The sequence below is a fragment of the Arthrobacter rhombi genome (genome assembly GCF_900163545.1).
Classification (GTDB): Bacteria; Actinomycetota; Actinomycetes; order Actinomycetales; family Micrococcaceae; genus Arthrobacter_H; species Arthrobacter_H rhombi_A.
The window spans coordinates 115,344-157,690 of sequence record NZ_FUHW01000052.1 but is presented as its reverse complement, the minus strand read 5'-3'; the positions used below and the strand labels follow the sequence as shown (position 1 = coordinate 157,690).

Genomic DNA, 42,347 nt, shown 5'->3' with positions numbered 1-42,347 from the left:
GCTCCGAGCGCCCGGCCTTGGACCTCCACCATCCGGAGCTCTCGGCGAGGGTGACTCCTGCGGGTGCGGCCTCCGCCGTATTCGGTCCGGCCGATCAGAAGGACGTGTAACCATGAAAGTTGAAACTGGACTCTTTCTCGTCCTCTTCCTCTTCTTCGTCCCGGTGATGGTCTTCTACGGCATCATGACCGATTGGACGGAATGGGTCGGGATTCTGGCCCTGGGCCTCTGTGCGGGACTCGGCCTGATGGTCGGCTTCTACCTCTACTCGACCGCCAAGCGTGTCGGCGATCGTCCGGAAGACCGTGTCGATGGCGAGATCCACGAGAACGCCGGCGTCATCGGCAAATTCGCTCCTTGGAGTTGGTGGCCGCTGGTTCTGGGCACCGCTGCCGCGATAGGATTCCTCGGCATTGCCGTGGGTTTCTGGGTCACCTACATCGGTGCTGGCCTGTGTGTCATCGCCCTGGTCGGTTGGGTGTATGAATACAGCCGCGGAGACCACGCGCACTAAGCACGAGTCTCCGACGTAAGAGGGGCGGTTCTTTCCTTCGGGAAGGAACCGCCCCTCTCTGTGTATCGGGTAGCCGAAGATGCCCGGGCACCGACGGTAAGATGGCCCCACGAGCGCGTTGATGGATGGTGAGTACGTTATGTCCCATAGGCCCCCGGTTCCCGTTACCGGAACCCTGGATGCTTCGTCGTCGCTGAAGAAGCATGAACAGGTCAAACAGATCCTGCGCCACCATGCCACCACCGTCTGCGATCCGGGCCGGGCCATTCCCTCCGAACGTGAACTGACCGAACAGTTCGGGGTTGCCCGCATGACGGTCAGGAACGCCATTGACGCACTGGTCGACGACGGGGTGCTGGAGCGCATCGTCGGTGTCGGTACGTTCGCTGCCTTCCCCAAGGTCGACCTCCAGGTCAAGCTGACCTCATACAGCGAGGAAATGGTGCGTCGTGGGATGGTCCCCACCGGTCGTGTTCTACGTTTCGATGAGGTACCTGCCACGGGTCAACTCGCCCGTGAGATGGAATTGGACGACGGCACTCCTGTCGTCAGGCTTCGTCGTCTCCTCTTGGCCGACGGACTTCCGATGAACCTGGATGAGAACTACCTTCCCTTACACCGGGTCCCGGGTTTTCTTGATGACCCGGCACCTCGCCAGCTCTATGCCTCGCTGAATGAACGTTACGGGCTGGTCATGCAATGGGGTGAAGACCAGGTCGAGGCGACGGCAGCAACCCATCACGACGCCAAGCATCTGGGAGTCGACGCTGGAACGCCGCTGTTGAAGATCCAGCGCCATGCCTACGTTAAACGCGAGCTCGTTGACTATTCCGTCTCCCTCTACCGCGCCGATCGCTATAAGCTCTTCGTGCCTCTCCAGCGGCCCGGCACACGCCAACCCCGGTCCTTATGACCCGGTGGCCTCCTCCGACCCTAGAGTGGCTCCTTGAAGGTCTGATGAACACTATAGGATCGCTTCGGATGGATAGCCGATTTCGCAGCGCGCTATCCAGACTGCCCGCTGTTATGGTCCTCCGCCCGCAGAGCGGAGGGGTGTCCGCGTCCAGGGGGGGCGCAGGTGGTTGCGGGTTACGGTCCCGGCAGCTGCTTCACGAGGCCGCGACTGCCGAGGCAAAGTTTGCGACATGGTGTCCGCGCCGCTCGGTGAACACAGTCTAGGAAACCCTCGAAGGGGTGAGAGCTCAGGTTGCGCTCCGGGTGTGCTGACCCGCCGCGTGGCTACCGTCGTCGATTTCTGTGGCCCACAGAGGGACGTAAGTTCTCAGGGGTGGCGAAGGAACCTCGGACGCCCGCCTCCAGGCCCATTGCCCTTCCAACCTGGCGTCTCCCGCTCTGCCTCGATGCGCCGCCGGGCACGCGAAAAAGGGACCCCGACCGTGTGGTCGGGGTCCCTTTTTCGTCGAAGCCGCTACCGGCTACCGATCGATCGAGGCCTCTTCCGTAGATCCCTCGACGGCCGGCGCGTGGTGGCCGTGTGCGGCCTCCAGCTCGGCCGGGGTGACCGGTGCGACGCGATCTTCAAAGAAGAACTTAGAAACCGCACCACGGGCCTTTTCGCCGCGGGTGACATGTCCGACGCTGTCGGCTTCAGCCGGCATGACCTCATGGGACTCGAAGGCGACCAGCTTATAGCGCTTATACACATCCAATTCGACGTGCTGCTCCGAGAAGCCGCCCTCGGGAGACATTTGGATGATGCCTGCTTCACGTCCGTGGAGGACGATCTCGCGGTCCTTACGCTGCAGTGCCAGAGCGATACGGCGGGCGACAATGAACCCGAGGATCGGTCCCATGAAGAACAGCACCCGCAGCCAGTACGTGACGTCGTTCAGTGACACGTGGAAGTGTGTGGCAATGAGGTCCGAGGACGCGGCACACCACATGACGCAGTACCAAATGACGCCGGCGACGCCGACACCGGTGCGGAACGGGGCGTTGCGCGGACGGTCCAGCAGGTGGTGTTCACGGTCGTCCTTGGTGACCCAACGTTCGATCCATGGCCACGCGAACATGGCACCGATAAGGATCGCCGCGGGAATCATCGGGATCAGTACGTTCAGGATGAGGTTGTTGCCGCCCCAAGGGAACGGGATGATCCACTCCAGGCTGAAGTTGCCCAAGTACCCAGGCATCAGGCGCAAGGCGCCATCAACCCAACCGATGTACCAGTCGGGCTGCGTGCCAGCCGAAACGGGGGAGGGGTCATACGGCCCGTAGTTCCAAATCGGGTTGATCTGGAAGAAGCCCGAGATCAGGGCAACGATGCCGAACACGATGAAGAAGAACCCACCGGCCTTGGCTGCGTAGACCGGACCAACCGGGAAGCCGACGACGTTGTCGTTGGTCCGGCCGGGGCCGCGGTACTGCGTGTGCTTGTGGACGACCACCATGAACAGGTGAATACCGATCATCAACAAGATCAACGCGGGCACCAACATGATGTGCATCATGTACAGACGCCCGATAATCGCAGTTCCGGGGAACTCGCCACCGAACAGGAAGGCCGAGATGAAGGTACCAACAACCGGCAGTGCCTTGATGACGCCGTCGATGATGCGCAGGCCGTTACCCGAGAGCAGGTCGTCGGGGAGCGAGTAGCCGGTGAAGCCGGCAGCCATCGCCAGGATCAGCAGGGTGCCGCCAACGATCCAGTTCAGTTCACGCGGCTTGCGGAAAGCCCCGGTGAAGAACACGCGCAGCATGTGCACCGATACGGCTGCCACGAAGAGCAGTGCCGACCAGTGGTGGACTTGGCGCATGAACAAGCCGCCGCGGACATCGAAGGAGATGTCCATGGTCGAGGCCATGGCCACCGACATGTGGACGCCCTTGAGCGGGTTGTAGCTTCCTTCGTAGACGGTGTGTGCCATGGAAGGATCGAAGAAGAACGTCAGGAATGTTCCCGAGATCAGCAGGATGACGAAGGTGTACAACGCCACCTCGCCGAACATGAACGACCAGTGGTCGGGGAAGATCTTGCGACCGAATTCCTTGACCATGGCCGAACCGCCGACACGGGTGTCAACGAAGTTCGCAATCCTGCCGGTTGAAGTCTTGGGACGGTACTCGGTAGTTGAGGACATGATTAGCCACGCTCCCAGTAGCTCGGACCGACGGGCTCATGGAAGTCGCTCTGGGCGATCAGGTAGCCCTCCGAATCGACGGTAATCGGAAGTTGCGGAAGTGCGTGACCGGCCGGACCGAAGATGACCTTGCATTCCTGCGTGAGGTCAAAGGTGGACTGGTGGCACGGGCACAGCAGGTGGTGCGTCTGCTGCTCATAGAGGGCCACGGGGCAACCCACATGGGTGCAGATCTTGGAATAGGCCACGATTCCGTCGTGGTGCCAGGTCTCGCGTTCCGGGGAGATGTGCATCTCCTTGGGATCCAGACGCATGAGCAGGACAACTGCCTTGGCCTTCTCGTTCAGCGGGTCCTCGGCGTCGTCGAGGCCTTCCGGGATCACGTGGAATGCCGAACCGATCTGCACATCCGATGCCTTGATCGGTGTTCCCGAGGGGTCGCGGACCAGCTTGGTGTCCTTATCCCACATCGTGTACCGCAACCGGTCGACGATCTCACTGGCGGTGGCACCGGTGCGATCCAGGTCGCGGAACATGAAGATCGCCGGGATCGGAGCCAATGCCACGGCGGCAATCAGCGAGTTGCGGATCAGCGGACGGCGCTTGATTCCCGTTTCCTCGAGGATATCGCCAATCATGGCTTCGGCTTCCTGGCGGTCAGCCTCGGGCCGGATCTCATGACGCATTTCGGTGATCTCGTGATCAGGCATCAGGGTCTTCGCCCAGTGCACAATACCGACACCGATGCCTAGCATCGCGAAGGCGGTGCCTAGACCCAGCAAGGTGTTCTGCAGCCGGATGCCGCTGATTGAATCCGTACGTCCCACGACGAAGTAAGCGACGAAAAACAGTGCTGTGCCCAGAATGGACACCACGAACAGCAGGGATACCTGGCGTTCGGCCCGTTTAGCGGCGCGCGGGTCAACGTCGGCGAGACGCGGCCGGTGCGGGGGCAGGCCCGGGTCCTGGAAACTTTCCACGGAGCCCTGACCGGCCTTAGCAACGGTGCCCGGATCGTTCGGACTGCCGTGACTATGGTCGCCCATGTTCTCTCTCATCCTTTTCTCAAAATTCTTTGGTACGAAGTGTGGTGTGCGGGACGGAGCCCGCAGCGCCGGATCAGGACGGCCGTGAGGTCAACCAGATCGTGAAGGCGATGACGATGGCCAGGCCACCGGTCCAGATGAGGAGGCCTTCAGAGACCGGGCCAAGGGAGCCGAGGCTGGCACCGCCGGGGGAGCCCTGCGCATCGATTTCCTGGAGGAACGTGATGACATCGCGCTTCTCATCGGGGGTGATGTTCGAGTCATTGAAGACGGGCATGTTCTGTGGGCCGGTCGCCATGGCCTCGTAGATATGCTTGCCGCTGACATCGGAGAGTCCCGGAGCGAATTTGCCACGCGTCAGAGCACCACCGGCAGCACCGGCGTTGTGGCACATGGCGCAGTTGACGCGGAAGACCTCGCCACCGGCTGCCGAGTTGCCCTGTGACGTGTCAACTGCCTCGTCGTCCGGCACTGCGGGGCCGGCGCCGAGGGATGCGACGTACGCTGCGAGCTTCTGTGTTTCCTCGTCGCTGAACTGCTTCGGCTTGGCCTGGGCCTGTGGACCCTGCATCTGCATCGGCATGCGTCCGGTGCCAACCTGGAAGTCGACGGCTGCAGCGCCGACACCGACAAGCGAGGGGCCATCTGCTGAGCCTTCGGCGTTCATGCCGTGGCAGGTGGCGCAGTTGGCGACGAAGAGCTTGTTGCCTTCATTGACATCACTGGCGCTATAAGTCGTCGCGGCCTTGGCCTCGTTGACGCTGCCCGCCGCGGCGTACAGGCCGCCGGTGATGAGCAGGCCCATCAAAAGCAGCGCTACGGCGGCGAGCGGATGGCGGCGCCTTTGCGAAAGAGCCTTCACTTGCTGGTTCCTCACTTGATTTGGTTGGTGATGCTTGGGGTGCCTAAGGCGGGTGCTACTTCAGGAAGTAGATAATCGCGAACAGTGCGATCCACACGACGTCGACGAAGTGCCAGTAGTAGGACACGACAATGGCTGAAGTCGCCTCGAAGTGGCCGAACTTCTTTGCCACGTACGCCCGACCGATGATCAGGATGAACGCGATGAGCCCGCCGGCAACGTGCAGGCCGTGGAAGCCTGTCGTGATGTAGAAGGCGGAACCGTAGGCATTGGAGCTCAGTGACACGCCGTGGTGGACCAATTCGGTGTATTCGAACGCCTGCACGGCGACGAAGATCGCACCGAGGATGAACGTCACGATGAACCACTCGGTCATTCCCCACTTGCGGACGTTCAGCAGACCACCGAGGCGGCGCGGCTGGAGATCCTCAGCACGGAAGACACCGAGCTGGCAAGAGAAGGAACTGGAAACCAGGATGAGCGTGTTGATAAGTGCGAACGGGACGTTCAACTTGGAGGTCTCGTTCGCCCACAACTCCGGCGAGGCAGCACGGAGTGTGAAGTACATGGCGAAAAGCGCGGCGAAGAACATCAGCTCGCTGGAAAGCCAGACGACGGTTCCGACCGACACCATGTTGGGACGGTTAGGCGCAGGGTGCGCCTGGGCATTGAGGTTATGAGTCGCAGTTGTCACAGAGCCATTATGGCTACAAAAGTGCTCCTGACACCAATGCATTCGAGGCCGAGTCGCCTCTTTTTGACCCGGTCAGGCCTAAGTTCCGCGGAATATCAGGGGAGAAACAATTCCGCACTTTCTACAAAACGTAGATAACCTAGGTGCGTGTCAACGATTTCTACGCCATCAGAGTTCCCAAATTGGCCAACCATGCTCACCTCGCTCATCCGTGGTGACGATCTTTCGACCGCGGATGCGACGTGGGCGATGAGCGAAATCATGGGCGGAAATGCTTCAGACATCCACATCGCCGGTTTCCTGGTTGCCCTTCGAGCGAAGGGCGAATCAGTGGATGAGTTGGCGGGACTCGTCGAGGGGATGATCTCCAACGCCCGGCCGCTGGATATTCCGGGCGAGAAACTCGACATCGTCGGCACGGGTGGTGATCGTCACAACACCGTGAACATCTCCACGATGTCAGCATTGGTCTGCGCTGGTGCCGGGGCCCGACTGGTCAAGCACGGAAACCGCGCCGCGTCGTCGTCCTCCGGTTCCGCCGACGTCTTGGAAGCTCTTGGGGTCCGACTCAACGCCCCCGCCGAGCGACTTGGCGCCATCCTGAGTGAAGCGGGGATCACGTTCTGTTTCGCCCAGATGTTCCACCCGTCGATGCGTTTCGCCGCGGCGGCCCGTTCGGGTCTGGGGGTCGCGACGGCTTTCAACTTCATGGGCCCGCTCACGAACCCTTCACGACCCACGGCATCGGCCATCGGCTGCGCCGATGAACGCATGGCTCCGCTCATGGCCGGTGTCTTGGCGGCCCGAGGGTCACGGGCGTTGGTCTTCAGGGGCGATGACGGCCTCGACGAGATGACAACGACCACGGCAAACCATGTCTGGGAGGTCCGCGACGGTGCCGTCAGCGCCTCGATCCTCGACGCGAAGGACCTGGGGTTGGCTCGGGCCACTCTGGACGATTTACGTGGGGGAGATGCGCAATATAACGCCGCCGTCGTCCACGAGATTCTCAACGGGGCACGGGGGCCGGTGCGTGACGCCGTGGTGCTCAATGCTGCGGCAGGGCTGGTGGCCTTCGCCCCTTCCGCTGACAGTAGCCTCACGGGGCGCCTGGAGGCTGCTGCAAGGCGTGCGGAGGAGGCCATTGACTCCGGCGCCGCACATGATGTTCTCAGCCGCTGGATCGCCGCTACTGCCGTCGGGCAGTAAAACCAAAGGAGCCCGGTGCGCCGCGGGCAGCACCGGGCTCCCGGAAGTGGAACCGTCCCAGGGTTTATTCGAGGCCGAGGGAGAAGGCGGCGTCAAGGTCATGCTGGGAATATGACCTGAAGGCGATATGGGTGGTGGTCTCGACGACACCGTCCACCTTCGAGAGTTTATTGGCGATGGCCTCGGCCAGATCCTCGTGATTGCGGACTCGGGCAATGGCAATGAGATCCCAGTCGCCAGCCACGGAATAGACTTCGCTGATCCCTTCCAGCTCGGAGATCTTCTGCGCGCATTCTGGAATACTGTCCGCTACGGTCTGGATCATGACAAATGCGGTGATCATCTCGTGTCCTTCCACCTTCCGGCACCGGGGGCACCCGGCACCTATTACCTGCCTTGAGCCTAGTTCACGGCACCAGCGGAGCGCACTTTACGACGGGCCAAAAGCCCTGATATAAGCCGACGCCCCAGGAGGAAGATCCCTAGAACCAGGGTCGCCACGATAATGAATGGTCCCGCAGCCGTTGCTCCGAAAAGCACGCGAAGAATGAGCCCGAGGGCGACGGTGCCAATCCACGTGGTCACGCCGTTCGGCCAGATGCGGTTGGGGTGGCGCCACATCAGGCCGATACCGGAGAAGACCAGGAGTGCGATCAAAAATGGACCCGCGGTACTCAAGGTGCCTGCGATGTCTAGACCTTCGGCATGTGAGCGGCGACCCAACATGGCGAAGATGATGACCAGGAGCAGATCGATGACGAGTAGTGGAAGCCATTTTCGTGGGTTGCGCATAGGTGCCAGCCTATCGGTGCCTCCACCGAAAAGAAGTCAGCAACAAAGCCTGACCCTTGTTTCTGTATAAACAAAGTTTTAGTATTGTTCCTATGATCGTCCTAACCATCGACCAACGGGATTCACGGCATAATCCTGACCGTGTCGAAGAACTAGTCACCGCCTTGAACGCGGAGTACCCCGTGGTCCGCGCCTTCGAACGGACCGCGGGGGATGAACTGCAAGGCGTTATGGATGACGGTGCCGCGGCCGTACGCCTGTTGCTTGAGGTGGCCCGGGAGGGGCATTGGAGCATCGGGCTTGGTGTGGGCAGCGTAAAAAACCCGCTGCCGGAACAAACGCGGGCCGGCGCTGGAGAGGCCTTCGAAGCAGCACGAGATGCTGTTGAACGTGCCAAGCACGCTCCGGCATCCGTGGCTGTAGCTGGTGCCGGGGGAGAGGCGCAACGCCTCGAAGCCGAACTTCAGCTCGTCGCCGAGGTCAACGCCCGGCGGACCGAAGCTTCACGGGCCGCTGGGCTCCTCGTCGACTCGGGCTTTTCCCAACGCGAAGCGGCAACCCGTTTGGGGATCACCCAACAAGCCGTGTCCAGTCGGCTGGCGTCCGGCTTGTGGTTCCCCTGCCGACAACTGGCCGATCAGGCTGGTCTAGCCTTGGCCCGATACACCGCCCAATTCGACGGAGACGATTAATCGATGCCCGTTCTGATCCTGTTGCTCCTGGCTGGCCTCTTCGGACTACCCCAGTATTTCCGCCGATTCCGAGGCATCACAAACCGTTGGCTCTACATCACCGCTGCAGCCCAACTACTCCTCTTGGCCGCTGCCGCCCTCGTCGCCGCCACTGGTGGCTGGACAAGTATCGCGTGGGGCGCTGCGGCGTCCTTCTCCGTTATCGCGGCCTCCATCGGTGGAGGACCAGTAACCATGAGTATCTTGCGCCTCTCGGAACGCAGTGTGGAGGCGGACCTCCGTGCGGCGGGCAACCCGCAGGCAGAAGCCCGGCACTTCACGCTTCCGCCCAACGAAGAAACGACGGGGACACGTCGTACCAATTCTTCAGGACAAGTCGTCCTGCAGGGTGGTGCCTGGATCGGGCTGCTGGAACGAACCGCCATAGCCTCGACCCTCTGGTCGGGGTGGCCGGAGGGTCTAGCCATCGTGTTGGCGGTGAAGGGGCTGGGCCGCTACGCAGAACTTGGCAAAGATGGAGCCGCGGAACGATTCATCCTCGGGACGTTCGCCAGCGTGCTCTGGGCCTGCGCCTGCACTGGAATTGCAGTGCTCGCCACTAGATAGAGCTGTTCACGGCATTCGCCGCTCGAACACCGAGTGCCGTGCCAACCAGGACGAAAATGAGCATCCCCGCATACGCGGCCAGGACCGTCCATTCCGGTAGCGCCGCCCCCATCAACAAGATGAACACGCCTGCGAAAAAGGGGATTAGGCCGGAAAGAATCAGCCACGGTCCAGCGGCCACATGTGTTTCTTCCCACGCCTCGTCGGATACCCTTGTGGCCGGCAAACGGATCCCGATCATCGCGTTGGCCGGGAGACGGCGCGCAAAGCCCAGCCACCCGAACACGGCCATGACCAGGCCGACGACAGACATGATCAAGCCCGTCATGATGGCATCTTCCATTGGTTTCCCCCCTGAAGTACGTCCTCAGCCCGGTCGATTGGCCGGGCGCCATGAGAGCCTACACCTGGAACCCGACGGGCCCATCGCGGGGGAGCGTGGTGCCGTTAACTGTCGACAGCGACTGAAATTCGGTGGAGGATCGGGGCATAGTTTCCCGAGGAGATTCTCATGCGTTCGATCAAGATCACCCCCAATGTGCACGTGAAGGACATCGACACTGCCAAGTCCTTTTATACCGGGTTTCTAGGTCTATCCAACGAGGAATTCAATCTGGGATGGGTGGCTCGATTCACTTCACCCCAGAGCCAGGCAAACCTTCAGCTGGTCACACAGGATGAGACCTCGCCCGTGGACTCCAAGTTCTCGGTCCATGCCGACGACGTCGATGCCGCCTACGCCGAGGCACTCGAACGTGGTTATGAGATCGTCCATCCGCTGAACACGGAAACCTGGGGCGTCCGGAGGTTTCTGGTGCGTGCGCCCGACGGCACCGTGGTCAATATCGTGCAACACCGGCCCTGACTTTCCCGGGCCACGCCTGGGAAAGCTCCGGCTCTTCAAGCAGAATTTGCGAGACTCCTCTTAGCTAACGGGCGCGTTGTTCACGAGTTCTCGGCGCAGAGCGCTCGGACCCAGACTGATTGCTGGCGCATAACCTATTCAGTGGCAGCGTGCCAGTAGCGTCCGCGCCCTTGACGGAACATAGATCCCCAGTGTTCGCGCCCCGAGGCGTGAGCCGTTGCCAGCAGCTCATACCTTGCCTCGGCGCGCTCGAACATCGCTGCGGGAGCCCCTCGCGCAGCTCCGCATCGGCCCGGTACCCATCGGCGAAAGCTGCCGGTCGCCGAGCAGCTGGATTCGCGGGGACGCTGTCATCCGGCAAGGTGAAACTCTGGGCCGCGTCGGCGAGTTCCCACAGTCGGCTACTGGGCCCGGACCCGTCCCAATCTATGAACACCCAGCGGTCCCCGATCACAAGTTTCCATGGAGCTAGGTCGATGTGCAGATGAGTTCTTCGGTAGTCGCAGGCAACAGCACGTCGTCGATGAATGCTGGCACCGGGGCGAACTGGCTCGAAGCATCATGGATCGAACGGACGAGGGCACCAACACGATCAAGCTCAGCCACGGTCAGAAGTCGCGCATCAAGCGCGATTCGTGACGGAATATATTCAATGGCTTACCGCCCGTACTCGTCGCATTTGCGCCGTCAAGCGGCGTCTCAACTGGTTGCCTCGTTCGAAGGTAACCCCCCATGTCCGTACGTTCTATCGCTTCAGTCCTCTTCATCGCAGGCAAGGAAGACCGCGGGCGGCGATCAACCTGAGGGCCCCTCAGGCCCCGTCGAGTTGCAACAGCCACGCCGCTTCGAGGGCGTCTTCGACCGCTCCGACGTCTGCTTCCGGCAAGTCGACAACGACCATCATGTGGTTCTTAAATCGCTGCGGGACTCTGAAAGTAGCCGGAGATTGACGCAGGAGCAGATCCCGGTACTCGAAGTCGGCGCGGATCACGATGCTCGTGTCATCGAGTTGCCTCGCAATCAACCGACCGTGGAACTGCCAGCGATCCAGCCCACTACTCGTTGAGTGCCGGACTCCCTGGAGTCTCGTGGCCAGATCAACAACGTCAGTCATCTTCATGATCACAACACTCGTCCCTCCAGCTGAGGACCATCTCTCCAACTCTCAGGCCCGATACTGCTCTTCTTCGGTTTGACGGAAAAGTCCTTCAAAACTGGCCAGCTGGCATTCTCGTCCCATCCTCATGAGTCCTATCGGTATTCCTCTGCCTGTTGTGCTGCTTGGCCTTCGACCACATCTCGCTTGACGTACCCCCAACAGTCCGGCCGCGAGCCATCAGTGTCGGTCACCTCGTAGGCATCGGCCAGCTGACGAGACGTCACGATCTGCCCGGACCAACGCCCGGCGTCGCCAGAGCCCGATAAGGCTGCAACTCCGCGGGCAACATAGGTGGGGGACTCGGAGATCGCGAAACCCGGTTCCTCGATCACCGCATCGCGCCAATTGCTTTCCTGTACGCCGAAACCCTCAAGCATCTTTTCGGATCGGAGCCAACCGGGGGTGACACCGACAGCAGTAACGGGGTGCTCGGCAAGTTCGAAGGTCAAACCCTTAACGATTCGTTCGACATTGGCTTTGACGAGGTCGTAGTAGAAGCCCACCCCTTCACGGAAATTAAAGTTGTAGTCTGCCGTGCCATCGGTCATCTCCACCACCAAGCCCACCGTCCCGTACTGGTGGGCGGTACGCAGCATCAGGGGCAAGGCGTGATGGCTGGTGATGATGTGTGTGTCCACTCCCATCCTCAGCATCCGTAGCCCACCGGCGAGATCGTGCTCCCACAGCGGCTTGTCCCACTGTGCATAACGGTCGCCGCCGAAGATGTCGTTGACCAGGACGTCGAGCCGACCACGCTCACGTCTTATCCGCTCCATTTAGGCCGCAACAGCTTCGGGCTTTTCGTGGTCGACCACGCATGCGGAACCAGTGCCGTAGGCACTTGCCATTTCCTCTCCGGTTCCTTCGATCGTCTCCGGGCGGTCGATCTCGGAGCGTCCCGACAAACGGCTGCTCCGTCCCGTTGCATAAACGTACGCGCCGGCCAGGGCCAACTCCACGGCGATCGCCCTACCGGCCCCGCGAGTTGCACCAGCTACCAGTGCGACCCGTCCATCTAGTGGTTTCGCCGCATTCATGGCGTCTCCTGTGAGGGTCTCAGTTTTCGAGCACCAGTGACGTTCAGCGAACAGCTCAGAGCCTTTCGCAGGACGGCGCTCTCTCAACCACAATAAATGTCTGCCGACGAACGGGCGGTCCTGCAGGGCCAATACTTTCGCGATGCTCGAGAAAGCGGGCTCACTCGTTCAGGCCCGCCCGCCCCTGAGGGCCATGGCGGACTGAGAAGACAATGGACCGCCAAGGACTAGGCCTTCACGATTCATTGTTGCGAGGATTGGGCTGGAGGTATGTCTCGCGGGATCGGGAACGGATGATGGGGACTGCTGCTGTCCCTCCGAGCAGGGCGGCAACCGGCATGGCACCTAGGATGATGGTGCGTTGAGCCGAACCCAGCGTTCCCAACTCTTCGGCAGGAACACTGCAGGGGAGCGCTTCTGCGCCGGCACCCGCGGCAATGGACACGAGGAAACACCAAGCGATCGACCGAGCAGCCAACCACGCGAGATCGAGTCCGAGGAGTTGTTGGCATGCGATGGCCATACCCACCGCCAGGACCGAGAGCAGCGCTGATGCAGCCGTTCCGCTATTCCGGCAAGTTCGGCCCCAGACCTCAGGCACCCTGGGACACATTTTCGGGCGAAGAATTACTCGACCAGCTACCCAAGGTGGCCCGAGCCGGAGACGATGTCGAGAACCACCTCAAAAACTGGGTTGGGGCCGCTCGTCCATGAGACCTCAGTTGGGCCAGCATTGGCGAAGCTATAGGCATGTCTCGCCAATCTGCGTGGGACCGCTTTGGCCAGACTCTCTCATCCCCACAGGCCTAGAGATCCACCCCTGGTGACCCCGCGGCTGCCCCTGCCGTGTCGCGTGCCTTGGCCGCCAGCCGCACTCGCCTGTGGGGACAGAACGTGTGACGGGCCGGGCTGATATGCCCTCCCGTGAAACCCAGCCGCCATGTCGGGTCATGGTTTGGAAGGCCCTACGGGCGCCCCGTTCGCATCAATTGCGTAAGCGGCACGGCCGGATTAGCGAGGTCTACTGGATCCACCCAGATCTGGGAACGGATCAACTCCTGCACCGGCTCGATGCCCTCATCCCACGCGTTGACATGCAGACCGGCAACAACCACGTTGTCAACAATCCAGAAAGCGTGAAACCGATCCGCAGCGAGATCGCCACGGATAATTGGCTCGTCCGCAGTTCTGGCATCCACTCGTCCTGCGTATTCCACAGCAAGGTCGTATTGATCGGTAAAGAAGAAGGGTGCTGGATCGAAGTTCGAGGACTGTCCGAGCATTGAATGCGCCGCAATTTTCCCCTCCATCAGCGCATTATTCCAATGCTCAACCCGCATCTGCTGGCCATAGAGCGGATTGGCTACGCTGGCGATATCGCCGGCTGCGAAGACATCTGGAGCCTGCGTCCGCATCTGCGGGTCGACACGGATGCCTCCGTCTTCGGCCAGCATTCCCTTTTCGACGAACCCGGACTCAGGTTCAGCCCCCACTCCGACGATCACCACGTCGGCGAGGAATTTGCTGCCGTCGTCGACGATGACAGATTCAACCTTTCCTTCGCCTTCGATACCAACCACACGACACCCCAGTTGGAACTCGACGCCGTGCCGACGATGAACAGCGGCGAAATACCCACCCAGACGCGCTCCCATGGATGCTTCGAGCGGCGCTTGGCCTGGACCAATCACGATAACCCGGCATCCCTTCTGGCGGGCGGCATCGGCAGTTTCTAAGCCGATCCAACTCGCGCCGACGATGACGACGTTCGTCGCGTCGTCCAAAGCCGCAGCCAATGCTTCAGAGTCTTCGAGGGTTCGAAGGTAGTGCACACCGGTCAGTTCGGCGCCGGGAGCTTTCAAACGGCGGGCTTTGGACCCGGTGCTGATCAGGATCTTGTCGTAGTCCAGCGTCGTCCCATCGTCGAGAATCACCTGGTGGTCGCTGCTGCGCAACGTAACAGCTCTGGCCTCGAGACGGACCTCCACATCTTGCTCGTCGTACCACTGCTGGCCGAGCAACGACTTATGGGAGAGCCATCCTTCACCTTTTAGATAGGACTTCGACAAGGGTGGGCGCTCGTACGGAAGGTGAGGTTCCGCTCCGACGAGAACGATCCGTCCGTCAAATCCTTCTGAACGCAATTTCTGAATGGCGGTACCGCCTGCTTGCCCGGCGCCGACGACAACGAACGTTTGGCCAGTAGACATGTCGTGCTCCTTCGAGGAGCGCTTGGGGACACCACCTGTAGGAGTTGACCGAAGAAACGCCCGTCATAGTAGGCGAATCTGGAGGCTACCATGCCCTCCCGAATCCGTAGCCGCCCAGATCAGGTCACGAACTCGGGTGGCCTCTGCAGGAATACTCCACCACACGCGGCCGCCACGATAGTCGGGGGAAGATCCAGCCCGATGTCGACAGCGTTTGCTGCATGATCAATGACAGCAAACAGTGTTGACCCGTGACTAGTAAGCGCAGCGGTCAGGAGTTTGAGGGTCTTCGAGTAGCTAAATCGACGAGCGCGGAGAACCAGCCCATGATCAGTAGCACTACTCATCTCATCTTCCATATATCCACTTGACCGCACATCCACGCGTCGCAGGAGTGCGGGGGAGTGCGCACGCATCGCGAGGAGATAACTTCCGCTCCGACGATGCCCACAGAGTAGTAACAGTCCACCGCCCCCAGGCCTTGGTCCAACTAGCAAAACAACTGTTCTTTTCGTTTCGGAATACCCCGCATTCCCGATATGCCTTTTCGGAGTCACCGGCACGGTCGAGAGGCACCAGGTAGACATCAAAAACTCGCGACAAAGACCGGGGGAGTACGCCGACACTCCGCTAGACCCAGTCAGCTACTGCATCCATTGGCGCGGTGGCCACGAGGGCCGCGTATCGCGTTCGATCCGGCAGCCACCAAGATTGAACGTCGATCAATCTGACATCAGTTACCCGTGGCAACAGTCCACTGTTGTTTACTTGCGTCAGCAGGAACGGACCAGACATAGCGCTGAACCCACCTGACACGACAAGGCTCTAGCCACCCTGCAGAACTAAGCGAGGAAAAGATCAATTCCTCTTTGACGAGCCGCGCCATGACGCCTTTTGGAATGTGGACTTCACAAAGACTCTGTGCTGACGGTCCAACCATCATCGTCCTAACCGCAAGAAGTGTCGTTCCCGAGAGAGACGTCGAATCTCAGCAAAGCATTACTTTACATAATGTAGATTATCGGCGCTCTATTAAGGCCTGAGAGAAGGCGGTCCGATCCACAGTCTTCAGCCGACTCTGGCTCCACCTGCCGGCATAGCCGTTGCTGGACGATGCCTTTCGGTACCCACGTCCCAGTCGTCTGGCAATGCGCTGAGCGATACTGGCTTACTCATGTCCATTCAACGCTCAAATCACTCACTGCGCGCATGCGACCCAATCACTCAGGGCGACTCGTCCTCGGCATCTGATTCGCGCTCACCTGCCTGGACTCTAACTCCGCCAGACGCCCCGACGTCGCAACGAATCTACGCGGTCACTGCTGTCGACACGCGCCCACCGTCCGCGAGACGGCCCGTGCGGGTGCGGCCACAGAAGAGAGCCTATAACCCCTTCTAAAAAAACATGAGCGAGGCCAGCACCACGCTTCCTCATGACCACGTGTGGAGCCTCTCCCCCTGAATATTTTTAGTGATTGGGAAATCCAATTTGTCGTTCGGCCCGAAAGAGCATTCCACGATCTCCCGCAAAGGTCGTCGTGTGGAAGCGTGCCCCCTCGGCGACAGGGGCAAACCCCCAGCGTCGGTGCAGCTCGATCGATGCCGTGTTTTTGGCGTTCACCACGTACCAGGCCTCCTGGCTTCGAGCCCAGATCCAGTCCAGCCGTTTTTGGGTCAGGCGAGCCGCGATCCCTTGACGCCTCCACGCTGGGTCGACGGTGACCCCACCTAGATATTGTCCGGCCTGCGCCGGACCGTCGGCATGATCCCAGACATGGGTTTTCGCCCAGCCCACCAGCTGTCCATCAGCCTCAGAGACCAGCACGAGGCGGTTCGGGTCCTTTATGGCGCACATATAGGCGGCGACACCGGTATCGCTCTCGCCCGCACGTTGGCCTATGCCTGCCATCATCGCTGCGTCTTCCACGCGAGCAGTCCTGACGAGCAATTTTTTTGACATCTATATACCCTCTTTCAACAGGATCAGATAAGAGCGTATACTCGATTATATGGATGCTTCTCTCCTAAACTCCCTGATTCTGGGGATTCTCGGGCTCGTGGTGATTTTCTATCTCCTCCACACCACCGTCCGTTCAGCCGTCAGACTGGGCATTCGCGATGCCCAGCGGGACAAGGACAGCACGGCCCGTCAGGCCCCTGAAGGAGTCTCAGTCGACGCGGGACACGACGTGTGACCCAGCGGTGCAGCAACCTTTGTAGAATGCACCCATGAAGACTTCCCCAGCACGGGAGTCGGCCCGATGAGGCCCTCTCCCCTGTCGTTCGGCCCGCGTAATTCTGCGCGGAGGATCATTGCCCGGGTTCAGGCTGCCGTTGCCGCAGCAGGTCTCGAACTCGATTCCGAGCAACAGGTGTTGGTCACTCACCTCGCCACGGCGGCCTCACGGGCGCTTTCACGCCGCCCCAAAGCGGCTTCGGTGGATAGTTTCTATATCTACGGACCTCCCGGCCGCGGCAAATCATGGCTCATGGGTCTGGTCCATGACGCACTGCTGAGCGAGGCCACGCGCCGGCTGCATTTCCACGATTTCTTCCGCGACCTCCACGCCTCGGCGCATAGTGCAGAACTCGCTGAAACAGCGGGTGACACCGCCGTCGAGGTGGCTCTGGATGAATTGCTGGGGGACGTGCGTGTGCTGTGCTTCGACGAACTCCACGTCCACGACCCCGGCGATGCGATGTTCTTCGCCCGCACGCTCCAGGCTGTTTTTGCCCGGGGAATCCTGCTCATCGCGACCTCGAACTATGCCCCGGACGATCTACTGCCCAATGATTATTTCCACCATCTCTTTGAGCCCACCATCGAACTGATCACGTCACGAATGAAGGTGGTGATGCTCGACGGCGGAATTGACTACCGGACTCAGGTGACCGAGGCCGATCGTGTCGCCGGTTATGCTGCAGGGCACATCATCGTCCCCGGAACGGCCCAACAACTGGCCCAGGCAGGGCTCGCGGTCCCCCACCACAACGAAATCACCGACATTGAACCGACGACCCACAGCTTCACGGCCCAACGTGCCGCCCACGGACAGGCCTGGTTCGATTTCCGCGACTTATGCGATCGCCCGTCGGCAGCCTCCGATTACCTGCATCTGGCCCGCCATTTTGACCATGTCGTTATTGATGGAATCCCCGCACCGGATCGGGCCACGACCAGCGCCTGGAAGCGTCTGGCCAACCTCATTGACGTTCTGTATGACCGCGATGTGCGGACCGACCTGATTTGCGTGGATCCCCCGGACCCCGATGCCGTCGAGGGCCACCCCGTGGATGCCGCACGCCTGGGTAGCCGGCTCCTGGCGCTACGCCAGCTGATTCCGGGAGCAGCCGATGAAGATTCCCTCGACGGCCCCGCCCCCTCCGAGCAGGAAAGCTGGATCCGATGACCCAGGACCGACCCTTGGCTACCGACTACTCCCCCGACCGGCTGGCGGAGCTGGTGGGAACCATGATCGAACAAGCCACCCGGGGAAACCACGGCACCCTGCTCCCCGAAACACTGCCCACCATCGTCCAGCTCGGGCATCCCGTGCTGCGCATGGAAGCCCAGGAATATACGGGTCAGCTGGAACCGGAAGCACTGGACTCGCTGCTCGATATCATGAGATCCACCATGCATGCGGCCCCAGGAGTCGGCTTGGCTGCCCCACAAATCGGGCTTCCCCTCAGCTTGGCCGTTCTAGAGGACTCCTTCGCCACCGATGCCGAGATCACCGTGGTGCGCGAACGTGAACCACTGGAGTACTTCGCGGTGGTCAACCCCAGCTATCGGGCCCTCGGGACACGGACGGCTTCCTTCTACGAAGGGTGCCTCTCCTTCAGCGGTTTCCAAGCGGTCGTCGAGCGTCCGGCCGACGTGATCGCCACGTATACGACACCGGCCGGGAAAGCCATGGAGCGGGAATTCCACGGATGGCAGGCCCGGATCGTCGCCCATGAAACAGACCATCTGGGCGGCACCGTCTATATCGACCGGGCGATAACGCGCAGCCTGGTGGGCGCCGAGGAGTATGCCAACCGCTGGGCGGGCGCCGATATTGCTGCCGCCCGGACAGGGCTGGGCTTCTAGCTCCCCAGGCCCTGCGCCGATCAGCCGTGAGCCGGGTTCACCGGAAGGTACCTGTCCCACCAATCAAGGATCGCCTCAAAGCGTTGGCGACGGTGCCACGGCGTGCCGGCGCGGGACAGCTCGTGGTTCTCACCCGGGAAGAGCAGGAATTCGGTCTCGACCCCCTGGCGCAGCAACTCCACATAATAGCGCTGTGCCTGTTCCAAGGGGCACCGGTAATCCTCTTCCGAATGCATCACCAGGGTGGGGGTCCGCACCTGGCCCACCTTCGCCATCGGACTTTGCTCCAGCGTCGCGGCCATATCCCTGCCGGTGTATTCGGCACCGAAGAACCAGCCGATGTCGCTGGAACCGACGAAGGAGATCGGATCCAGGAATCCACGCTCCACGATCGCCCCGGCGAAGCGGTGATCATGGGCAATGGTCCAGGCGGTGAGGTATCCCCCATAGGACCCGCCCAGCACCCCGGTCCTGTTCCCATCCAGTGACGGCTCGGCGGCCACCGCACCATCAAGGAACGCCAAAACGTCTTGCAGGTCGACGGTGCCCATCGCCTCCTTGATGGCCAGGCCATGGGCTCGTCCGTAGCTGGCGCTGCCCCGCGGGTTGCACTGTAGTACCGCGTATCCGGCCCGCGCGTAGACCTGGGCCTCGTCGAAATAGCCCCACCCATATTGGGCGTAGGGGCCACCATGGATGTTTAGCAGCACCGGGTGGGGGCCATCGCCTTCGGGTAGGTAGAGCCACCCGTGGACCGGGTAGCCGTCGGCTGAGGACACCGTCATTTCTCGTGGCTCGGCGATCCTCGTTTTCTCGCGCAACGGCGCGGCGAAGTCGGTCAGACGGGCCACTCCGCCGTCATGCACCACGGCGATCTCCCCGGGCGTGCTGGGATCGGTATAGGACACGACGATGACGTCCGCCGCCTCCGAAACCCCGGTCACCTCCAGCGGACCGGAAACTTCGATCCGGGTCGATCCGGTGGCATCGATGACATGGAGTTCACTGCTGCCCCGCACCCGGGCCAGTGCGGCGACCTCAGCGGTTCCAACCGGGAAGAGTCCCCCGCTTTCGCTGTAGTCAGTCGTTTCAGGATCGGTCAGAAGGCTGGGGTCCGCCACCCCGAAGCTCTCCGTAGGCAGGACATAGACGGCGGCGCTGCGGGCGACGAAATCCACACCTGACTCCCCCACTTCGCTACCCAGGATGAACAGGTTTTTCCCGTCGCGACTAAAGGTTGCCCCGTCGTAACCGGTGTCCCCGGACTCCGAACCGACCACCAATTCGACGTCGATTTCTCCCGCTGACGAGGTGTCCAGTCCGCCCACAGCTACCCGGTGGATCATCGAGCGTAGATCCGCATCGGCACCCTCATGCAATGCTGCGGTGAAATACAGGTACGTGCCATCGGGGTCGAACTCCGGGCTGTTGCAGTCGGCATCTGCGGGGGTCAGCAGGCGCGTCACCGGGAAACCCTCGGCAGGCCTCTGGCAGGTATCGTTGTCCCCCTCAGCGGTTTCCCGGGCCGCGGCGGCCTTCTGGTCGGCCTTCGCTGCACGTCCCACTGGCTTGATAAACGGCTCGGCGTCGGGGGCAGGGACCTCGACGAGATGGATCCCGTTCCGGCAGTCATTGCCGAATCCGAGCCCGTTGAAACGGTACTTATATCCGGTGATCCGGCGTGGGGCCTCGGCGCCGGCGCCCACCCCGTCCACGGTGCCGTAGCGCCCCTCCTCGGGGGTCCGGCTGCAGAAGGCCAGCCGTTGGCCATCGGATGAGAAGACGAAATCAGAGACGCCCAGATGGCGGTTGGTGATCAACAGTGGTTCACCGCCGCGGGCGTCGACGATGGCCAACTGCGGTACGCCGTCGTCATTGGGGCGTAAGAAGGCGATGAGTTGCCCGTCGGGTGAGAACCGGGGATGGGCATCCGAGATCCCCCGAGTGATCCGCCGCGGAGGGCCTGCGGCGCCGCCGCCCTCAGTGAGTTCTATCAGCCACAACTGTCCCACCCCGGAATCGGCATCGAAGCTAGGCCTGTTGGCGGCAAAGATCACCCGGCGGCCGGCCGGGTCCACGGCGGGGGCGGATACAGTGGTCAGGAGCTCGAGCTGTTCTGGTTTCACTCCGTGAGCGTATATGAAAGACATATTGAAGGAAATAGGTATGAGCGTCGATCTGATCCCGTTGAGTTGCCCGCTCTGCGCCGGGGCCCTGGCAACGGACGGGGCCGAGGGGCGCACGCTCAGTTGTCCCGCCGGCCACCGGTACGACGCCGCCAAGCAGGGATACTTCAACCTGCTCACCGGCCGTGGAACCTCCTTTCGGGAGGACTCGGCCGCCATGGTCCAGGCCCGCGCCTCGTTCTTGGCCTCAGGGCACTATGCACCGCTGGCCGAGGCCCTAGCCCAGGAAGCCGCGACAGCGGCGTCAGCCAGGTTGCCGCAGCTCCTGGACGCGGGCGCTGGAACCGGGTACTACCTCGACGCCGTGGCGTCGGCGCTGAAGCAGTCCCTGGGCACCCGGCCCCCGGCCCTGGCCTTGGACATCTCCCGTTATGCGATGCGACGTGCCGCCAAACTTCCGAAGACCCAGGCCCTGGTCTGGGACCTCTGGCGACCACTACCGGTAGCCGACGCCGGCGTCGACATTCTGCTCAACGTCTTCGCCCCGCGCCATGGCAGTGAATTTGCCCGCGTCCTGGCCCCTGGAGGTCTGGCCCTGGTCGTCACTCCCCTGCCCGAACATCTGGCCGAAGCCATGGAACCTCTGGGGTTACTCGGCATTGCCGCTGGCAAGGATGAGTCCGTCGCCACGGCACTAGGTGCCGAATTCGAGGCAGTTCACACCCGCACGATCCGCACGTCCCTGCACCTGTCCCGGGACGACGCCGTCCGGCTGGCGACGATGGGTCCGGCAGGCCACCACCACGATGACGCGTCTACTCGGGCCCGGCTGGAGACCCACCCGATGCCCTCCGCCGTCACCGCTGCCTTCCGTCTGCAGGTCTTTCGCCGCCGATAGCCGCTCCCACAAGCGTGGATCCTCGAACATACCTCCCAAGGGTGATGATCCGACCGATGCTTATCGTGCAAGATGGTAGGACCGAGGGTGGCAAGCGCCCTCCCAACGCATGCGGGTGACGAAATGTTCGAATGGGTCCTCGAGAACAGCTGGGTCTTCTGGCTCGCCTTGTTCCTGATCCTGGCGATCATCGAAATGATGTCGCTGGACCTGTACTTCATCATGCTCAGTGCCGGGGCACTCGGAGGCGTCGTGGTGGCCCTTGCTGGAGGCGATTTCTGGCTCCAAGCACTGGCCTTCTGCCTCGTCGCTCTGGCGATGATCTTCTTCATCAGACCGATCGCCCTGCGGCAATTGCATAAAGGACCCGCCGACCGGCTGACCAACGTCGACCGCCTCGTCGGCCAGGACGCCCTGGTCTTGGAACCCACCACGAAGTTAGGTGGCCGCGCCAAGATCGGTGGGGAGACCTGGAGCGTACGAAGCCAGGATGAAACCGCTTTGGCCCCGGGGATGTACGGAACCGTCGTGAGTATTGACGGAGCCACCGCCTTCATCACCATGCGGGCCCAAGAGCCACACGAAAGCTAGCATTTCGACTCGGCCGGGGAACGAAAACCTCGCCAACCGGCCAGTCCATTGCCCGATAACGGGCCATACGGAAAAGGGGAATCATCAATGACAGGCCTAGGCATAGTCCTGGCAGTACTCGCGGTCTTCGTGATCATCGTGCTCCTGCGATCGGTACGCATCGTCCCGCAGGCGCGGGCAGGCATCGTCGAGCGGCTGGGTAAATACCAGCGCACGCTCGGACCGGGCCTGACCCTGCTGATCCCGTTTGTGGACCGGCTCCTGCCACTGCTGGATCTGCGTGAAAACGTGGTCAGCTTCCCGCCGCAGCCAGTGATCACCGAAGACAACCTTGTCGTTTCCATCGACACGGTCGTGTACTTCCAGATCACCGAACCGCGCGCTGCCACCTACGAGATCGCCAACTACATCCAGGCAGTCGAACAGCTGACCACCACCACGCTACGTAACGTCGTCGGTGGCCTGAACCTCGAAGAGGCCTTGACCAGCCGTGACCAGATCAACGGCCAACTGCGTGGCGTCTTGGACGAAGCCACCGGAAAATGGGGCATCCGTGTTTCCCGTGTGGAGCTCAAGGCGATTGACCCGCCGCTGTCCATCCAGGACTCCATGGAGAAGCAGATGCGTGCCGAGCGTGACCGCCGTGCAGCCATTCTGACTGCCGAAGGCACCAAGCAGTCCCAGATCCTCACCGCCGAGGGCCAGCGTCAGGCAGCGATCCTCGCCGCCGAAGGTGACGCCAAGGCTGCGATCCTGCGTGCCGATGGTGAAGCACAGGCCATCGAGAAGGTCTTCGATGCCATTCACGCCGGTAATCCGGACCAGAAGCTGTTGGCCTACCAGTACCTGCAGACCCTTCCGAAGCTGGCTGAGGGCTCCTCGAATAAACTGTGGATCATTCCCAGTGAGGTCGGCGAAGCCCTGAAGGGCATCGGCGGGGCCTTGGGCAATTTCACGGACAATGACGATTCGTCCGGCTCGGCCACCCCGTCGAGCACCCCGAAGCAGCCGTAATCCACGGTCGCTATCAACACTCGATCGCCGGGCACGGAGGGAACACCCTTCGTGCCCGGCTTCGTTGAACGACAAGCTCGTCGGACAGCGCGTATACTGGTGTCTTTGTGGCTTCCGCCAAAGGCCCGGGGGAATGATTTCTCCGCCTGAGGCGTTGTGGACAGTGGATGATGCCGAACAGCAGCAGAACGTAGTAGGGAGAAAACATGAGCGATCGCAGTCTGCGTGGAATGCGTTTGGGCGCACAGAGCATGGAGACCGAAGCCGGTGTGGAGCCGGCGCCGCGTCAGCGCGTGGAGTACCGTTGCGCCGATGGGGAGCAGGTCTTTGTGATGTTCTCCACCGAAGCCGAAATTCCTCCCGTGTGGGTCTCCAAGACCGGCAAGGAAGCGCTCCTGGTCGACGGAGAGCTGCCGGACACGTCCAAGGACAAGCCGGTGCGTACCCACTGGGACATGCTGCTCGAGCGCCGCTCCATCGAGGAGCTCGAACAGACCCTCAAGGATCGCTTGAACAAGCTCCGCGCTGCCCGTGGTGAAAAGATTCAGGCCTAACCAGAACTTTCAGCACCCGAGGCAGAACGCCAAAAGATAGGGGCCGGTTCCCGCACCAACAGGTGCGGGAACCGGCCCCTTCTCCGTCCACTGTAAGAGCGGACGTTAGAGTTTGCCGGTCAGCTTCAGAGTTTGCCGGTCAGCTTCTTCCAGCGCGCCGTCAGGCCCCACCGGGTGACATTGAGCATGGCTTCAACCACGATGTTTCCGCTCATCTTGGAAACCCCGAGTTCGCGTTCCACGAAGGTGATCGGGACTTCGACGATCTTCTTGCCCATCAGCGCAACGCGGAAGGTCATATCCACCTGGAAGCCATAGCCGACGGATTCGACTTCATTGAAGTCCAGGGCTTCGAGGGTCTCACGGCGGAAAGCCCTGAATCCAGCAGTGATATCGCGAATGCCCAGTCCCAACATCAGCCGGGAGTAGGTGCTGCCGGCCACGGAAATCAGTTTGCGGTACGGTGGCCAGTTCACCACGCTTCCCCCGCGGACCCAACGGGATCCGATCACCAGGTCAGCGCCCTGGGTGTCCAGTGCCTCCAGCAACCGAGGAAGCTGTTCGGGCTGATGGGAACCGTCGGCATCGAGTTCGACCAGCACGTCATAGCCCTGCTCGAGTCCCCACGTAAATCCTGCGAGGTAGGCGGCTCCCAGCCCTGCCTTGCCTTCGCGATGCAGGACATGGATCTGGGGGTCGGTCGTTCCCAGGTTCCTGGCAAACTCGCCGGTGCCGTCGGGACTGTTGTCGTCGACCACCAAGACATCCGACTCCGGGACGGATTCCCGCAGACGCTTGATCGTAATGGGGAGCGATTCGATCTCGTTATAAGTCGGAATGATGGTGATTACCCGCACGCGGTTATACCCTTCTGAACTGTCTCGGAGGCCCTCAGGGCCTCGACGCGGCCCCTACGGAACCTTCGGTCACGGCTGCGAACCAGCGGTCCGCTCCCCCGGCTGAGTACCGGGCGAGGAAAGCCAAGGACCAAGTATACCGGTCAGCCACCTGAGGGCACGGAAAGACCCCGGGAACTTCGGACCAAAAAGAGTGCACTCAAGCACACGCAATTTGTTTTCTACTGCTCCCGGGGTCTGACCTTTGTTTATTTGCCGTGATGCCGACTCGACGTTGTAGGACTCCCTACCATCGCCGTTGAGAATCAACCCTATCCGCTCACACCGGCCTGTCAACTGAGTCCTGACTAGAGTTTTAAGGCTTACTACCTAGTCAGGCTCGGCGCGTCGTCGTGCCTTTTGGCGCGGAAAATTACTCCTGGGTAGCCATCAGGGCCGACGGAAAATGGTGCGTCCGCGACGGACCGTGCCCAGACAGGTCGGTAGCGAGTCCTCCAACACCGGAAGCATCGGCGTTCCGGCCCGGGCGTCCGTGCTCCAGGACGAGACCCGGGCATCGGGGGTCTGGACGGCCAGTTCGGAGGCCGCCCAGATGGCGAAGGTCGCCTCCGAGCCCGGAACCAATTGACCGGCCAAGGGGTCAGGGTCCCCGAACGCTCGGTAACCTGCCCTGGTGTGCGCCACGAAGGCGGCCCGCGCAGATACCCGTGAAGATTCGGTGTGGTGCTCGAGGCAGGCTTTCACGGTGGCCCACGGATTCATTTCGGTGACCGGGCTATCGGAGCCGAGACAGACGGGAACACCCGAGGTGAGCAGCCGCCCGATTTCATTCATGGCCGCGGAACGCTGAACCCCCAGGCGTTGTTCGTACTGGCCGTGAGGGCCACCCCACAGGGCATCGAAGAGCGGTTGCATGGAGACGGTAACCCCCAGCTCGAGCCAGGTGGCGACGGCCGAATCGTCGAGCATTTCGGCATGTTCGATGCGGTGGCGACCGCGCTGGATAGCAGAGACTCCCAGACGGTCGGCTGCCAACCTGAACCCTGCCACTGCTTCATCCATGCCGGCATCGCCAATGACATGGAATGCGGCCTGGACGCCGGCTTCGGTGCAGGCCTGGACATGGGTGGCGATGGTCTCGGCGTCAAGGTACAGGCAGCCTTGGGTCGAGGGCACGTCCGTATAGGGTTCACGCAGATAGGCCGTTCGAGAACCCAGCGAACCATCGATGTTCAGGTCCCCGCCCAGCCCGGCAATCCGTGGGCTGTCGAATTCCTCCATGACGGTGCGGGCTTCCTCGGCAGTGCCGACGGTTTCTGCCCAGTAGATCCGCACCGCTGGCAGATCCTCCCCTTCGGTGTCGAGGAGCCCGTTCAGCGCAGAGACATCCTCACGGGTGCCAATATGTGGGGCAGCCATTTCGGCAACGGCAGCGTAGCCGTGCGAGGCCATATGTTGCAGGGCTCGACGCTGGTAGTCGGCTCGTGAGCCGGCATCGAAGGACAAGATGTGATCCCTGACCCGGGTATGTGCTTCCCGGACCGCGACGGGGCCACCCTCCCAACCATCGAGCCCATCGAGGCCTGCAGCCACGGCCAGCGAGCGGCTCACCAGACCTGAATGGACGTCAACACGGGTCAAGTACACTTCGCGGTCCGGAGCTGCCGACTCCAGTTCTTCCACCGTGGGAACGCGGGCCTCGGGCCAGGTGCTCTCATCCCATCCGGCACCAATGACCGGTCCGGCTACCGTGTTCGCCCGGTCGGCAACCGCGGCCAGGAAGCAGTCCAACGACGTACAGCCCGCCAGGTCCAACGACGCCAGCGCCACGCCCGTCTCGGTCAGATGGGCGTGGGAGTCCACGAAAGCAGGAGCCACCAGCGCCCCTTCCAGGTCAACGACCTCCATCCTGGCGTCGAGCAGTGCCTCGGCGGCAGCTTCCTGGCCGACCCAGGCCACGGAACCACCGTCGATCAGCATTGCCGTGGCAAACGGGTCCGCTGCACTGTAGATGGCTCCGTTGCGGTACATGACCAGCTCGGGCATGTGTACTTCCTTCCCTGCAGGAGGGCGGCCCGGCGGGACACCCACACGTGGTTCTTGGTGGCAGAAGGTTTTCTACCGGATGGTTCCGTGCCTAGTCGGCAACACTGGAGTAGGCGACCACGCCGCGGCGCACGGCGTCCACCGCTGCCCGGCACCGCCCGGCCAACACCGGCGACAAGTCAGGAACCTTGGCCAGTTGGTCCAAGGTGTCAATGACCTGTTTGGCCCAGCGCACGAAGTCTCCGGCCGCCAGGTCTGTTCCCCGCAGGCAGTCCTTCAAATCCTTCCCACGGGCCCAGAGGTACATGGGCCAGACGAGGCCGGAATCCGGTTCCCCGGTCTCCGGCAACCGGTTGGCTTCCTCCAGGTCGGTCAGTTCGGACCAGTTGCGGACCGCCACCGTCCACGCCTGCTCAATCTGCCGGCTGGGCATCTTGGGGTGCCCGGCAGTGGATTCGCGTTTGGCCTGGTAGACCAGCGTGGTGACGAACCCGGCTAATTCGGCGGCCTCCAGTTGATCCATGCAACCCGATTCGAGCACCAACGAGGTCAACAGGTCACGTTCACCGTAGATACGCCGTAACCGGTTCCCCGAACTGGTCGTCACCAGCGCGCCGTCCGGGGAACCGTCCTGGGGTAGGGCCAGGTATCCGTAGTGTTCCAGAATGCTGCACACCCGGTCGAAGGTTTTGGCAATGGTGTTGGTCCGCCCGGAGATTTGCCCCGACAGCCTGTCGGTTTCGGCCTTGAGCTTCCACCAGCGTTCAGCCCAGCGGGCATGGTCCTCGCGTTCGGAGCAGCCGTGGCAGGGGTGCCGGCGCAACTGCCGGCGCAAATCGGTGATACGGGCTTCTTGTCGGTCGGTGCCGGGGAAATCGAAGCCGCTGGCACCCCGCCGGGGTGGACGTTGTTCCTGCAGCGCATTGCGGAGAGAAGCTGCCAGATCCTTGCGTTCCTTGGGGGTACGGCCGGTGAAGGACTTGGGGATCCGTATCCGTGAAATGACCTCAACCGGGCCCTCCAGATCGTGGACTCCGATGCGGCGTACTTGCCGGTCCTCGGTCAATACTGTCGGACGCGGGTCGCGCAGCGAATCGGAGAGAGCAATGATGACGCACCGTCCCAGCCGGCGCGGACCCGACACGTCGATCACGTCGCCGGGGACCACCTGCTCCAAGGATTCTTCGGCCGCCGACCGGCGCATCCGGTGGGCCGTCCGTGAGGCGTCCTTTTCGGCTTGCCCCAGTTCCTGACGGATCCGAGCATATTCCTGGAAGTCCCCCAGATGGCAGGCCATCGATTCTTCGTAACCGGCCATCGATTCCTGGCGGCTGCGGACCTGCCGGGCCAACCCGACCACCGAACGGTCGGCTTGGAACTGGGCGAAGGAAGATTCCAGGATGGTGCGCGCCCGGCCCATCCCGAACTGTGCCGAGAGGTTCAGCGACATGTTGTAGGTGGGGCGGAAGCTCGAGTTCAGCGGGTATGTCCGTTTCGAGGCGAGACCGGCTACCGCTGCCGGGTCGGTGCCCGGCTGCCAGAGCACGACGGCATGGCCCTCGACGTCGATGCCGCGCCGACCGGCCCGACCCGTGAGCTGGGTGTATTCACCCGCGGTGATGGAGACGTGGGATTCCCCGTTGAACTTTTCGAGTTTTTCCAGCACGACCGAGCGGGCGGGCATATTCACTCCCAGGGCCAGCGTCTCGGTGGCGAAGACCGCCTTGACCACCCCGCGGGCGAAAAGCTTCTCGACAACTTCCTTGAAGATCGGCAGCAGCCCGGCATGGTGGGCCGCGAATCCTCGCAGGAGGCCTTCACGCCACGACCAGAAGCCGATCACTTCCAGATCACCCGCCGGAATCTCCCGGGCGACGGCGTCAATCTCTTCTTCGATGATCCGCGATTCGGCCTCGGTGGTGAGGAAGAATCCCGTGCGGACGCATTGCGCGACGGCGGCATCGCAGCCCTTACGGGAAAAGATGAAGAAGATGGCCGGCAGCAAACCCGACTGGTCCAGGGAGAGCACCATTTCGGGACGGGATACCCGATGCTTCTGGGGAGGTCCCGAGGTGTTGCGTGGCCCGGCGTGCCCTCGTCCCCGTCGTTGGGCACGACCGGCACCACCACGGAATTGATGTCGTTCCTCGCGTTGGGCCAGGCGGGTCAGCTCGGGGTTCACGGCAAGGCTGCGTTCACCGTCCTGATCCTCCAAGGCTGCTGCCTGATCGAAGGCGAGATTCCCGGCGAAGAGGTCCAGGAGTCGCCCCCCGACCATGACATGCTGCCAGAGGGGGACTGGACGGTGTTCGGTGACAACGATCGCCGTGTCCCCGCGGACCGTATCGAGCCAGCCGCCGAATTCCTCGGCGTTGGATACCGTGGCGCTGAGCGAAATGACCTGCACGCTTTGCGGCAGGTGGATGATGACTTCTTCCCAGACGGCGCCGCGGAACTTATCCGCCAGGTAGTGGACCTCGTCCATCACCACGTAGGCCAGACCGGTCAACGTATCGGAGTCGGCGTAGAGCATGTTGCGCAGGACCTCGGTGGTCATCACGACGACGTCGGCTTCACTGTTGATGGAGGTGTCCCCGGTGAGCAGACCCACCCGGTCGTGGCCATACGTGGCGGCAAGTTCGTTATATTTCTGGTTGCTCAACGCCTTGATCGGCGTGGTGTAGAAGGCCTTCATGCCCCGTTGCAGCGCACAGTGGATGGCAAATTCGCCCACCACGGTCTTGCCGGCCCCGGTCGGTGCAGCGACCAAGACTCCGCGGCCTTCTTCCACGGCCCTGCAGGACTGGATTTGGAAGTCGTCGAGCTCGAATTCCAGGCTCCGGCGGAACGCGCCAAAGTGGGTTTTTTCCTCGGCCGCGCGCTCACGCCACGCGGCGTACTGCTCTGCTGGAGAGCCCATGCCTGACCACCCCTTCATTGGTTTGTCGTCTCAGGGGACGGACCCAGCCTACCCGGGCGTAACCGGCGCCTAGTCGACGGATTCGCCGTTGGCGATCAACCTCTCGTTTTCGGCTTCCTGTTCGACCCTGCGCTTGGCCCGGCGCTTGTCGTTGATCAGGCAGAACACGGTGGCGGCGGCGAAAAGCACCAGCAGCGGCCCGGCCAGCACGAACATCGTCAGGGCGTCACCTCCGGGGGCTGCCATGGCCGCCACCAGACAGATCAGGAAAACGGTGATCCGCCAGTTTTTCACGATCAGTTTCCCGGGCAGGATGCCGACCATGTTCAACCCCACCAACAGCACGGGGATGATCATCGAGATCCCGAAGGCGATCAGTAGGCGCAGCACGAAGCTGAGATAATCCTGCACGGTAATGAGGTTGACCGCGATATCGGGGGTCAGCCCGAGGAAGAACAGCAGGGCATGCGGCAGCACCCAGTAACCCAGATAGATGCCCAGCAGGAACAGCGGGACCGCGACACCGATGAAGGACAGTGCTGTCCGCTTTTCCTTCTTCTTCAACCCCGGGACGATGAACGCCCACAGTTGGTAGAGCCATACCGGGGAGGCCATGATCAGGGCCAGGAACAACGACACCTTGATCATGATGTCGAACGGAGAGACCGCTGTGTTGAAGTTCGCGGTGCCTCCGGCGTCCTTGAGCGGCTGGAAGAGCAGGCCGAGCACCGGCTGGTAGAGGAAAAAACCTCCGACGGCAGCAACGAAAAGTGCACCGAGGGAAATGAAGAGCCGGTTACGCAGCTCGATCAGGTGTGCCTTGAGCGCCATCCTCCCCTCGGGGTTGGATTTGCGCCCTGTCTTTTCCGTCACCGAAAACTAGCGCTTGGGGCCGCGGTGTTCCGGGTCCACGACTTTGCCCTCATAGGGCTCTTCGGTGGCCGTCGGGTCCTGAGGTTCCTGCGGATCCTTCGGGTCGTCGTCCTTCATCTGGCGGACTTCGGATTTGAAGATACGCATCGACTGCCCGAGAGAGCGTGCCAGCCCGGGAAGCTTGGGGGCACCGAAGAGAACCAGTGCCAGCACAACGATGATGACAATGTGCCATCCCTGTAGACCACCCATGGGGGAACTTCCTTTCGTCTGGCTCTCAGTCTACGTCACGCCGGTACAGGTCGCCTACGCGCTGAGCCTGTCCGCGGGCACGTTTTCCGGCGATTCTGCGCTCACGGCGGGCGCTACGGCGGGCCTGTTTGCCGTCGTCATATTCTTGCCTGGCTTCCTCACGGGAACGGAAGAGGGCGTCGGCCCCCGAAGCTGGTCGGTCCCGGCCCCCGAGGTCCTCTTCCAATGCTTCCCCCGGCGGCAAGGCCAGAGCGTCGCCCGCCGCGCTCACGTCATCGAACATGACCATGAACTTGCGATAGAGGTGCAGGGCGCACAGCGCCAGGAACACCAGGGCAGCCAGGGCCAGAACGGTCCAGAGCAGGGTCCAGAACCACCAGGGCATCATGCGTTCTCCTTGGTCAGGGGGTGGGGTTGGCGCGTTTCGTGGGCGGTCAGGGCGGCCTGCAACCAGGCGCGGGTGGTGTCAGCGGCAGCGTCCGGTGCGATCACACGCATCCCACCACCGTGTCGGGCCACCAAACCGGGTAGGAGTTCCGGGGACGGGACGCCGACCTCGGCCACCAGGGTTCCGTCCTTGGCTTTGGCGCTTTGGTAGGGCGCGAATTCTTCGACGAGCCGGTGCAGCCGCGGGGCGAAACCCAGTTCGACGGCGACGTCCTCGGGTGCCGGGGTGTAGAGGCTACCCTCCCCCACGGCATGTTTTCCAGCCTCCCGGGTGAACGTCTCACCGGTGGCCTCGGCGGACAGGATTCGATCCAGCCGGAAGTTCCGTGACCCCTGGGAGCTCCGGCACCAGGCCTGGACGTAGGTGCGCCCACCATCTTCGAGGAGGCGGATTGGTTCGATGTTTCGTTCGCTGATCTCGTCGCGGCTGGGCTGATGATACCGCAGCCGCAGGATCCGGTCGGCGGTCACGGCAGCGGTCACCGTGTCGCGGACGAGCGAGGACTCGGTGGCCGCCAGCCGCGCCGAGGCGATCTGGTCGATATCACCGAATTCGCCGGCCGCCTCACGCAGCTTCCGGAGCGCCCCGCTGGCGGCACTGCGGTCCGTATCGCCGGGCAGGTCAAGGATCGTTTGCAGTCCGACCAACAACGAGAAGGCCTCCAGGAGGTTCATCCGGATCGGTGCCGCGAGGCCCTCGGCGTTGACGATGGAGACCCGGTCCCCTTCCAGATCGACGTCGATCAGTTCATCGGGGAGGCCGTTGGGAACCCCGCAGAGCTGGATCATGGTCAGATCCTCGATGAGACGGCGACGGCTCAACCCGAAATGGGCTGCCGTGTCATCGAGCAGTGGGGCCCCCTCACGGACGACGTAGGCGATGATGTCCAGCGCCCGGGCCACGACGTCGGAGGAGGAAGGACGACCACCTGGGCGGGCCTGCCCGAAGGTGTAGGCGGGCACCGGGGCGTTCTGCGCTTCCCAGGCTCCCTTCAGGCGACGCGCGACGGCGGCGCGCAGGCCTTCGGGCAACAGCACGGCAACGGCAGGACCGAGTTCGGCGAGTTCTGCGCTGAGCGCTTCGTCGTCCTGGTAGTCGAAGCTGACGGTATCGGCACTCTCCTCCGATGCCTCCATTGGCCCCAGGTCCTCCGGGTTCTCTTCCACGGTGGGCTCAATCGCCCGGCTGCGCAGGGCCAGTCCCCGGCCCGGGGCCAGCTTCACGGTGGCCCGTTGGCGGGCCGTTTCGGGGTCCAAACCATCCAAGACATCGGCAACCCGAAAACCATCGGGGCGTTGTACCGTGCCCGGCCAGCGGGCAATTTCCGAGCAGATCCTGGAGAGCCTGAAGATGCGTTGGCTCTCACGGTCACGGTCCCAGCCCACGAGGTACCAGTGACCGAAGCGGCTTCCGATGCCCCACGGTTCGAGGGTGCGCACGGCGGTCTCTCCCGAAGGTGAGCGGTAGCTGAAACGAATGGGGGAACGATCCCAGACGGCACTGAGCACATCACGGAAGGCGGCATCGGCTGCATGCAGCCGCGGTTCGAAGGTTTCGAAGGAGGCTCCGGCGGCGTCGGGGCTTCCGACGGCGGCTGGAGAGAGCCGGTTGAAGGCCCGGTCAGCGGCGGAGGCTATCGTCGGGTCCTTCCAGACCCGGGCCGCCAGGCCGAGCGCCATGGCTTCCTCCGGGGCGAAGGAGACCGGGGGCAGTCGGTATTCCTCGGGCCGGACACGGTAGTGCGTCTCTTGACGGTCGTTGCCGTAGTAGCTGTCCCCGGTCAGGGATTCCAGCGGGACGCCCAGGACCCGCAGATCGCTCTTATCGCGCTCGAATTTTCGTTCAAAGGCCTCATCGGACAGATCCTGGTAATCATCCACGATCCCCCGCAGCTCCGCCCGTGTATAGCCCCGGCGACGGGACATCAGGGCATAGGTGAGGCTGACGAGTTTTTCCGTACGCGATGGCGCACCCGGGTTACGTTTGGCAGACACCCCGCCTACGTTACTAGAAAGCACGACGGCGCCGCCCCCGGTGAGGGGGCGACGCCGTCGTGGTGGTGGGAAGGCTAGCGCACGTCCACCAGATCGACCACGAAGATCAACGATTCGCCGCCGGCGATGGCGGCTCCTGCGCCCCGGTCGCCGTAGGCCAGATGCGGCGGGATCTCCAGGCGCCGGCGTCCGCCGACCTTCATGCCCAGGATGCCTTCGTCCCAGCCCTGGATGACCTGGCCGGTTCCGGCCCGGAACTGCAGCGGTTCGCCGCGGTTCCAGGAGGCATCGAATTCTTCACCCGTGGACCAGGCGACTCCGACGTAGTGCGCCGAAACCGTCGCGCCGGGGCTCGCCTCGGTGCCGTCACCGACGATGAGGTCCTCCGAGCGCAGTTCGGTGGGGGCGCCTTCGGTGGGGAAGTCGACTTCCGGTTTGGTGCGGTCGTATTCACGTTTTCCAAAAGACATATTCGTCCTTCTCCTGTCGCTGTTGAGGGGTTCTACTTCGCTGCCTTGTCGATCGACTTCACGTCAACGACGAAGACGAGGGTACCTTGTGGCATGCCGTCTTGGCCGTCGTAGGCGAGCTTGCTCGGGATCGTCAGCAGAACGGTGGAACCTTCCTTGACCCCTTCGAGGCCCTCGGTCCAGCCTTTGATGACCTGGTCCAGGCCGAAGGTCGCCGGGGTTCCCTTCTCGTAGCTGGAATCGAACTGCTCGCCGTCTTCCCACTGGGCTCCGGCATAGTCGACCGTGATCGTGTCGGTCTTCTTGATCTTCTTCCCGTCGCCTTCCTTCAAGGTGGTGACCTTCAGGTCGGCCGGCGGCTTATTGCCTGCGGGGATCTTCACGGTGCCGCTGCCGTCGTCAGCGATTTTTGCGGTGGCCTCGGCGTCCTTCTTCGCGTCGCCCTTTTCCTTCTGGAAGTCGACCTTGATCTTGTCCTTGGCTCCGACAACCTTCAGGATCAGCAGCTGATCGATCTGCGAGGGATCCGCAGGATCTGCCGAAGAACCGTCTTCCGGCGGGGCTGCGTTCTGGGGATGAACATAGGCGACCCAGGAACCGATCTTGGTCCCGACGAGGATGTCGTGGATTTCGGGATCCTGTTCCTTCAGCTCGTCATTGACGCTCAGGGTCATGGCGGCATCCTTGAACGTGTTGCCGACCTCGCTGCCGTCCTTCAAGTTGTATCCAGCCAACTTATAGGAGACGTCCTGGCCTTCCTTCACCTCGTCCCCGTCGCCTTTTTCGAGGACCTTGGCACCCGGATCGGTCACCTCCAGCGGGGTATCGAACTCGACCTTGGGGGCCGAGTTCTCGTCCTCCCCGGGCGTCAGTTTGATGGAGGAGAGCGGCTCGGCCGCCCCTACGGTCGTCGGGGTTCCGGATCCACAGGCGGTCAGCGCGAGCAGCGCAACCCCGAGAACCAGTGCCAGCAGCTTGCGCACAAAATCCACTTTCGTCGTCGTACATCGATGGTCCACAATCGGCCCCGAACAAAATCACACACATCCGGGCCCCGTCCAGCTTAAGGTCGTCGCCTGTGAATGTGCTGAGGCCGCGCCGGATACCTACTCTTGTGGCCGGATCAGGGCCATGAGTTCCTCCACCCGGGGGTCGACCTGGGCGAAGGGGTCCTTGCACAGAACCGTCTGACCCGCATGGTCGTTGAGTTTCAGATGAACCCAGTCGACGGTGAAGTCACGTCCGGCTTCCTGCGCGGCACGGACGAAGTCCCCCCGCAATTTGGCCCGGGTGGTCTGTGGTGGGGTCTTCGTCGCGGCGGTGATCTCCTCCTCGGAGACGACCGTTTGCGCGCGTCCACCCCGACGCAGCACCGAAAAGAGGCCGCGGCGCGGGTCGATGTCATGATAGGTCAGATCCAGTTGGGCGATCCGCGGGGAGGACAGTTCAAGGGAGTGTTTCTCCTGGTACTCACGAATCAGCCGATGCTTGATGGCCCAATCAATTTCGGTATCGATTCCCGAAGCGTCACCGCCGGCGACGGCGTCCAGGGCGCGACGCCACAGGTCCATCACCTGGGGCACATGCTCGTTATGGGCTCCGTGGCGTTGGATGAAGGTGCTGACCTTCTCGAAGAAGATCTCTTGCAGCTCAAGGGCGCTGAGCTCGCGTCCACTGGCCAGGCGTACCTGGTGCCTTCCGGTGAGGTCATGGGAAATATCGCGGATGCTGCGGATCGGATTCTCCAACCGCAGGTCCTCCATGATGGTGCCCGCTTCGATCATCCGCAGGATCAAGTCAGTGGCACCGATTTTCACCCGTTGGGTTGTTTCGGACATATTGGAGTCCCCGACGATGACGTGGAGACGCCGGTAGTATTCGGCGTCGGCATGCGGTTCGTCCCGGGTGTTGATGATGGGCCGGGACCGGGTGGTGGCCGAGGAAACGCCTTCCCACACATGGTCTGCCCGCTGGGAGAAGGCAAAACGGTGTTCTCCGTCCACCGGCAGGACCTTTCCTGCGCCGGCGAAGAGTTGGCGGGTCACCAGGAAGGGGATGAGAATTTCTGCCAGCCGCGCGAATTCCAGTTTCCTGGGGATGAGGTAGTTCTCATGGCAGCCGTAGGAGTTGCCGGCCGAGTCGGTGTTGTTCTTGAACAGGTAGATGGACCCGTGGAGGCCATCGGCTTTCATCAGGTCCTCGGCGCTGGTGACCAGCTCGTTGAGGATCGATTCCCCGGCCCGGTCGTGGGCGATCAGTTGGGCGACGTCGTCGCATTCGGCGGTCGCGTATTCGGGGTGGGAACCAACGTCCAGGTAGAGCCGTGACCCGTTGGTCAAGAACACGTTCGAACTGCGCCCCCACGCCACCACCGGTTTGAACAGGTACCGGGCGACTTCCTCGGGGGTGAGCGGACGTCCCTCGGGAGCGGAGTAGGCGATCCCGTATTCGGTTTCTATTCCAAAAATGCGGCGGTCCATCTCAGGCACCGTCCTTCCCGGCCAAGGCCTGCAGGATCTCGTCCTTATCCCACCGTTTGAACGTTCTGGGGGGCGGGGTCCTGCCGATCGGGGTGCGTTCGAGCACGGCGACTTCCATGAGATCCACGGCGTCGGTGTCGGGGACCTCGGGCAGGGCCGCGGCGGCGGTGCGGATGACCTCGTCGAAGCCGGCGGTGGCCAGCTGTCTTCCCGACCAGGCGGCGTCCATGGCCTCGGCCAGGGAACGGGCGTCCCCGCCCATGACCACCAGTCCGGGCTCATCGGAGATCGACCCGTCGAAATTCACCCGGTACAACTCGTCGCTGGCGGGGTCCTCACCCACTTCGGCGACCGCCAGTTCGACCTCGAAGGGTTTGGACTCGGCGGTGAAGACGGCACCGAGGCTTTGGGCATAGACGCTGGCCAGCCCCCGTCCGGTGACGTCCTCCCGGTCGTAGGAGTATCCCCGGGTATCGGCGTATCTGACCCCTGCCTGACGCAGGGATTCGAACTCGTTGTATTTACCGACGGCGGCGAAACCGATCCTGTCGTAGATCTCTCCGATCTTGCGCAGCGTCCTGGAGGGGTTCTCGGCGATCAGGGCGATCCCGTCCCGGCAGCTGGCCACAATGACCGACCGGCCCCGGGCGATGCCCTTGCGGGCGAAGTCCGCCCGATCCTTCATGAGTTGTTCGGGTGAAACGTAGAACTGCGCGCTCATCAGGCCTCCCTGGCTGCGGCCGAACGTTCGGCGACGATATCGTGGGCGAGCCGGAGCAGTTCGTCGTCGGGGACCCGTTCCGAGCCCTCGGCGTCGACCCGGTACAGGATCGGCATGAGTTGCCGGACCAGGTCGGGACCTCCGGTGGCCGAATCATCGTCGGCCGCATCGTAGAGGGCCTCCATGGCGACCCGGATGGCGCTCGAGGCGTCCAGCGATGGGCGCCAGAGCTTCTTGAGGGCGCCGCGGGCATAGACGGATCCCGATCCGATGCTGTGGTGTTCGATCTCCTCGAAACGTCCGCCGGTGATGTCGTAGGAGAAAATCCTCCCCAGCTGTTGGCGGGGATCGTAGCCGGCGAATAAGGGGACCACAGACATGCCCTGCATGGCCCGGCCCAGATTCGACCGGATCATGGCCGCCAAACGATTGGCTTTGCCGTCGAGGCTGAGCAGGGCCCCTTCGATCTTCTCGTAGTGTTCGAGTTCCACCTGGAACAGGCGGACCAGATCCAAGGCGATACCTGCCGAACCGGCAATTCCGACGGCAGAGAAATGGTCGGTGGCGAAAACCTTTTGCATATGCCGGCTGGCGATCACGTTGCCGATGGTCGCCCGCCGATCACCGGCCATGACCACACCGCCGTCGTAGGTCAGCGCGACGATCGTGGTGGCCTGCCGGAGTCCTTCAGTGCCGGGCGCCGCCGCGGCCGCCGGCAGCAGATCGGGGTGTTCGCGCATCAGGTGTTCCACAAAGGAGGACCCCTCGGGAATGTGCATGGCTACTGTCCGCCCTTTTGCACGAAACCGCGCACGAACTCCTCAGCATTTTGTTCCAGCACGCCGTCGATATCCTCCAGCAGGTCATCCACACCCTGGGTCTGCTCCTGGGCTGCCGGTGCTGTCGGCCCCGGCGCTGGGGTCTCGTCGACTTCCTGTTCCTGCTTGGACGGCTGCGGCCGCTGCTGTTCCTGTGCCATGAACTACTCCTCACGTCGGGGCGACGGATCGCCGGTCCCTCTATCGTCTCATTGGGTCGTGACCGCTGCTGATGCGGTTCCGGGGCTGGTTCCACCTCGCTTCAGGGGCGGCCTCGGCTCAGTTCGTCAACGAACTCCCCCACGTCCAGGCCTGCATCGAAGAGCCGGCCCACCCTTTCCTTGGTTCCCCGCAGGGGCTCGGGGGTGGCCACCCGGTGGCTGCCGGGACGGCCGGGGATACTGAAGATCACCGCATCCCAGCTGGCCCCCAACACATCCTGCGGGTACTGGCTCAGGCAGCGGCCACGGAAGTAGGCGCGGGTGTCCTCCGGGGGTTCGACGACGGCCCGGGCGATCTGCTCGTGGCTGAAGAGGGTCTCCATCATGCCGCGTCCAGCCAACCGGTGGTAGAGACCTCTTTCGGGACGCAGGTCCGCCCATTGCAGGTCCATCATTGCCAGCCGGTGGTCTTCCCAGCTCATGCCATCGCGCTCACGGTAGCGGTTCATCAAATCCAGTTTGGCGACCCAGTCGACGGTCTTTCGTGCGGCGAAGACGTCCCGGCTCAACGTATCGATGGTGTCCTGCCAGCGGATCAACACATCGGTGGTCGACGCATCGTCAGCCCCGGTGTCGTGGCAATGGGTGCGCGCAGCATCGAGGTAGATCTGTTGGATCTCCAGGGCGGTGGCCCGTCGGCCGTCGGAGAGTTCGACGACGGTTTGAAGGGTGGGGTCGTGGCTGATCTGCTGCAGGGCCGCCACCGGATCACGCAGTTGAAGCTTCGGGGCGGCCCCGGCCTCGATCAGTGAGAGCACCAGGGAGGTGGTTCCCACCCGGAGCAAGGTCGAGACCTGGCCCAGATTCGCGTCCCCGGCAATGACGTGCAGCCGCCGGTACTTCTCCCAGGTGGCATGGGGCTCATCACGGGTGTTCACGATGGGGCGTCTGATGGTGGTTTCCAGTCCGACCTCGGCTTCGAAGAAGTCGGCGCGCTGGCTGATCTGGTAACCGGGTTCCGCCCCGGTCATGCCCCGCCCCACCCGTCCCGAGCCACAGAGGATCTGCCGGGTGGCGAAAAACGGGATCAGTCCTGCCGAAATGTCGTCGAAGGGGATGGAACGCGGCATCAGGTAGTTCTCGTGGGCCCCGTAACTTACCCCCTTGTTATCGGTGTTGTTCTTATACAGCAGGACCTCGGCAAAGCCCGGTGACTCGGCGATCCGGCGTTGGGCGGCCAGGGCGACCTGGTCCCCCGCCTGGTCATAGAGGACCGCGTCGTGGGGTCCGGTGGTCTCGGGCGACGAATACTCTGGGTGGGCATGGTCCACATAGAGCCGGGCCCCATTGCCGAGCACCATGTTCATCAGCACATGCCCGTCGCTGTCCTGCTCCGTGTAGAGGGTCTCCCCCGCCCGCACGTCTCCACCGGCCAAGGCGATTTCCTCGGCGGTCAGCTCACGCGGGGTATCGGTCAGTTGCGAGGCATCGGCCACAGCCCGGGGCATGTTCCACCCCCGGGCGTCGGCCAACGGCGCCTCATCGGCGTAGTCCCACCGGGTCCCTGCCAGCTGCCCGTAGCCTTGCCGGACGGTCGCGGCGTAGGCGTTGATGACCTGGGCGGAGAGGATCGTGGAGTTGGCCCCGGGCTGGCTGGGGGCCAGCACACCGAACTCTGTTTCCAGCCCGATCACCCGATGAACACTCACAGGTACTGCCCCGTATTGGAGTACCCCTGGCCCGGCTCCCGCTCGAGGCTGCGTCCGGTGCCTGAACCTGCCTTATCCGCGACGATCGTCCGGATGTAGGTGATCCTTTCACCCTTCTTACCCGAGATCCTGGCCCAGTCGTCCGGGTTGGTCGTATTGGGCATGTCCTCGTGTTCATGGAACTCGTCGGCCACACCACGCAGGAGGTGGTCGATCCGCAGTCCACGCTCGCCGGAGGTCAACAGTTCCTTGATGGCTGACTTCTTGGCCCGGTCGACGACGTTGCGGATCACGGCACCGGAGTTGAAGTCCTTGAAGTACAGCGTTTCGGTTTCGCCGTTGGCGTAGGTCACCTCGAGGAATTCGTTCTCCTGACCGGTGGAGTACATGGCCTCCACGGTTTGACGGATCATCCCCTGCACGGTGGCTTCGGCGTTTCCCCCGTGTTCGGCCAGGTCGTCGGCGTGCAACGGCAGCTCGGTGGTCAGATATTTGGCGAAGATTTCGGCTGAGCCTTCTGCGTCGGGGCGCAGCACCTTGATCTTCACGTCCAGCCGTCCGGGCCGCAGGATGGCCGGGTCGATCATGTCCTCCCGGTTGGAGGCACCGATGATGATGACGTTATCGAGTTTCTCCACGCCGTCGATCTCACTGAGCAGCTGCGGCACGATCGTGGTTTCCACGTCGGAGGAGACCCCGGTCCCGCGGGTGCGGAACAGCGAATCCATTTCGTCAAAGAACACCACCACCGGGTTGCCGCCGGCAGCCTTTTCCCGGGCGCGGGAGAAGATCAGCCGGATATGGCGTTCGGTCTCCCCCACATACTTATCCAGGAGTTCGGGGCCCTTGATGTTCAGGAAATAGCTGCGTGCGCTCTCCCCGCCCCGCAACTCCGCGGTCCGTTCGGCCAAGGAATGGGCGACGGCCTTGGCAATGAGCGTCTTGCCACAGCCCGGGGGCCCGTAGAGCAGAATGCCCTTGGGCGCCTTCAGCCCATGTTCGCGGTAGAGGTCCTGGTGCAGGAACGGCAGTTCGACGGCGTCGCGGATCTGTTCGATCTGCGGGCCCAGGCCGCCGATATCGGCATAGGAGATATTGGGGACTTCCTCGAGGACCAGGGACTGCATTTCCGAGAGCTGCACCCGTTCGGTGGCCAAACCGGTCCGCGGGTCGATGGCCAGGGAGTCCCCCACCCTGACTTTTTCGCGCAGGAGCGGACCGGCCAGCCGGATGACCTTTTGGTCGTCGGCCCGCCCCACGGCCAGGACCCGTCCGTCATCCATGACCTCCTTGACGGACACCAGTTCCCCGGAGGCTTCGAAACCGAGGCCGGCGACGATGGTCAACGACTCGTTCAGCAGCACTTCCTGCCCCAGCTGCAGGCTCTCCAACTCCAGCAGCGGGCTGATCGCCACCCGCAGTTTCCGCCCACCTTGAATGATGTCGGCGCCGGGGATCCCCGTGGAGGCGATGGCGGTGCCGGCCGCAGGGTGGCTGCGCGCGTTGATCCCCACGATCGTGCCGAACGTGAACGGGGTATCCCCGTCCCGGTCCAACGCCGATTTGAGCGTGATGATCTGTTCCCGGGTGCGTTCGAGCATGGCTGTCAGACGGGCGTTATTGGCCGTCGTCGTGCCCAGTTGGCGATCCAGGTTCCGTGATTTATCACGCAGGATGTTCAGCTGGCGTTCGGCGATCTCGAGTTGGCGTTGGGCCCGATCCTCCCCCGGCGCCCCGTCAGAGGCTGGGGTCGATGTGTTTTCCGGCATATGAGCACCCTTCGTCGCGCCTTGCCCCGATGGGGTCCGTCCTCTTCATCGTAGCCACCCACGGCCGTCCGGGGCATCGATGTTAACCGCAAGTGTCACCGCCCGGACAGCGGTTCACACCTCAGGGGTCGGTTCAGGGAAGTCGGCCGGGTCCAGGCCGTTGCCGTCGGCATCACGGAAAGCGCCGCGTTGTTTCATTGATTTGGCATCCTTGGCGGCCCGACGCAGTTTTTTATCCGACACCCCGCGTTCGCCCAGCCCCGGCGCATCCCAGGCTGCGTCGTCGTGCTCCTTGGTCCAGGCGTGCAGGTCCTCGGCGGCGAACTCGGTGTTCTTCATGCGTTTCTGACCCGGGATGCCGGCGGCCCCGTCGGCGAGCCGGCGGGCGGTGAGCAGGAAGCCGGTATGGGCGACCATGCGGTGGTCCGGGCGGACAGCCAACCCGTCCAGGTGCCAACCGCGGACCATCGATTCCCAGGATTCGGGTTCGGTGAAGCGGCCGTCGGCGCGGATGGCCTCGGCGGTGCGGGAGAGCTGGGTGACGGTGGCGACGTAGTTCACCCAGACACCTCCGGGTGCCAGCACGGTGGCCACGGAGTCCACGCATTCCCAGGGGGCCAGCATGTCCAGGACAACGCGGTCGATGGAACCGGCTTCCTCCGTGGCGGTGGCCTGGTCCTGGAAGTCTCCGATGGTGATGTTCCAGGCGGGGTGTTCGCCGCCGAAGATCGTTTCCACGTTTCCGCGGGCGATCTCGGCGAAT

At 62.7% G+C, this 42,347-nt stretch carries 44 protein-coding genes (1 of these 44 only partly in view); 13 read left to right on the top strand and 31 right to left on the bottom strand.

Annotated features, from left to right (window positions below; all coding sequences use genetic code 11):
* Positions 1-112: 112 nt before the first annotated feature.
* Positions 113-514, top strand: a complete 402-nt coding sequence (locus FM101_RS15195; protein ID WP_087001168.1) for a cytochrome c oxidase subunit 4 — start codon at positions 113-115, stop codon at positions 512-514.
* Positions 515-653: 139 nt separating this feature from the next.
* On the top strand, positions 654-1,427 hold the full coding sequence (locus tag FM101_RS15190) for a GntR family transcriptional regulator (protein ID WP_087001166.1): 774 nt from the start codon (positions 654-656) through the stop codon (positions 1,425-1,427).
* A gap of 523 nt (positions 1,428-1,950) precedes the next feature.
* Here the strand turns inward: FM101_RS15190 and qcrB are convergent.
* The 4 genes from qcrB to ctaE all read right to left on the bottom strand — a co-directional run bounded on the left by qcrB (position 1,951) and on the right by ctaE (position 6,220).
* Positions 1,951-3,618 carry a cytochrome bc1 complex cytochrome b subunit gene (gene qcrB, locus FM101_RS15185; RefSeq protein ID WP_087001164.1) on the bottom strand — a complete coding sequence of 556 codons (1,668 nt, stop codon included), beginning with the start codon at positions 3,616-3,618 and terminating at the stop codon, positions 1,951-1,953.
* Between the two features lie 2 nt (positions 3,619-3,620).
* Positions 3,621-4,664: a cytochrome bc1 complex Rieske iron-sulfur subunit gene (gene qcrA / locus FM101_RS15180; protein ID WP_087001162.1), complete on the bottom strand. Its 1,044-nt coding sequence runs from the start codon at positions 4,662-4,664 to the stop codon at positions 3,621-3,623.
* A 73-nt stretch (positions 4,665-4,737) separates the two neighbouring features.
* Positions 4,738-5,526, bottom strand: a complete 789-nt coding sequence (gene qcrC / locus FM101_RS15175; protein WP_087001160.1) for a cytochrome bc1 complex diheme cytochrome c subunit — start codon at positions 5,524-5,526, stop codon at positions 4,738-4,740.
* 55 nt (positions 5,527-5,581) lie between these two features.
* A complete protein-coding gene (ctaE, locus tag FM101_RS15170; RefSeq protein ID WP_087001158.1) occupies positions 5,582-6,220 on the bottom strand; it encodes an aa3-type cytochrome oxidase subunit III in 639 nt (212 codons plus the stop codon).
* Positions 6,221-6,412: 192 nt separating this feature from the next.
* Between ctaE and trpD the strand changes: the two genes are divergently transcribed.
* Positions 6,413-7,429, top strand: coding sequence for an anthranilate phosphoribosyltransferase (gene trpD / locus FM101_RS15165; RefSeq protein WP_087001156.1), 1,017 nt, complete (start codon positions 6,413-6,415; stop codon positions 7,427-7,429).
* A 64-nt stretch (positions 7,430-7,493) separates the two neighbouring features.
* On the opposite strand, the gene FM101_RS15160 is transcribed toward trpD, so the two are convergent.
* Positions 7,494-7,772 carry an Lrp/AsnC family transcriptional regulator gene (locus FM101_RS15160; RefSeq protein ID WP_087001154.1) on the bottom strand — a complete coding sequence of 93 codons (279 nt, stop codon included), beginning with the start codon at positions 7,770-7,772 and terminating at the stop codon, positions 7,494-7,496.
* Positions 7,773-7,831: 59 nt separating this feature from the next.
* The gene (locus FM101_RS15155) at positions 7,832-8,221 is read right to left on the bottom strand and encodes a DUF3054 domain-containing protein (RefSeq protein ID WP_087001152.1); all 390 of its coding nucleotides are present in this window, start codon (positions 8,219-8,221) and stop codon (positions 7,832-7,834) included.
* A 92-nt stretch (positions 8,222-8,313) separates the two neighbouring features.
* On the opposite strand from FM101_RS15155, the gene FM101_RS15150 reads away from it, so the two are divergent.
* On the top strand, positions 8,314-8,913 hold the full coding sequence (locus tag FM101_RS15150) for a hypothetical protein (RefSeq protein ID WP_087001150.1): 600 nt from the start codon (positions 8,314-8,316) through the stop codon (positions 8,911-8,913).
* 3 nt (positions 8,914-8,916) lie between these two features.
* Complete coding sequence (locus FM101_RS15145) at positions 8,917-9,519, top strand: hypothetical protein (protein ID WP_087001148.1); 603 nt, start codon at positions 8,917-8,919, stop codon at positions 9,517-9,519.
* On the opposite strand, the gene FM101_RS15140 is transcribed toward FM101_RS15145, so the two are convergent.
* Entirely contained in the window at positions 9,512-9,862 is a 351-nt protein-coding gene (locus FM101_RS15140) for an SdpI family protein (RefSeq protein ID WP_087001147.1), read from the bottom strand. The genes FM101_RS15145 and FM101_RS15140 overlap by 8 nt on opposite strands.
* A 168-nt stretch (positions 9,863-10,030) precedes the next feature.
* Between FM101_RS15140 and FM101_RS15135 the strand changes: the two genes are divergently transcribed.
* Positions 10,031-10,384 carry a VOC family protein gene (locus tag FM101_RS15135; protein ID WP_087001145.1) on the top strand — a complete coding sequence of 118 codons (354 nt, stop codon included), beginning with the start codon at positions 10,031-10,033 and terminating at the stop codon, positions 10,382-10,384.
* Positions 10,385-10,852: 468 nt separating this feature from the next.
* Here the strand turns inward: FM101_RS15135 and FM101_RS15800 are convergent, their stop codons facing one another.
* The 7 genes from FM101_RS15800 to FM101_RS15110 form a co-directional block, all read right to left on the bottom strand.
* Positions 10,853-10,990, bottom strand: coding sequence for a hypothetical protein (locus FM101_RS15800; RefSeq protein WP_158225839.1), 138 nt, complete (start codon positions 10,988-10,990; stop codon positions 10,853-10,855).
* Between the two features lie 205 nt (positions 10,991-11,195).
* Positions 11,196-11,504 carry a hypothetical protein gene (locus FM101_RS15130; RefSeq protein WP_143269308.1) on the bottom strand — a complete coding sequence of 103 codons (309 nt, stop codon included), beginning with the start codon at positions 11,502-11,504 and terminating at the stop codon, positions 11,196-11,198.
* Between the two features lie 131 nt (positions 11,505-11,635).
* Positions 11,636-12,319 (bottom strand): SDR family oxidoreductase, encoded by a 684-nt coding sequence (locus FM101_RS15125; RefSeq protein WP_241895161.1) that lies wholly within the window; start codon positions 12,317-12,319, stop codon positions 11,636-11,638.
* Positions 12,320-12,580: a hypothetical protein gene (locus FM101_RS16030; RefSeq protein WP_241895162.1), complete on the bottom strand. Its 261-nt coding sequence runs from the start codon at positions 12,578-12,580 to the stop codon at positions 12,320-12,322.
* A 235-nt stretch (positions 12,581-12,815) separates the two neighbouring features.
* Positions 12,816-13,103 (bottom strand): hypothetical protein, encoded by a 288-nt coding sequence (locus FM101_RS15120; protein ID WP_087001141.1) that lies wholly within the window; start codon positions 13,101-13,103, stop codon positions 12,816-12,818.
* Positions 13,104-13,545: 442 nt separating this feature from the next.
* The gene (locus FM101_RS15115; protein ID WP_087001139.1) at positions 13,546-14,790 is read right to left on the bottom strand and encodes an NAD(P)/FAD-dependent oxidoreductase; all 1,245 of its coding nucleotides are present in this window, start codon (positions 14,788-14,790) and stop codon (positions 13,546-13,548) included.
* 1,468 nt (positions 14,791-16,258) lie between these two features.
* Complete coding sequence (locus FM101_RS15110) at positions 16,259-16,750, bottom strand: GNAT family N-acetyltransferase (RefSeq protein ID WP_241895163.1); 492 nt, start codon at positions 16,748-16,750, stop codon at positions 16,259-16,261.
* A gap of 49 nt (positions 16,751-16,799) precedes the next feature.
* Between FM101_RS15110 and FM101_RS15105 the strand changes: the two genes are divergently transcribed.
* The 3 genes from FM101_RS15105 to FM101_RS15095 all read left to right on the top strand — a co-directional run bounded on the left by FM101_RS15105 (position 16,800) and on the right by FM101_RS15095 (position 18,883).
* Positions 16,800-16,985, top strand: coding sequence for a hypothetical protein (locus FM101_RS15105; RefSeq protein ID WP_087001135.1), 186 nt, complete (start codon positions 16,800-16,802; stop codon positions 16,983-16,985).
* A 66-nt stretch (positions 16,986-17,051) separates the two neighbouring features.
* Positions 17,052-18,200 carry a cell division protein ZapE gene (gene zapE, locus FM101_RS15100; RefSeq protein WP_087001133.1) on the top strand — a complete coding sequence of 383 codons (1,149 nt, stop codon included), beginning with the start codon at positions 17,052-17,054 and terminating at the stop codon, positions 18,198-18,200.
* On the top strand, positions 18,197-18,883 hold the full coding sequence (locus tag FM101_RS15095; RefSeq protein ID WP_087001131.1) for a peptide deformylase: 687 nt from the start codon (positions 18,197-18,199) through the stop codon (positions 18,881-18,883). Before zapE ends, FM101_RS15095 begins: the two co-directional genes overlap by 4 nt.
* 20 nt (positions 18,884-18,903) lie before the next feature.
* Here FM101_RS15095 and FM101_RS15090 read toward each other — a convergent pair whose 3' ends face one another.
* Positions 18,904-21,009 carry a S9 family peptidase gene (locus tag FM101_RS15090; RefSeq protein WP_087001129.1) on the bottom strand — a complete coding sequence of 702 codons (2,106 nt, stop codon included), beginning with the start codon at positions 21,007-21,009 and terminating at the stop codon, positions 18,904-18,906.
* A 40-nt stretch (positions 21,010-21,049) separates the two neighbouring features.
* Here FM101_RS15090 and FM101_RS15085 point away from each other — a divergent pair, with 40 nt between their 5' ends.
* From FM101_RS15085 to FM101_RS15070, 4 genes are all read left to right on the top strand, one after another.
* Positions 21,050-21,907, top strand: a complete 858-nt coding sequence (locus tag FM101_RS15085) for a putative RNA methyltransferase (RefSeq protein WP_087001128.1) — start codon at positions 21,050-21,052, stop codon at positions 21,905-21,907.
* An 87-nt stretch (positions 21,908-21,994) separates the two neighbouring features.
* Positions 21,995-22,498, top strand: coding sequence for an NfeD family protein (locus FM101_RS15080; protein WP_342744413.1), 504 nt, complete (start codon positions 21,995-21,997; stop codon positions 22,496-22,498).
* A gap of 87 nt (positions 22,499-22,585) precedes the next feature.
* Complete coding sequence (locus FM101_RS15075; RefSeq protein ID WP_087001124.1) at positions 22,586-23,512, top strand: SPFH domain-containing protein; 927 nt, start codon at positions 22,586-22,588, stop codon at positions 23,510-23,512.
* 206 nt (positions 23,513-23,718) lie between these two features.
* Complete coding sequence (locus FM101_RS15070) at positions 23,719-24,066, top strand: RNA polymerase-binding protein RbpA (RefSeq protein WP_087001121.1); 348 nt, start codon at positions 23,719-23,721, stop codon at positions 24,064-24,066.
* A 125-nt stretch (positions 24,067-24,191) separates the two neighbouring features.
* Here the strand turns inward: FM101_RS15070 and FM101_RS15065 are convergent, their stop codons facing one another.
* The 16 genes from FM101_RS15065 to FM101_RS14990 form a co-directional block, all read right to left on the bottom strand.
* Positions 24,192-24,923 (bottom strand): polyprenol monophosphomannose synthase, encoded by a 732-nt coding sequence (locus tag FM101_RS15065; RefSeq protein WP_087001119.1) that lies wholly within the window; start codon positions 24,921-24,923, stop codon positions 24,192-24,194.
* A gap of 429 nt (positions 24,924-25,352) precedes the next feature.
* Positions 25,353-26,969, bottom strand: coding sequence for an amidohydrolase (locus FM101_RS15060; protein ID WP_087001117.1), 1,617 nt, complete (start codon positions 26,967-26,969; stop codon positions 25,353-25,355).
* A 91-nt stretch (positions 26,970-27,060) separates the two neighbouring features.
* Positions 27,061-29,907 carry a DEAD/DEAH box helicase gene (locus FM101_RS15055; protein WP_198962370.1) on the bottom strand — a complete coding sequence of 949 codons (2,847 nt, stop codon included), beginning with the start codon at positions 29,905-29,907 and terminating at the stop codon, positions 27,061-27,063.
* 51 nt (positions 29,908-29,958) lie between these two features.
* Positions 29,959-30,720 carry a twin-arginine translocase subunit TatC gene (gene tatC, locus FM101_RS15050; RefSeq protein ID WP_179204349.1) on the bottom strand — a complete coding sequence of 254 codons (762 nt, stop codon included), beginning with the start codon at positions 30,718-30,720 and terminating at the stop codon, positions 29,959-29,961.
* A 48-nt stretch (positions 30,721-30,768) separates the two neighbouring features.
* Positions 30,769-31,014 (bottom strand): Sec-independent protein translocase subunit TatA, encoded by a 246-nt coding sequence (gene tatA, locus FM101_RS15045; protein WP_087001110.1) that lies wholly within the window; start codon positions 31,012-31,014, stop codon positions 30,769-30,771.
* A 25-nt stretch (positions 31,015-31,039) separates the two neighbouring features.
* Complete coding sequence (locus FM101_RS15040) at positions 31,040-31,402, bottom strand: hypothetical protein (protein WP_087001108.1); 363 nt, start codon at positions 31,400-31,402, stop codon at positions 31,040-31,042.
* The gene (locus tag FM101_RS15035; protein ID WP_143269307.1) at positions 31,399-33,456 is read right to left on the bottom strand and encodes a helix-turn-helix transcriptional regulator; all 2,058 of its coding nucleotides are present in this window, start codon (positions 33,454-33,456) and stop codon (positions 31,399-31,401) included. Before FM101_RS15035 ends, FM101_RS15040 begins: the two co-directional genes overlap by 4 nt.
* Before the next feature lie 74 nt (positions 33,457-33,530).
* Complete coding sequence (locus tag FM101_RS15030) at positions 33,531-33,926, bottom strand: FKBP-type peptidyl-prolyl cis-trans isomerase (protein ID WP_087001104.1); 396 nt, start codon at positions 33,924-33,926, stop codon at positions 33,531-33,533.
* A 32-nt stretch (positions 33,927-33,958) separates the two neighbouring features.
* Positions 33,959-34,918 (bottom strand): FKBP-type peptidyl-prolyl cis-trans isomerase, encoded by a 960-nt coding sequence (locus FM101_RS15025; RefSeq protein WP_143269306.1) that lies wholly within the window; start codon positions 34,916-34,918, stop codon positions 33,959-33,961.
* A 114-nt stretch (positions 34,919-35,032) separates the two neighbouring features.
* A complete protein-coding gene (gene pafA, locus FM101_RS15020; protein WP_087001100.1) occupies positions 35,033-36,406 on the bottom strand; it encodes a Pup--protein ligase in 1,374 nt (457 codons plus the stop codon).
* A gap of 1 nt (position 36,407) precedes the next feature.
* Entirely contained in the window at positions 36,408-37,127 is a 720-nt protein-coding gene (prcA, locus tag FM101_RS15015; RefSeq protein WP_087001098.1) for a proteasome subunit alpha, read from the bottom strand.
* A complete protein-coding gene (prcB, locus tag FM101_RS15010; RefSeq protein ID WP_087001096.1) occupies positions 37,127-37,906 on the bottom strand; it encodes a proteasome subunit beta in 780 nt (259 codons plus the stop codon). The genes prcA and prcB overlap by 1 nt, the downstream gene beginning before the upstream one ends.
* A gap of 2 nt (positions 37,907-37,908) precedes the next feature.
* Positions 37,909-38,106 (bottom strand): ubiquitin-like protein Pup, encoded by a 198-nt coding sequence (locus tag FM101_RS15005; RefSeq protein ID WP_087001094.1) that lies wholly within the window; start codon positions 38,104-38,106, stop codon positions 37,909-37,911.
* 101 nt (positions 38,107-38,207) lie between these two features.
* The gene (gene dop / locus FM101_RS15000; protein ID WP_087001092.1) at positions 38,208-39,815 is read right to left on the bottom strand and encodes a depupylase/deamidase Dop; all 1,608 of its coding nucleotides are present in this window, start codon (positions 39,813-39,815) and stop codon (positions 38,208-38,210) included.
* Positions 39,812-41,584 (bottom strand): proteasome ATPase, encoded by a 1,773-nt coding sequence (gene arc / locus FM101_RS14995; protein ID WP_087001090.1) that lies wholly within the window; start codon positions 41,582-41,584, stop codon positions 39,812-39,814. Before arc ends, dop begins: the two co-directional genes overlap by 4 nt.
* A 114-nt stretch (positions 41,585-41,698) precedes the next feature.
* Positions 41,699-42,347 carry the 3' portion of a tRNA (adenine-N1)-methyltransferase gene (locus FM101_RS14990; RefSeq protein WP_087001188.1) on the bottom strand. Its footprint extends 446 nt past the window's final position, so 649 of the gene's 1,095 nt are visible here — the last part of the coding sequence; the start codon falls outside the window, past its right edge; it ends in the stop codon at positions 41,699-41,701.

Excerpts from the sequence above, each read along its gene's own strand:
- FM101_RS15195 (WP_087001168.1), top strand. The coding sequence starts at position 113 with ATGAAAGTTGAAACTGGACTCTTTCTCGTCCTCTTCCTCTTCTTCGTC.
- FM101_RS15190 (WP_087001166.1), top strand. The coding sequence starts at position 654 with ATGTCCCATAGGCCCCCGGTTCCCGTTACCGGAACCCTGGATGCTTCG.
- qcrB (WP_087001164.1), bottom strand. The coding sequence starts at position 3,618 with ATGTCCTCAACTACCGAGTACCGTCCCAAGACTTCAACCGGCAGGATT.
- qcrA (WP_087001162.1), bottom strand. The coding sequence starts at position 4,664 with ATGGGCGACCATAGTCACGGCAGTCCGAACGATCCGGGCACCGTTGCT.
- trpD (WP_087001156.1), top strand. The coding sequence starts at position 6,413 with ATGCTCACCTCGCTCATCCGTGGTGACGATCTTTCGACCGCGGATGCG.
- FM101_RS15160 (WP_087001154.1), bottom strand. The coding sequence starts at position 7,772 with ATGATCACCGCATTTGTCATGATCCAGACCGTAGCGGACAGTATTCCA.
- FM101_RS15155 (WP_087001152.1), bottom strand. The coding sequence starts at position 8,221 with ATGCGCAACCCACGAAAATGGCTTCCACTACTCGTCATCGATCTGCTC.
- FM101_RS15150 (WP_087001150.1), top strand. The coding sequence starts at position 8,314 with ATGATCGTCCTAACCATCGACCAACGGGATTCACGGCATAATCCTGAC.
- FM101_RS15145 (WP_087001148.1), top strand. The coding sequence starts at position 8,917 with ATGCCCGTTCTGATCCTGTTGCTCCTGGCTGGCCTCTTCGGACTACCC.
- FM101_RS15140 (WP_087001147.1), bottom strand. The coding sequence starts at position 9,862 with ATGGAAGATGCCATCATGACGGGCTTGATCATGTCTGTCGTCGGCCTG.
- FM101_RS15135 (WP_087001145.1), top strand. The coding sequence starts at position 10,031 with ATGCGTTCGATCAAGATCACCCCCAATGTGCACGTGAAGGACATCGAC.
- FM101_RS15130 (WP_143269308.1), bottom strand. The coding sequence starts at position 11,504 with ATGAAGATGACTGACGTTGTTGATCTGGCCACGAGACTCCAGGGAGTC.
- FM101_RS15125 (WP_241895161.1), bottom strand. The coding sequence starts at position 12,319 with ATGGAGCGGATAAGACGTGAGCGTGGTCGGCTCGACGTCCTGGTCAAC.
- FM101_RS16030 (WP_241895162.1), bottom strand. The coding sequence starts at position 12,580 with ATGAATGCGGCGAAACCACTAGATGGACGGGTCGCACTGGTAGCTGGT.
- FM101_RS15120 (WP_087001141.1), bottom strand. The coding sequence starts at position 13,103 with ATGGCCATCGCATGCCAACAACTCCTCGGACTCGATCTCGCGTGGTTG.
- FM101_RS15115 (WP_087001139.1), bottom strand. The coding sequence starts at position 14,790 with ATGTCTACTGGCCAAACGTTCGTTGTCGTCGGCGCCGGGCAAGCAGGC.
- FM101_RS15110 (WP_241895163.1), bottom strand. The coding sequence starts at position 16,750 with ATGTCAAAAAAATTGCTCGTCAGGACTGCTCGCGTGGAAGACGCAGCG.
- FM101_RS15105 (WP_087001135.1), top strand. The coding sequence starts at position 16,800 with ATGGATGCTTCTCTCCTAAACTCCCTGATTCTGGGGATTCTCGGGCTC.
- zapE (WP_087001133.1), top strand. The coding sequence starts at position 17,052 with ATGAGGCCCTCTCCCCTGTCGTTCGGCCCGCGTAATTCTGCGCGGAGG.
- FM101_RS15095 (WP_087001131.1), top strand. The coding sequence starts at position 18,197 with ATGACCCAGGACCGACCCTTGGCTACCGACTACTCCCCCGACCGGCTG.
- FM101_RS15085 (WP_087001128.1), top strand. The coding sequence starts at position 21,050 with ATGAGCGTCGATCTGATCCCGTTGAGTTGCCCGCTCTGCGCCGGGGCC.
- FM101_RS15075 (WP_087001124.1), top strand. The coding sequence starts at position 22,586 with ATGACAGGCCTAGGCATAGTCCTGGCAGTACTCGCGGTCTTCGTGATC.
- FM101_RS15070 (WP_087001121.1), top strand. The coding sequence starts at position 23,719 with ATGAGCGATCGCAGTCTGCGTGGAATGCGTTTGGGCGCACAGAGCATG.
- FM101_RS15060 (WP_087001117.1), bottom strand. The coding sequence starts at position 26,969 with ATGCCCGAGCTGGTCATGTACCGCAACGGAGCCATCTACAGTGCAGCG.
- FM101_RS15055 (WP_198962370.1), bottom strand. The coding sequence starts at position 29,907 with ATGAAGGGGTGGTCAGGCATGGGCTCTCCAGCAGAGCAGTACGCCGCG.
- tatC (WP_179204349.1), bottom strand. The coding sequence starts at position 30,720 with ATGGCGCTCAAGGCACACCTGATCGAGCTGCGTAACCGGCTCTTCATT.
- tatA (WP_087001110.1), bottom strand. The coding sequence starts at position 31,014 with ATGGGTGGTCTACAGGGATGGCACATTGTCATCATCGTTGTGCTGGCA.
- FM101_RS15040 (WP_087001108.1), bottom strand. The coding sequence starts at position 31,402 with ATGATGCCCTGGTGGTTCTGGACCCTGCTCTGGACCGTTCTGGCCCTG.
- FM101_RS15030 (WP_087001104.1), bottom strand. The coding sequence starts at position 33,926 with ATGTCTTTTGGAAAACGTGAATACGACCGCACCAAACCGGAAGTCGAC.
- pafA (WP_087001100.1), bottom strand. The coding sequence starts at position 36,406 with ATGGACCGCCGCATTTTTGGAATAGAAACCGAATACGGGATCGCCTAC.
- prcA (WP_087001098.1), bottom strand. The coding sequence starts at position 37,127 with ATGAGCGCGCAGTTCTACGTTTCACCCGAACAACTCATGAAGGATCGG.
- prcB (WP_087001096.1), bottom strand. The coding sequence starts at position 37,906 with ATGCACATTCCCGAGGGGTCCTCCTTTGTGGAACACCTGATGCGCGAA.
- FM101_RS15005 (WP_087001094.1), bottom strand. The coding sequence starts at position 38,106 with ATGGCACAGGAACAGCAGCGGCCGCAGCCGTCCAAGCAGGAACAGGAA.
- arc (WP_087001090.1), bottom strand. The coding sequence starts at position 41,584 with ATGCCGGAAAACACATCGACCCCAGCCTCTGACGGGGCGCCGGGGGAG.